The sequence below is a fragment of the Devosia sp. Root413D1 genome (genome assembly GCF_001425235.1).
Taxonomy (GTDB): Bacteria; Pseudomonadota; Alphaproteobacteria; order Rhizobiales; family Devosiaceae; genus Devosia_A.
Genome location: NZ_LMEA01000010.1, coordinates 285475 through 341613 on the forward strand (window position 1 = coordinate 285475; position 56139 = coordinate 341613).

Annotated in this window: 57 protein-coding genes and 1 other RNA gene (2 of these 58 cut by a window edge); 23 read left to right on the forward strand and 35 right to left on the reverse strand. The window is 65.3% G+C overall.

Annotated features, from left to right (window positions below; all coding sequences use genetic code 11):
- From ASC89_RS16035 to ASC89_RS16070, 8 genes are all read right to left on the reverse strand, one after another.
- Window positions 1-14, reverse strand: the start of a protein-coding gene (locus ASC89_RS16035) for an ABC transporter permease (protein ID WP_055999539.1). It extends 859 nt beyond the left edge of the window; 14 of the gene's 873 nt are visible here — the first part of the coding sequence; the start codon lies at window positions 12-14; the stop codon falls past the left edge of the window.
- Window positions 11-955, reverse strand: coding sequence for an ABC transporter permease (locus tag ASC89_RS16040; protein WP_055999542.1), 945 nt, complete (start codon window positions 953-955; stop codon window positions 11-13). The genes ASC89_RS16035 and ASC89_RS16040 overlap by 4 nt, the downstream gene beginning before the upstream one ends.
- A 56-nt stretch (window positions 956-1011) precedes the next feature.
- Complete coding sequence (locus ASC89_RS16045; protein ID WP_056000021.1) at window positions 1012-2601, reverse strand: TIGR04028 family ABC transporter substrate-binding protein; 1590 nt, start codon at window positions 2599-2601, stop codon at window positions 1012-1014.
- Between the two features lie 385 nt (window positions 2602-2986).
- Window positions 2987-4480, reverse strand: coding sequence for an ATP-binding protein (locus ASC89_RS16050; RefSeq protein WP_055883024.1), 1494 nt, complete (start codon window positions 4478-4480; stop codon window positions 2987-2989).
- Window positions 4481-4647: 167 nt separating this feature from the next.
- Complete coding sequence (gene dxs / locus ASC89_RS16055) at window positions 4648-6570, reverse strand: 1-deoxy-D-xylulose-5-phosphate synthase (RefSeq protein WP_055999545.1); 1923 nt, start codon at window positions 6568-6570, stop codon at window positions 4648-4650.
- A gap of 91 nt (window positions 6571-6661) precedes the next feature.
- On the reverse strand, window positions 6662-8245 hold the full coding sequence (locus ASC89_RS16060) for a DUF882 domain-containing protein (protein WP_244488480.1): 1584 nt from the start codon (window positions 8243-8245) through the stop codon (window positions 6662-6664).
- 323 nt (window positions 8246-8568) lie between these two features.
- Window positions 8569-10257, reverse strand: a complete 1689-nt coding sequence (locus ASC89_RS16065) for a murein L,D-transpeptidase (RefSeq protein WP_055999551.1) — start codon at window positions 10255-10257, stop codon at window positions 8569-8571.
- Window positions 10258-10417: 160 nt separating this feature from the next.
- Window positions 10418-11902: a sigma-54 dependent transcriptional regulator gene (locus ASC89_RS16070; RefSeq protein ID WP_055999554.1), complete on the reverse strand. Its 1485-nt coding sequence runs from the start codon at window positions 11900-11902 to the stop codon at window positions 10418-10420.
- Between the two features lie 195 nt (window positions 11903-12097).
- On the opposite strand from ASC89_RS16070, the gene ASC89_RS16075 reads away from it, so the two are divergent.
- The 11 genes from ASC89_RS16075 (at window position 12098) to ASC89_RS16125 (ending at window position 22883) form a co-directional block, all read left to right on the forward strand.
- Complete coding sequence (locus ASC89_RS16075) at window positions 12098-13915, forward strand: M3 family oligoendopeptidase (RefSeq protein WP_056000023.1); 1818 nt, start codon at window positions 12098-12100, stop codon at window positions 13913-13915.
- Between the two features lie 187 nt (window positions 13916-14102).
- Window positions 14103-14348 (forward strand): aa3-type cytochrome c oxidase subunit IV, encoded by a 246-nt coding sequence (locus tag ASC89_RS16080; protein WP_055883038.1) that lies wholly within the window; start codon window positions 14103-14105, stop codon window positions 14346-14348.
- A 60-nt stretch (window positions 14349-14408) separates the two neighbouring features.
- Window positions 14409-15854: a Re/Si-specific NAD(P)(+) transhydrogenase subunit alpha gene (locus ASC89_RS16085; protein WP_055999557.1), complete on the forward strand. Its 1446-nt coding sequence runs from the start codon at window positions 14409-14411 to the stop codon at window positions 15852-15854.
- Entirely contained in the window at window positions 15855-16244 is a 390-nt protein-coding gene (locus tag ASC89_RS16090; protein ID WP_055883043.1) for an NAD(P) transhydrogenase subunit alpha, read from the forward strand. It abuts the gene before it with no gap.
- Entirely contained in the window at window positions 16244-16789 is a 546-nt protein-coding gene (locus ASC89_RS16095; RefSeq protein WP_055883045.1) for a hypothetical protein, read from the forward strand. The genes ASC89_RS16090 and ASC89_RS16095 overlap by 1 nt, the downstream gene beginning before the upstream one ends.
- Window positions 16786-18192 carry an NAD(P)(+) transhydrogenase (Re/Si-specific) subunit beta gene (locus ASC89_RS16100; RefSeq protein ID WP_407065070.1) on the forward strand — a complete coding sequence of 469 codons (1407 nt, stop codon included), beginning with the start codon at window positions 16786-16788 and terminating at the stop codon, window positions 18190-18192. Before ASC89_RS16095 ends, ASC89_RS16100 begins: the two co-directional genes overlap by 4 nt.
- A gap of 110 nt (window positions 18193-18302) precedes the next feature.
- Window positions 18303-19919, forward strand: a complete 1617-nt coding sequence (locus ASC89_RS16105; protein ID WP_156384647.1) for a hypothetical protein — start codon at window positions 18303-18305, stop codon at window positions 19917-19919.
- A 3-nt stretch (window positions 19920-19922) separates the two neighbouring features.
- Window positions 19923-20561, forward strand: coding sequence for a LysE family translocator (locus ASC89_RS16110; protein ID WP_055883055.1), 639 nt, complete (start codon window positions 19923-19925; stop codon window positions 20559-20561).
- 138 nt (window positions 20562-20699) lie between these two features.
- Window positions 20700-21104 carry a hypothetical protein gene (locus tag ASC89_RS16115; protein ID WP_055883057.1) on the forward strand — a complete coding sequence of 135 codons (405 nt, stop codon included), beginning with the start codon at window positions 20700-20702 and terminating at the stop codon, window positions 21102-21104.
- 252 nt (window positions 21105-21356) lie between these two features.
- Window positions 21357-22016, forward strand: coding sequence for a DsbA family oxidoreductase (locus ASC89_RS16120; RefSeq protein ID WP_055883059.1), 660 nt, complete (start codon window positions 21357-21359; stop codon window positions 22014-22016).
- A gap of 48 nt (window positions 22017-22064) precedes the next feature.
- The gene (locus ASC89_RS16125; RefSeq protein ID WP_055999563.1) at window positions 22065-22883 is read left to right on the forward strand and encodes an alpha/beta hydrolase; all 819 of its coding nucleotides are present in this window, start codon (window positions 22065-22067) and stop codon (window positions 22881-22883) included.
- 79 nt (window positions 22884-22962) lie between these two features.
- Here ASC89_RS16125 and ASC89_RS16130 read toward each other — a convergent pair whose 3' ends face one another.
- The 6 genes from ASC89_RS16130 to ASC89_RS16155 form a co-directional block, all read right to left on the reverse strand.
- Window positions 22963-23427: a DUF992 domain-containing protein gene (locus ASC89_RS16130; protein ID WP_055999566.1), complete on the reverse strand. Its 465-nt coding sequence runs from the start codon at window positions 23425-23427 to the stop codon at window positions 22963-22965.
- Window positions 23428-23718: 291 nt separating this feature from the next.
- The gene (rpsU, locus tag ASC89_RS16135) at window positions 23719-23961 is read right to left on the reverse strand and encodes a 30S ribosomal protein S21 (protein ID WP_055046207.1); all 243 of its coding nucleotides are present in this window, start codon (window positions 23959-23961) and stop codon (window positions 23719-23721) included.
- A gap of 142 nt (window positions 23962-24103) precedes the next feature.
- The gene (locus ASC89_RS16140; protein WP_055999569.1) at window positions 24104-25192 is read right to left on the reverse strand and encodes a 5-(carboxyamino)imidazole ribonucleotide synthase; all 1089 of its coding nucleotides are present in this window, start codon (window positions 25190-25192) and stop codon (window positions 24104-24106) included.
- On the reverse strand, window positions 25185-25649 hold the full coding sequence (purE, locus tag ASC89_RS16145; RefSeq protein ID WP_055883325.1) for a 5-(carboxyamino)imidazole ribonucleotide mutase: 465 nt from the start codon (window positions 25647-25649) through the stop codon (window positions 25185-25187). Before purE ends, ASC89_RS16140 begins: the two co-directional genes overlap by 8 nt.
- A 292-nt stretch (window positions 25650-25941) precedes the next feature.
- Complete coding sequence (locus ASC89_RS16150; RefSeq protein WP_069909387.1) at window positions 25942-26658, reverse strand: TetR/AcrR family transcriptional regulator; 717 nt, start codon at window positions 26656-26658, stop codon at window positions 25942-25944.
- A 172-nt stretch (window positions 26659-26830) separates the two neighbouring features.
- A complete protein-coding gene (locus ASC89_RS16155) occupies window positions 26831-27046 on the reverse strand; it encodes a YdcH family protein (protein WP_055883069.1) in 216 nt (71 codons plus the stop codon).
- Between the two features lie 178 nt (window positions 27047-27224).
- Here ASC89_RS16155 and ASC89_RS28190 point away from each other — a divergent pair, with 178 nt between their 5' ends.
- Window positions 27225-27395 carry a YdcH family protein gene (locus tag ASC89_RS28190; RefSeq protein WP_069909386.1) on the forward strand — a complete coding sequence of 57 codons (171 nt, stop codon included), beginning with the start codon at window positions 27225-27227 and terminating at the stop codon, window positions 27393-27395.
- Window positions 27396-27657: 262 nt separating this feature from the next.
- Here the strand turns inward: ASC89_RS28190 and ASC89_RS16160 are convergent, their stop codons facing one another.
- The 5 genes from ASC89_RS16160 to ASC89_RS16180 form a co-directional block, all read right to left on the reverse strand.
- Complete coding sequence (locus tag ASC89_RS16160) at window positions 27658-28044, reverse strand: VOC family protein (protein WP_055999575.1); 387 nt, start codon at window positions 28042-28044, stop codon at window positions 27658-27660.
- A gap of 131 nt (window positions 28045-28175) precedes the next feature.
- Window positions 28176-28946, reverse strand: coding sequence for a sulfite exporter TauE/SafE family protein (locus tag ASC89_RS16165; RefSeq protein WP_055999578.1), 771 nt, complete (start codon window positions 28944-28946; stop codon window positions 28176-28178).
- A 37-nt stretch (window positions 28947-28983) separates the two neighbouring features.
- Window positions 28984-30873 (reverse strand): monovalent cation:proton antiporter-2 (CPA2) family protein, encoded by a 1890-nt coding sequence (locus ASC89_RS16170; RefSeq protein WP_055999581.1) that lies wholly within the window; start codon window positions 30871-30873, stop codon window positions 28984-28986.
- 23 nt (window positions 30874-30896) lie between these two features.
- Window positions 30897-31619, reverse strand: coding sequence for a DUF1013 domain-containing protein (locus ASC89_RS16175; RefSeq protein ID WP_055999584.1), 723 nt, complete (start codon window positions 31617-31619; stop codon window positions 30897-30899).
- Between the two features lie 96 nt (window positions 31620-31715).
- Window positions 31716-32765, reverse strand: a complete 1050-nt coding sequence (locus tag ASC89_RS16180) for an NAD(P)H-quinone oxidoreductase (protein WP_197421313.1) — start codon at window positions 32763-32765, stop codon at window positions 31716-31718.
- Window positions 32766-32922: 157 nt separating this feature from the next.
- Here ASC89_RS16180 and ASC89_RS16185 point away from each other — a divergent pair, with 157 nt between their 5' ends.
- The 3 genes from ASC89_RS16185 (at window position 32923) to ASC89_RS16195 (ending at window position 34387) form a co-directional block, all read left to right on the forward strand.
- A complete protein-coding gene (locus tag ASC89_RS16185; protein ID WP_055883079.1) occupies window positions 32923-33108 on the forward strand; it encodes a DUF1192 domain-containing protein in 186 nt (61 codons plus the stop codon).
- A 297-nt stretch (window positions 33109-33405) separates the two neighbouring features.
- Window positions 33406-33930, forward strand: a complete 525-nt coding sequence (locus tag ASC89_RS16190) for a DUF1465 family protein (protein ID WP_082528312.1) — start codon at window positions 33406-33408, stop codon at window positions 33928-33930.
- Between the two features lie 43 nt (window positions 33931-33973).
- Complete coding sequence (locus ASC89_RS16195; protein WP_055883081.1) at window positions 33974-34387, forward strand: GFA family protein; 414 nt, start codon at window positions 33974-33976, stop codon at window positions 34385-34387.
- Between the two features lie 193 nt (window positions 34388-34580).
- On the opposite strand, the gene rpmE is transcribed toward ASC89_RS16195, so the two are convergent.
- Entirely contained in the window at window positions 34581-34802 is a 222-nt protein-coding gene (rpmE, locus tag ASC89_RS16200) for a 50S ribosomal protein L31 (RefSeq protein ID WP_055046196.1), read from the reverse strand.
- Window positions 34803-34972: 170 nt separating this feature from the next.
- Here rpmE and ASC89_RS16205 point away from each other — a divergent pair, with 170 nt between their 5' ends.
- Entirely contained in the window at window positions 34973-36817 is a 1845-nt protein-coding gene (locus ASC89_RS16205; protein WP_244488481.1) for an ABC transporter transmembrane domain-containing protein, read from the forward strand.
- 239 nt (window positions 36818-37056) lie between these two features.
- On the opposite strand, the gene ASC89_RS16210 is transcribed toward ASC89_RS16205, so the two are convergent.
- A complete protein-coding gene (locus tag ASC89_RS16210; protein WP_055999591.1) occupies window positions 37057-38049 on the reverse strand; it encodes an AraC family transcriptional regulator in 993 nt (330 codons plus the stop codon).
- A 59-nt stretch (window positions 38050-38108) separates the two neighbouring features.
- Here ASC89_RS16210 and ASC89_RS16215 point away from each other — a divergent pair, with 59 nt between their 5' ends.
- Window positions 38109-38969 carry an NAD(P)H-binding protein gene (locus ASC89_RS16215; protein WP_055999594.1) on the forward strand — a complete coding sequence of 287 codons (861 nt, stop codon included), beginning with the start codon at window positions 38109-38111 and terminating at the stop codon, window positions 38967-38969.
- On the opposite strand, the gene ASC89_RS16220 is transcribed toward ASC89_RS16215, so the two are convergent.
- From ASC89_RS16220 to tkt, 12 genes are all read right to left on the reverse strand, one after another.
- Window positions 38953-39978: a peptidoglycan -binding protein gene (locus tag ASC89_RS16220; RefSeq protein WP_055883088.1), complete on the reverse strand. Its 1026-nt coding sequence runs from the start codon at window positions 39976-39978 to the stop codon at window positions 38953-38955. The two genes, ASC89_RS16215 and ASC89_RS16220, sit on opposite strands and share 17 nt — an antisense overlap.
- Entirely contained in the window at window positions 39978-40973 is a 996-nt protein-coding gene (locus tag ASC89_RS16225) for a hypothetical protein (protein WP_055883090.1), read from the reverse strand. The genes ASC89_RS16220 and ASC89_RS16225 overlap by 1 nt, the downstream gene beginning before the upstream one ends.
- 146 nt (window positions 40974-41119) lie before the next feature.
- Complete coding sequence (locus ASC89_RS16230) at window positions 41120-41911, reverse strand: inositol monophosphatase family protein (protein ID WP_055883092.1); 792 nt, start codon at window positions 41909-41911, stop codon at window positions 41120-41122.
- A 64-nt stretch (window positions 41912-41975) separates the two neighbouring features.
- Entirely contained in the window at window positions 41976-43085 is a 1110-nt protein-coding gene (locus ASC89_RS16235) for a tetratricopeptide repeat protein (protein WP_055999597.1), read from the reverse strand.
- Window positions 43082-43636 carry a thiamine phosphate synthase gene (locus ASC89_RS16240; protein WP_055999600.1) on the reverse strand — a complete coding sequence of 185 codons (555 nt, stop codon included), beginning with the start codon at window positions 43634-43636 and terminating at the stop codon, window positions 43082-43084. Before ASC89_RS16240 ends, ASC89_RS16235 begins: the two co-directional genes overlap by 4 nt.
- 237 nt (window positions 43637-43873) lie before the next feature.
- Window positions 43874-44899, reverse strand: a complete 1026-nt coding sequence (locus ASC89_RS16245) for a class I fructose-bisphosphate aldolase (RefSeq protein WP_055883098.1) — start codon at window positions 44897-44899, stop codon at window positions 43874-43876.
- A 108-nt stretch (window positions 44900-45007) separates the two neighbouring features.
- A complete protein-coding gene (locus ASC89_RS16250) occupies window positions 45008-46207 on the reverse strand; it encodes a phosphoglycerate kinase (RefSeq protein WP_055883100.1) in 1200 nt (399 codons plus the stop codon).
- 70 nt (window positions 46208-46277) lie between these two features.
- Window positions 46278-46565, reverse strand: a complete 288-nt coding sequence (locus ASC89_RS16255; protein ID WP_055883102.1) for a hypothetical protein — start codon at window positions 46563-46565, stop codon at window positions 46278-46280.
- Between the two features lie 157 nt (window positions 46566-46722).
- The gene (locus ASC89_RS16260; RefSeq protein WP_055999603.1) at window positions 46723-47601 is read right to left on the reverse strand and encodes an outer membrane beta-barrel protein; all 879 of its coding nucleotides are present in this window, start codon (window positions 47599-47601) and stop codon (window positions 46723-46725) included.
- Window positions 47602-47789: 188 nt separating this feature from the next.
- On the reverse strand, window positions 47790-48341 hold the full coding sequence (locus tag ASC89_RS16265) for a putative glycolipid-binding domain-containing protein (RefSeq protein ID WP_055883108.1): 552 nt from the start codon (window positions 48339-48341) through the stop codon (window positions 47790-47792).
- A gap of 17 nt (window positions 48342-48358) precedes the next feature.
- Window positions 48359-49366 (reverse strand): type I glyceraldehyde-3-phosphate dehydrogenase, encoded by a 1008-nt coding sequence (gene gap / locus ASC89_RS16270; protein ID WP_055883109.1) that lies wholly within the window; start codon window positions 49364-49366, stop codon window positions 48359-48361.
- A 49-nt stretch (window positions 49367-49415) separates the two neighbouring features.
- Window positions 49416-51395, reverse strand: a complete 1980-nt coding sequence (tkt, locus tag ASC89_RS16275) for a transketolase (protein ID WP_055999606.1) — start codon at window positions 51393-51395, stop codon at window positions 49416-49418.
- Window positions 51396-51588: 193 nt separating this feature from the next.
- Between tkt and ASC89_RS16280 the strand changes: the two genes are divergently transcribed.
- On the forward strand, window positions 51589-51882 hold the full coding sequence (locus ASC89_RS16280) for a DUF4164 family protein (RefSeq protein ID WP_055999609.1): 294 nt from the start codon (window positions 51589-51591) through the stop codon (window positions 51880-51882).
- 12 nt (window positions 51883-51894) lie between these two features.
- Window positions 51895-52272: a cell division protein ZapA gene (locus ASC89_RS16285; RefSeq protein WP_055883115.1), complete on the forward strand. Its 378-nt coding sequence runs from the start codon at window positions 51895-51897 to the stop codon at window positions 52270-52272.
- Here the strand turns inward: ASC89_RS16285 and ASC89_RS16290 are convergent.
- The gene (locus tag ASC89_RS16290; protein ID WP_055883118.1) at window positions 52269-53198 is read right to left on the reverse strand and encodes a lytic transglycosylase domain-containing protein; all 930 of its coding nucleotides are present in this window, start codon (window positions 53196-53198) and stop codon (window positions 52269-52271) included. The genes ASC89_RS16285 and ASC89_RS16290 overlap by 4 nt on opposite strands.
- Window positions 53199-53295: 97 nt before the next feature.
- On the opposite strand from ASC89_RS16290, the gene ASC89_RS16295 reads away from it, so the two are divergent.
- Both ASC89_RS16295 and ASC89_RS16300 read left to right on the forward strand, forming a co-directional pair.
- Window positions 53296-53562: a type II toxin-antitoxin system ParD family antitoxin gene (locus ASC89_RS16295; protein WP_055883120.1), complete on the forward strand. Its 267-nt coding sequence runs from the start codon at window positions 53296-53298 to the stop codon at window positions 53560-53562.
- Window positions 53549-53839: a type II toxin-antitoxin system RelE/ParE family toxin gene (locus ASC89_RS16300; RefSeq protein ID WP_055999612.1), complete on the forward strand. Its 291-nt coding sequence runs from the start codon at window positions 53549-53551 to the stop codon at window positions 53837-53839. Before ASC89_RS16295 ends, ASC89_RS16300 begins: the two co-directional genes overlap by 14 nt.
- Here the strand turns inward: ASC89_RS16300 and ASC89_RS16305 are convergent.
- Window positions 53836-55533 carry a sodium:proton antiporter gene (locus tag ASC89_RS16305; protein WP_055999615.1) on the reverse strand — a complete coding sequence of 566 codons (1698 nt, stop codon included), beginning with the start codon at window positions 55531-55533 and terminating at the stop codon, window positions 53836-53838. The two genes, ASC89_RS16300 and ASC89_RS16305, sit on opposite strands and share 4 nt — an antisense overlap.
- Before the next feature lie 94 nt (window positions 55534-55627).
- Between ASC89_RS16305 and ssrS the strand changes: the two genes are divergently transcribed.
- Both ssrS and ASC89_RS16310 read left to right on the forward strand, forming a co-directional pair.
- Window positions 55628-55784, forward strand: a non-coding RNA gene (ssrS, locus tag ASC89_RS28195) — 6S RNA.
- A gap of 20 nt (window positions 55785-55804) precedes the next feature.
- Window positions 55805-56139, forward strand: the 5' portion of a protein-coding gene (locus ASC89_RS16310; RefSeq protein WP_055999618.1) for a 5-formyltetrahydrofolate cyclo-ligase. It continues 262 nt past the right edge of the window; only the first 335 of its 597 coding nucleotides appear in the window; the start codon lies at window positions 55805-55807; the stop codon falls past the right edge of the window.

A 56139-nucleotide genomic window follows, 5' to 3' on the forward strand; every position in this document is an offset into this window, starting at 1 on the left:
CCGATGCTGGTCATGCTGGGGCACCCTTCAGGCGGCGGAGGCGGGGATCGAAAACGGGGTAGAGCAGGTCGACGATGAGGTTCACCGCGACGAAGCAGAGGGCGGAGAACACCACGATCGCCTGGATCACCGAGGTGTCCTGGAAGCGCACCGAGCGCTCGGTCAGCCCGCCAATGCCGTTGAGGCCGAACACCGTCTCGGTGATCACCGCGCCGGCCAGCAGCTCGCCGAACAGGATGCCGGCAATGGTGAGGGTAGGGAGCAGCGCGTTTTTCACCACGTGGCGCCACAGCACCCAGCTGGGCGAGGCGCCTTTGGCGCGAGCCACGGCGACGAAGGGCTGGGTCGAGACCTCGTCGATATTGCGGATGAGGATCTGCGCCAGTGGCGCCGAGATCGGGATGGCGAGGGTAATTACCGGCAGGATCAGCCCTTCGAACTCGCCCGGGTTGATCACCGAGATCCATTTGAGCCGGAACGAGAAGATCTGGATCAGCATGATGCCGAGCCAGAACACCGGCAGCGACACGAACAGCGACGGGATCGACTGGATAGCGGTGCGCAGCCAGGCAAAGGGCGCGAGCGTCGCAAGGAAGGCGAGGCCGAGTGCGATGATCACTGCGAGGGTGAAGCCGAGGCTGGCGAGCCGGGCGGTTGCCGGCAGATTGGTCAGGAGTTCATGCGCCACGGGCACGCTGCCGACGACGGAGTAGCCGAAATTGCCGGTGAGGAAATTGCCCAAAGCCTGCAGGTATTGCTGCCAGAGCGGGCTATCGACGCCATAGGCGTCGCGGAGCGCGGCGATCTGTTCCGGGCCGAGGCCCAGTTCAGGGTTCTGGAACTTGATCAGGATCGCATCACCGGGCAGCGCCTGCAGTAAGAGGAACGAGGCGGTGAAGGCGATCCACAGGACGAGCAGGGCCTGTCCGATCCGGCCGATGATGTAGCGCGACATGGCGGCGCTCCAGAAAGAGGGAGAGGCCCGGGCTCAGCGCCCGGGCCGGGATCAGGTCAGTGGGCAGCGACCCAGGTGTTGTAGAAGCTCGGGCGGCCAACCGCCTCGAACTCCAGCCCGTTCACGTAGGGCGCGGTGGCGAAAGCCTGCGGCTCCTCGAAGAACGGGATGGTGTAGGCCTCATCGAGCACGTGACGCTGGATGTCGCCGGCGATGGCCAGGCGCTTCTCGCGATCGGTCTCGGCGGCAAGGCCTTCGAGCAGCGCGTTCAGCTTGTCGTCGACGAAGTTGGTCTTGTCGGACGAACCGCCCTTCTGCAGCAGCCAGTCGCGGTTTTTCGGGTAGTAGGCCGACTTGATCACGTCCGGATCGGCGCGGCCGACCATGGTGACGTTCACCGGGGTCTTCAGCGGATCGAGCAGGTCGAGGGTACGGCTGCCGGCGTCACCGGCGAGCACGTTGAGCTTGACGCCGACCTGGGCCCACTGCTGGGCGAGCAGCTGCAGCACGCCTTCGTTCTGCGGCTGGGGCAGCGAAACATAGACCGTCAGGTCGAGCTTCTGGCCATCCTTTTCGAGGATGCCATCGGCGCCCGGGGTCCAGCCGGCCTCGGCGAACAGCGCTTTGGCCTTGTCCTGGTCGTAGACGAGCTTGTCGGAGAGATCGACATAGCCGGCGGCTTGCGAGGAGAGCACCGACGTCGCGAGCGGATAGTTCGCCGAGAACAGGGTGTCGACGATCTCCTTGCGGTTGGTGGCGTAGAGCAGGGCCTGGCGCACCTTCAGGTCGGCGACCAGCGGATTGTCCGGACGGAAGCTGATGGCGTTGTTGAGGCCGCGGGTGCCCGGCGCGTAGATCGGGAAACCGGCGTCGATCACCTGCGGCTCGTCATAGGCCTGGATCTGGCGGATCGCGTCGGCCTGGCCGGCGAGCAGTGCGCCGATGCGTACGCTGTCCTCGGGGGTGATGATGTACTTGATGCCGTCGAGATAGGCGCGGCCCTGGTGGGTGAACTTGACCGGGCCCCAGTTGTAGTCCTCGCGCGCCTTGAGGTTGAGCTCCTTGCCGAGCGTCTCGCTCTCGACCACGAAGGGGCCGGTGCCGATGATCTTGGTGGCGTCGCCGAGTTCGTCATAGGGCAGGGCCAGCGTCGAGGCGGCAACGATGCCCGAGCCGATCACCGCGGTGCCCTGCAGGAAGCCCGGCGAGGGCTTGTTGAAGTGGAACTTGATGGTCAGGTCGTCGATGACCTCGGCGTGGTCGTAGTTGTTGATGACTTCCGAGACCGGGTATTTCAGGTCCTTATTGCCGAGCCCGAAAGTGTCGTAGTTCAGCGCCACGGTCTTGGCGTCGAGCGGCGTGCCGTCCGAGAAGGTGATGCCGGGGCGGAGCTTGAAAGTGTACTCGGTGGCGGTGTCGTTGACCTGCCACGACTCGGCCAGCCAGGGCTCGATCTCGAGCGTCTGCGGGTTCTGGTAGGTCAGCTTGTCGGTGATCTGGTTGAGCACGCCGCCGTTCGGGTAGAAGCCGCCCGCCGGGGGATAGAGGTTCGTGTGGGCCTGCTGCTCGAGGTAGATCAGGGTGCCGCCCTGAACCGGGGTATCCTGGCCAAAGCTGGGGCCGACGATGGTGCCGGCGAGCAGCAGAGCGGCGAGCGCTCCGAGCGTGCGGCGCTTGATTGATGTCACGATGCGATCCTTTCGGGTGCGAAACTGGCGTTCCGGTGCCTGCCCGGAAGGTGCCCAGATCGTAGCCCGATCGGCGGTTCACTCAATAATCCCTATGGGAATGATAGACTAAATAGGCGAAAGCCGGTGAGATTTGAATCACGCGGTTCCGCCTGGGCGGAGAAAAAGGCCTACTAACGCCGGTGCGGGCTGACCCCCACCCCTGTCCCCTCCCCCTAAACATGGGGAGGGAGACCAAAACACCAGCATCGAGGTTGGCGTCTCCCTCCCCTTTCTTAGGGGGAGGGGACAGGGGTGGGGGGCAGCCCGCACCGCAACTGCCGTTCAACACACCAGTGAAGCACTACTCGGCGGCGGCCCGATCGTCGTAGTCGGGCGCATCGGGGCTGCCCGGGGCGGTTTCGGTGCCGAGATCGGGGAAGGCGACGATGCGCTGGTTGCGCAGGTCCATGCGCACGACCAGCAGCCCGCGTTCCTCGAAATAGGCGAGGAGGCGTCGGGCGCGGCCGGTGGAATGAGTGCCGTAGGCACGGGCCAGCGCGGCATCGGAAGGGCAGGGCAGCCCCTCTAGCGCAGCCCGCGCCAGTACCAGGAACACGCCCTGCACATCGTCGGCGAGCTGGGTGGAGAGCGACAGCGCGGTCTGCCAGGTCTCGGACTGCGCCGTTTCCTCGGCAACGCCGGCCCGAACCACGGCAAGCTTCCTGCGGAAGGCCGGCAGCGCCAGCGCTTCGCCGGGGACGCGCCGGATGCGGCAGCGGACAAGGAAATCCTGATAGAGCACGGCGACCGAGCGATAGGCCGCGTCGCGATCCTCGAGCAGTTCGCGGACCACGTCGTCGATGGCCCGATCGCGCTCGGCGATGTCGACCGGGGGCTCGTCGGCACGCGGCTGCTGCGGCACCTGGGTGCGCACCAGCTGGGCGAGGAGATCGTTGGTCGAGGGCGGTGGCGGCGGTGGCGGTCGGCGCACCGGGCGCACGGCTTCCGGAACCGGTGCGAAGATCAGGTCCCGGGCGTCGATCGACGCATCCGGCATCGGCATCAGCTTGGGGCTCGACGAGCGCGCCGAGGTTTCCACCGCACCGATCACCATGGGCAGCGGGCGGCGCGACATGGCAGGCCCGAGGGCAATGAAATGGCCGCGGTTCAGATCGCGGAACATTTCGGCCTGCCGGCGCTCCATGCCGAGCAGGTCGGCGGCGCGGGCCATGTCGATATCGAGGAAGGTGCGGCCCATCAGGAAGTTCGAGGCTTCGGCGGCGACGTTCTTGGCGAGCTTTGCCAGCCGCTGCGTGGCGATCACCCCGGCAAGGCCGCGCTTGCGGCCACGGCACATCAGGTTGGTCATGGCGCCGAGCGATAGCTTCCGCGCTTCGTCGGAGACTTCGCCGGCAATGGCGGGGGCGAAGAGCTGTGCTTCATCGACCACCACCAGCATCGGGTACCAGTAGTCGCGATCGGCATCGAACAGGCCGCCGAGGAAGGCGGCGGCGCAGCGCATCTGCTGCTCGACATCCAGCCCTTCGAGGCTCAGCACCACCGAGACGCGGTGCTGGCGGACGCGGGCAGCGATGGTGGTGAGTTCGCTCTCCGAACGCGAGGCATCGACCACCAGGTGCCCGTATTTGTCGGCGAGGGTGACGAAGTCGCCCTCGGGGTCGACGATGCATTGCTGCACCCAGGGGGCGCTCTGCTCGAGCAGGCGACGCAACAGGTGGGATTTGCCGGAGCCGGAATTGCCCTGCACCAGGAGGCGCGTGGCCAACAGTTCCTCGAGATCGAGCTTAGCCTCGGCGCCACCCTGCGCCACACCCATGTCGATCGCGACCTGCATGGGATGTGGTTAGCTGATTCTTGGGGGCAGGGTTGGTCCGCAACGCAGCTTATCACCGGGCGGTGGAGGCAGACTGGACGCTTGATGAGGTGAGCCGGCCCTTGCAGTCGGCGTACCCTCTCCCGCCTGCGGGGGAGGGTCGCCGACTGCCGGCAGCAGCGCGGATGTCAGGCCTTCGTCGTCCGCGGCACGGCGGCCGTATCGATGCCCAGCGTGGTGAGCGTCGTCGCGACGATGCCGGCGCGGTCGAGCCCGGCCGCGGCGTACATATCGTTGACCCCGGCCTGTTCGGTGAAGACGTCGGGGATCATCAGCGGGCGGAATTTCAGTTTGCCGTCGAGCAGGCCGTGGCTGGCGAGGAAGGTCGCGACGTGGCTGCCGAAGCCGCCAATGCCGCCTTCCTCGATGGTGATCAGCACCTCGTGCTCCTTAGCCAGCCGGGCGAGCAGGGTCTCGTCGAGGGGCTTCAGGAAGCGCATGTCGGCAATGGTCGGGTTCAGCCCATAGGCCATGAGCTTTTCGCCGGCGGCGATCACTTCGCCGAGCCGGGTGCCGAAATTGACCAGCGCCACCGACTTGCCTTCGCGCAGGATCCGGCCCTTGCCGATCTCGAGCACCGTGCCGCGCGGCGGCAGGTCGACGCCCAGCCCATCGCCCCGCGGGTAGCGGAAGGCGATCGGGCCCTCGTCATAGGCGGCGGCGGTCGCCACCATGTGGCGGAGTTCGGCTTCGTCACCGGCGGCCATCACCACCATGCCGGGGATGGCGCCGAGATAGGCGGCGTCATAGTTGCCGGCATGGGTCGGGCCGTCGGCGCCGACATAGCCGGCGCGATCGATGGCGAAGCGAACCGGCAGGCCCTGCACTGCGACGTCATGGATCACCTGGTCATAGGCGCGCTGCAGGAAGGTTGAGTAGATGGCGCAGAACGGCTTCAGCCCCTCGGTCGCCATGCCGGCGGCGAAGGTCACGGCGTGCTGCTCGGCAATGCCGACATCGAAGATGCGGCTGGGGAACAGCTCGGCGAACTTGTCGAGGCCGGTGCCGTTGGGCATGGCGGCGGTCACGGCGACGACGCGGTCGTCGGCCTTGGCCTCCTCGATCAGGCTCTGCGCGAACACCGAGGTATAGGACGGGGCGTTCGACTGCGGCTTGCTCTGCGCGCCGGTGATGACGTTGAACTTGTTGACGCCGTGATACTTGTCGGCGGAGTTCTCGGCCGGCCCGTACCCCTTGCCCTTCTTGGTCACCACGTGGATGAGGATCGGGCCGGATTCGGCGTCGCGCACGTTCTGCAGCACGTCGAGCAGGTCGTTGAGGTTATGGCCGTCGATCGGGCCGACATAGAAGAAGCCGAGCTCCTCGAACAGCGTGCCGCCGGTAAAGAACGAACGGGCAAACTCTTCGGTCTTGCGTGCCGTCTCGTGGATGAGCTTGGGCATCTTCTCGGTGATCGATTTGGCGGTGTCGCGGAAGCCGCGGTAGAACGGGCCGGAAACCAGCTTCGCCAGGTAGGAGCGCATCGCCCCGGTCGGCGGGGCGATCGACATGTCGTTATCGTTGAGGATGACGATCAGCCGGGCGTCCATGGCGCCGGCATTGTTCATCGCCTCATAGGCCATGCCGGCCGACATGGCGCCATCGCCGATCACCGCGATGACGTTGCGCTTCTCGCCCTTCAGCTCGGAGGCTACGGCCATGCCGAGGCCGGCGGAAATCGAGGTGGAGGAATGGCCGGCGCCGAACGGATCGTATTGGCTCTCAGCGCGGCGAGTGAAGCCACTGAGCCCGTCTTTCTGGCGCAGCGTGCGGATGCGGTCGCGGCGGCCGGTCAGCACCTTGTGCGGATAGGCCTGGTGGCCGACATCCCAGATCAGGCGGTCGTTGGGGGTATCGAAGGTGGCGTGGATGGCGACGGTCAGCTCGACCACACCGAGCCCGGCGCCGAGGTGCCCGCCGGTCACCGACACGGCATCGATCACTTCGGCGCGGAGCTCGTCGGCGACTTGGCGCAGCTCATCGCGTGACAAGGATTTCAGGTCGGCTGGCGCCGATACGCGATCGAGCAGCGGGGTCTGCGACGTGTCCAAAATACCGATCCTTCGCCGGAACGGGCCGGTCTCTCATTGAGAGACTTAGAGGCTTGGGTTCGGCATTGCAACGCCCAGCGGGCGCGGCCTTTTAGCGTTCTGCGACGAGCTGCAAACCATCCGTCACGAAACGGTCATAGGCGGGAATTGCGGCGTTGTCGGGAAGGAAGGCGACGCGGCCGGTGAGCGGGCCGAGTTCGGTGCCCTTTTCGAGGTAACCCTCGGCTTCGGTCATCTCGGCCCAGAACGCGGTGGTCATCGGAACCGGCTGCACCAGGGTGTCGTTGACGTGGTCGATCTCGGGCGCCACCAGATCCATGGGCCTGAGCTCGATCGACTGGTTCGGCTGACGGCTCAGCGCCAGGTCGGCAAGGGCCTGCTGCATCGGCTCAGAAGCCGCATTGCCGGTCAGCGAGTTGAAGGTCATGTCGAACATGCCCTTCAGCGTCGAGAAGGTCTCGGGGCCGCCGAGCGAGGCGGTCTGGACATTGCCCGAACCCAGCAGCTGATCGCGGGTCGGCAGTTCCGGCACCACGGCGTTCTCGCGCTCGATGATCATCTTCAGCGCCTGCTCGGCGCCCGGATCGGGGCTGGTCGCGACATAGGCGGTGACCATCTCGTCGGCCTTGGGCGACATCAGGACGCGCGGCTTGGGCAGCGGCTGGTCGATCGCGGCGAGCGCCGCGACAGCGGTCTGGCCGCCCTCGTCGCCGAGCGGCGCGCGGGTGGCGAGCTGGATGCGAGCGGATTTGGTTGCCGGGATCGGCGCGCCGACGGCTTCGAAGGCCTTGGTGTCGATGCCGGGCGGCAGGGCGGCAACGCTAATGCCGTCTTCGGAGCGGCGGAACACCGGCACTGGCGCCACCACATCGAAGGTCGGCACGACGCGCTGCGCCGGCTCTTCGGCAGACGCCAGCATGATGGTGGCGTCGCCGCCAAGGGTGCGCGGACGGAGCGCCGGGATCGGCGCGGCCTCGCCGGCATTGTCGGCCAGCATGATCGCCGGGGCGCTCTCGAAGATGGCGTCGCCATCGCACGGGACGGTGCGGCACTTGGACCACTGGGCCTGAGCGTAGGCACGGCCCTCGTTGGAGAGCGGCTTGCCGTCGGTGGGCAGATGCAGGGTCTTACCGTCGGGGAAGACCTTTTTCAGCTGGGCGCGGGTCATGCGCGGCCAGGCACGGACATTGCCGGTATCCATGTGGACGAATGGGCTGCCCGAGGTGGGGTAGAAGCCGACGCCGCCGACCTGGTGCTTCATTGCGGTTTCACGGAGCTTGGAGAGGTTCACCCCGGGGATGAACACGTCCATCGCCTTGCCGCGCATGTGCTGGCTGTTGTCGGCAACGCCTGACGACCTGGACGCCAGCATCTTGTTGGTCTTGGGCGAACGGTAGGACGAAACGATGTTGTAGGGCTGGCGGCCGCCGACTTCCTGGTACACTTCCCAAAGCAGGTCGAAGAGGGCTGGGTCCATCTTCGTGGGTTCTTTGGTGCGCCAGTCGGCGAGGAAAATGTTGAGCTCGCGCAAGACCTTCTGGTCATACTGGCCGTTGCGCTTGAAGGTGAAGCTGCCGGTCTGGCCGGTATGGGTGTGGTGCAGGTACAGCGTCCGGTCGCCGCCGCCATTGGCAGCGCTCACCGGCACGACGCTCGGCGGCAGAACGACGGTCAACGCCATCGTCGCGGCAAAAAACAGCCGCGGTAGAGCCCGCCATATCCCCAACAGTTTTCCCGACACGCCCCGAACGACCCGTTGCAACCCGATATACGACTGAGCCTAGCGCCAGTTCGATGAGAATACATTAACGCTAACGCCTGGTAACCCAAGTGAGGCGGCTACCATGCGGGTTTCTAGGCAGAAAATCCGGCTGAACCAAGGCCGAATTCCTAAGCAGTCGTAAACGCTTGGCCGGCCTACCTGCCACGATATCATAGCAGAAGGGCCGGCGCCTCACGGCACCGGCCCTCGTTTCTAGTCCCGAAACGCTCGGATTGCTATTCGGCCAGCAGTTCTTTCAACCGCTGGTTCATGCCGTACACGTCGCCATAGGAGCGGATGGTGCCGTCGGCATCGACGCGCAGGGTGAAGTAGGAGATGTGCACCGGGATCTTGGTCTTGAGGTTGAACCAACGCTCCTTGTCGCCGAATGCCGCTTCCAGCGTTCCGGCGTTCATCTCGGGCTCGAGCGCCAACAGCGCGTCGGCGAAATCCATCGGGTTCTCGACGCGCACGCAGCCATGGCTGTAGGCGCGGAACGAGCGCGAGAACAGCGACTTGGACGGCGTATCGTGCAGGTAGATGTCGTGCTGGTTGGGGAACAGGAACTTCACCCGCCCCAGCGCATTGCCGGCGCCCGGCTTCTGCCGGATGTGGAAGCGGTTGATGTTGGTCTGCGTCCAGTCGATGGCCGAGGCGTTGATCACCTTGCCGCCCGACAGCATTTCCATGTTCTGGCTGGCGAGATAGCCCGGATTGGCGATCAGATGCGGCTTGATCTCGTTGGTGGCGATCGAGGACGGCACGTTCCAGTACGGGTTGACGACGATATGCTCGATCTCGTCGTTGAACACTGCGGTCTGGTTCTTGGGCGTGCCCACCACCACGCGGGTGGTGTAGTGGACCTCGTCCTTGTTCATGATCCAGAGGCGGAATTCGGGGATGTTCACCGTCACCTGGAAGTCGCCGTAGTCGTTCGGCTCCCAGCGCCAGCGCTCCATGTTGGCGACGATATCTTCCTTGGTGGTGGCCGAGCCGCCATTCAGCGCGGCGATGGTCGCCGGCCCGATGACGCCGTCACCATTGAGGCCGAGGCTCTCCTGGAAGGCCTGCACTGCTGCGACCAGCGGCTCGTCATAGTTGATGTCGACGGTCACCGCGGCGCCGGCGGTCTCCGGGATATCAGGCTCGGGCACATCGAGGCGCTGGCGCAGCAGCGTGACGCGCTCGTCCTGCATGCCGGGCTTGAGCAGCTTGCCCTCGGGAATGGTGATCGCTGCATCCATCACGGCGCCGTCGTAGAACTTGGCGAGCGCCGCCTTCAACCCGAGGAACTCCGGCTGGGTCGGCGACAACGCCAGGAGCAGCTTGTCCGGCTCGCTGCTGTCGGCGAGCTTCACCAGCATTTCGGCTTCGTTGATGCGCTTGGGCGCGATGGTCCAGGTCTTGTTGACGTCGAGCGGCGAGATGCGGCCGCCGAAAGCATCCTGCGCGTAGCGGATCGCCGCCGTGGAGAAGGCTGTCTCGAGCGCAGCGAGCTTCATCGGATCGGTGCCGGCGGCGGCAACGTCGAGGTCGGCGGTCAGGTAGTCGGACGGACGGAAGCCTTCGAGCTCGGAGTCCTTGAAGACCTGGATGATCCTCTCCGCATTGGGCGAGAAGGCGATGGAACCATCATCCGCCTTGCTCAGCCACAGCGGCTCGAAGTGGCGGGCGCCATAGAAGAAATAGAGCTTCTGGGTCTGCTGATAGGTCCGGGTACCCTTCTCGGCCGCGGCATAGGCGGTGGAGAGGCCGGCCTTGATGATCCGCGCCAGCTCGGTCTTGGGCGGCGCGATCACGATGCGCGTGGTTTCGATGCCGGCGACCGTGACGGTTTCCTGGGCAGAGGCTGCTTGCGTGAAGATCGCAAATGGCGATGCGAGCGCCACCGTGCCCGCCAACAACAAGGCCTTCAGCATAGTCATTAAGTACTCCGTGCCCGGCTCGAGGGCTGGCAAGGGGCGGCGTGACGGGGAGGATTCGGCACTTTTGCCCCAGATATGCATTTTGCTTAGCCCACAAATCTTAACGCTGACAATTCCTCGCGATTTTGTGAGTTCGGTCTGTGGACTTGGTGCAACTAGCCTAGGCGGCGTCGCTCTCCAAACCCTCGTCCAGGCCGTACTCGCGGAGCTTGCGATAGAGCGTCGACCTGCCGATGCCGAGCGCCCGCGCCACTCGCGACATGCGGTAGCCATAGTGGCGCAACGCGAACACGATCAGTTCGCGCTCGACATCGGCGAGGGCGGCGACTTCGCCACTCTGGGCCATGAAGCGGTCGCTGACCGCTGTCTTGTCCACAACCTCGCGTAGAGAGGCGATAGCCTCATCGATGTGAACCGGGCCTGAAGGGCCAGGCGCCGCCGAGGTCAACCGCAACGCCTCGGCGCGACCGGCGCTCAAGGCGACGATCTGCGGGAAGTCGGCGGTTTCGAGATAGGCGGCGTCGCTGAGCACCACGGCGCGGTAGACCGCATTCTCCAGCTGCCGGACGTTGCCCGGCCAGTCATAGTCGCGCAGCAGCTTGAGGGCCGGCTCGGAAACCCCGACGATGCGCTTGCCGGCTTCGGCAGCGAGACGCGCGACGAAGTGGTTCACCAGCACCGGCAGGTCCTCCATGCGGTCGCGCAGCGGTGGCACATAGAGCGGAAAGACATTGAGCCGATAGTAGAGATCCTCACGGAAGGCGCCGGCCTTGGTCAGGTTGAGCAGCCGCCGGTTGGTCGCCGAGATGAGCCGCACATTGACCCGCACCGGCTTGTCGGCGCCGGCGGGTTCGATCTCGCCATCCTGGATCACCCGCAGCAGCTTGACCTGCGTTTCCATCGGCAGCTCGCCGACCTCATCGAGGAAGATGGTGCCGCCATGCGCCTCGAGGAACTTGCCGGGGTGGTCGGCGACGGCGCCGCTGAAGGCGCCCTTCCGGTGCCCGAACAGCGTCGATTCGATGAGGTTGGCGGGGATCGCTCCACAATTGACGGTGACGAAGGGTTTGCCGGCTCGATCACCCGAGCCCTGGATCACCCGGGCAATGAGCTCCTTGCCGACGCCGGTCTCGCCTTCGATCAACACCGGGATGGTGGATTTCGCCGCCTTGGTGCAAAGCGACAGCACCCGGTCCATGCTCGGGGCGCGGGTGACGATATCGGTGAGGCTCATGGTGCCGCTGAGCCGGCTGCGATCGGTGCGCACCATGGTCTCGAGTTCGCCGAGCTTCAGCGCGTTCCTGAGCGACATGATCAGCCGCTCCGGGGCGACCGGCTTGACGAAGAAGTCGGCGGCGCCCTGGCGCATGGCGGTTACGACAGTATCGAGCGAGGAGTGGCCGGTCTGGACGATCACCGGGGTCGCGAGGCCATCGCGGCGCATCGCTTCCATCACCGCCATGCCGTCGAGATCGGGCATCACCAGATCGAGGACCATGGCGCCGATGCCGGGATCGGCGTCGAGCAGTTCGAGGGCCTGTCTGCCGCTGGTGGCCGTAACGGCAGAGAACCCGGCCCGGTTGGCGACCTCGGAGGTGAGCCTGAGCTGCACCAGGTCGTCATCGACTATCAGAACGCGCGTCATGGTCCTCCAAGGACTTTGTAGTTGCACGCTTCGCCCGCAGTGCGAATCGCGCTGTGCCGTTTTGGAGCAGCATGTGTGGGGTGGGTTAAGAGGCGATTAAGCCTGAGCAAACCGCCTTCGGCTTCCCATCCGCTGGCCCTCTGGATAAGGTCGCGCCCGCTTTGAGACTGAGGTGATGAATTGCTAAAGATCGAAATGACGCGCGCGCCGGAAGCCACAGCCCAGCGGGGACACAACCAGCTCGGCAACATGCCGACCTGGAACCTCGACGATCTCTACACCAGCAACGACTCGCCCGCGCTGAAGGCGGATCTCGCCGCGGCGCAGGCCGACGCCAAGAGCTTTGAGGCCGACTACAAGGGTAAGCTCGAGGGGCTGGCAAAGGCTGGTAAGCTGCTCGATGCGATCAAGCGCTACGAGGCGCTCGGCGATCTCAGCGGCAAACTCGGCTCCTACGCGTTCCTGCAATATGTGCGGAACACCCAGGATGCGGACAAGGTGAAGTTCCTCGGCGATCTCAGCCAGGCGCTCACCGACCTCTCGACCGGCCTGATCTTTTTCGGACTCGAGCTCAACCGCATCGACGAAACCGTGCTGGAAGCGGCGCTCGAGGGCAACCCCGAGCTCGGCCGCTATCGCCCCTGGTTCACTGAGCTGAGGAAGGCCAAGCCCTATCAGCTCGAGGACAAGATCGAAGAGCTGTTCCACGAGAAATCGGTGACCGGCGCCGGCGCCTGGAACCGGCTGTTCGATGAGACCATGGCCGCCCTCAAGTTCAATGTCGACGGCGAGGAGCTCAACCTCGAATCGACGCTCAACTTCCTCTCCGACAAGGATGAGCTGAAGCGCGAAGCGGCGTTTAGCGGCCTGTCGAAGACGCTGCACGGCAACGAGAAGCTGTTCACCCACATCACCAACGTGCTCGCCAAGGACAAGGAAATCGCCGACCGCTGGCACGGCTTCCAGGATATCGCCGACAGCCGCCACCTCGAGAACTCGGTGGAGCGCGAAGTGGTCGATGCGCTGCAGACCGCGGTGCGCGCCGCCTACCCGCGGCTCAGCCACCGCTATTACGCCATGAAGGCAAAGTGGTTCGGCAAGACGCAGCTCAATGCCTGGGACCGCAACGCCCCGCTGCCGACCAGCGACGACCGCATCTATGACTGGCCGACCGCGAGGGATACGGTGATGGAGGCTTACGCCACCTTCTCGCCGAAACTGGCCGAGATCGCCGAGCCGTTCTTCGAGAAGGGCTGGATCGACGCCCCGACCAAAGACGGCAAGTCCCCGGGCGCCTTCGCCCACCCGACCGTGCCCTCGGCGCACCCCTACCTGATGCTCAACTACCTCGGCAAATCACGCGACGTGATGACGCTGGCGCATGAGCTGGGGCATGGGGTGCACCAGGTGCTGGCTGGCCCGCAGGGGGCGCTGATGGCGCCGACGCCGCTGACGCTGGCCGAAACCGCCTCGGTGTTCGGCGAGATGCTGACCTTCCGCTCGATGCTGGCCAAAACCACCGATCCGACGCAGCGCTTCGCCATGCTGTCGAGCAAGGTTGAGGACATGCTCAACACCGTGGTGCGGCAGATCGCCTTCTACACGTTCGAGCGCGAGGTCCACACCCGGCGTAAGCAGGGCGAGCTGACCACCGTCGATCTCAACCAGATCTGGCTCGATGTCGGCGCCGAAAGCCTTGGGCCAGCGATCAAGCTCAATGAAGGCTATGACATCTTCTGGGCCTATATCCCGCACTTCATCCATTCGCCGTTCTACGTCTATGCCTATGCCTTCGGCGATTGCCTGGTGAACTCGCTCTACGCGCAATACGAGAAATCGAGCGAAGGTTTTGCCGAGCGCTATTTCGAGTTGCTGAAAGCCGGTGGCTCGAAGCACCACTCCGAACTGCTGGCGCCGTTCGGGCTCGACGCCCGCGACCCGGGCTTCTGGTCGCTGGGGTTGGGGATGATCGAACGGCTGATCAACGAGCTCGAAGCGACGCAGCCAGCCTGAGGCTGCTGCGACGAGCGGCTTGGCAATTGGTGCAGCGTGGCGAACCGCCGCGCTGCGCTTGTGCGGCACTGCCGCGCGAAGTATGAGAGGCGGAGTGGGGCGGTCTGATCTTCGGCGTTCGCGTGCTATCGCGGCGTGATGGTTCGGGGATCGGTGTCCCGAAGACGATCAATGGACTGAGGACCTAATGGCCAAGAAACCCGCCGCCGCTGCTACGCACGAACTGCCGCCCGCCATGGACTACGCTCAGCATGAGGCGACCTATGCCGGCTTCATCACTTTCGTGAAGTGGGGCATCGTGTCGATGGTGTTCGTGGCGCTGTCGCTCTACGCCTTCATCGAGGCGCATCAGCCGATCATCGGGGCGTTGCTGCTGCTGGCCATTCCAGTGCTCATCATCGGTGTGATGGTGATGGGATCCCGCCGCAGCTGACGGCGGGATTTTTCTATCCGGTGACCGACACGGTCGGCGTCTGACGCTCTGGAGACTTCCATGAAGATTGCAGTGTTGCGGGAACGCGCCGAAGGGGAGACGCGTGTCGCGGCGACGCCCGAGACGGTCACCAAGCTGATCGGGCTCGGCGCCGAAGTTGCCATCGAGGCAGGGGCGGGTGACCTCGCCCGCTTCCCCGACAAGGACTACGCCGCCGCGGGCGCCAGCGTCGGCAACGCCGCGGCGACCATCAAGGGCGCCGATATCGTGCTCACCGTGCGCCGTCCGACCGCCGCCAGCCTCTCTGGTGCCGCTGCCGGTGCGCTGGTGATCGGCGCGATGGACCCCTATGGCAACGAGGCTGAGATCGCCGCGTTGGCGAAGGCCGGCGTTACCACCGTCGCCATGGAGTTCATGCCGCGCATCACCCGCGCCCAGGTGATGGATATCCTCTCGAGCCAGGCCAACCTTGCCGGCTACCAGGCGGTGATCGATGCCGCCGGCGCGTTCGATCGCGCCATGCCGATGATGATGACCGCTGCCGGTACGGTGCGCCCGGCCAAGGTGTTCGTCATGGGCGCCGGCGTTGCCGGGCTGCAGGCGATCGCTACGGCGAAGCGCCTCGGCGCTGTGGTCACCGCCACCGACGTGCGCGCCGCGGCCGGCGAGCAGGTCGAATCGCTCGGCGCCAAGTTCATCATGACCGAGGCGTTGAAGGATGCCTCGGGCACTGGCGGCTATGCGCGCGAGCTGACCAAGGACGAGCAGGCGGCACAGGCTGAGCTGGTCGCGGGCCACATCGCCAAGCAGGATATCGTCATCACCACGGCGCTGATCCCCGGCCGCCCGGCGCCCAAGCTGGTGACCAAAGCCATGGTCGAATCGATGGCGCCGGGTTCGGTGCTGGTCGACCTTGCAGCCGAGCGCGGCGGCAATATCGAGCTGACCCAGCCGGGCAAGACCATCACCACGGCCAATGGCGCGACGATCATCGGCTTCACCAATGTCGCTGGCCGGCTCGCCACTTCGGCCAGCCAACTCTACTCGCGCAACCTCGTCTCCTTCCTCGAAACGCTGGTCGACAAGAAGGAGAAGGTGCTGGCGGTGAACTGGAACGACGAGCTGGTGAAGGCCACCGTGCTGACCCGCGATGGCGCCATCGTGCATCCCAACATCAAGTTCGACGCCGCGCCGGCTGCGGCCAAGCCCGCGGCTGCAAAGGCTGCCGAGCCGAGCAAGGCTGCGGCGCCCAAAAAGGCGGCGGCTCCCAAAGCCGAGGCAGCCCCGGCAAAGGCCGCTGCCGTGGCCAAGACCATCGGCGGCAAGGTGAAGAAGGCGGCGCCGGTCGTCGCGCCGATCGCCAAGGCTGCAGCGTCCAAGGCGGCGGCTGCGCCCAAGCAGGCTGCCGCCAAGCCGGCTGCCGCGAAAGCTGCTGCCAAGCCCGCCGCCGCCAAGGCGGCCAAACCGGCTGCGGCAAAGCCCTCGACCGCCAAGGGGAAGAAGTAAATGGAACAGACCGCTGCGCACACTGCGGATGCCATCACTGCGGCGGTCAGCGCCGCCACCGGTGGCGCCATCGACCCGTTTGTCTTCCGCCTGTCGATCTTCGTCCTCGCCATCGCGGTGGGGTACTACGTGGTGTGGAGCGTCACCCCGGCGCTGCACACGCCGCTGATGAGCGTCACCAACGCCATCTCATCGGTGATCGTGGTCGGTGCGCTGCTCGCTGTCGGCGTGCCGCTCGCCGCCGACAGCAACTGGGTATCAAAACTCTTCGGTTTCCTCGCGCTGGTGCTCGCCAGCGTCAACATCTTCGGTGGCTTCCTTGTCACCCAGCGCATGCTGGCGATGTACAAGAAGAAGGAAGCGCCGGCCGGCAAGACGGGAAAACACTGATGTTCAAGCGCCTCTTCGCCGCCATTGCGGTTTTCGCCGTCCTCGCCACGCCGGTCTTTGCCGCCGAGTTCACCGACGAGCAGCTCGAAGGGCTAGCCGCCCGGATCGAGAGCTTCGATGCGGCGATGAAGGCCAGCGACATGTCGCAGGTGATGGACGTGGTGCCGCCCAAGGTGCTCGACAAGATCGCCGCCAATTTCAACGTCACCACCGAGCAGCTGATCGAAGCGACGCAGCAGCAGATGGATCAGGTGATGAAGGACGTGGAAATCGTTTCCTTCGCCATGGACCTCGAAGCGGCCGAGTATTTCGAAACCGCTGACGGCACCCCCTATGCGCTGATCCCGACCGAGACGGTGATGGATCTGGGCGAAGCGGGCGGCAAAGTGAAGGCGACGTCGTCGACGCTTGGCCTGTTCGACGAAGAGACCTGGTACCTGGTGCGCGTCGAAGATGCGCAGCAGGTGGCGATCCTCAAGGAAGTCTACCCCGCCTTTGTCGACGTGGAGTTCCCCACCGGCAGCATGGAGCCCGTCACGGAATGATCGACGCCAGTTTCGCCGCCGTTCTCTATCTCGTCTCGGGCGTGCTGTTCATCCTGGCGCTGCGCGGGCTCTCGAGCCCGGCCTCGTCGCGGCAGGGCAATACTTTCGGCATGGTCGGCATGGGCATCGCCATCGTCACCACGCTCTTGGTGGCGGGCGTTTCCGACTGGCTGAGCTGGGTGCTGATCATCGGCGGCCTCGCCATTGGTGGCGGCATCGGAGCCGTGCTGGCGCGCAAGGTCAAGATGACCGACATGCCGCAACTGGTCGCCGCGTTCCACTCGCTGGTCGGTCTTGCCGCGGTGTTCGCCGCAGCGGCAGCGCTTTATGCGCCCGAGGCCTTCGGCATCGGCACGGTGGGGCATATCCACGCGCAGGCGCTGATCGAGATGAGCCTCGGCGTCGCCATCGGCGCCTTCACCTTCACCGGTTCGGTCATCGCCTTTGCCAAGCTCAACGGCAATATGAGCGGCAAGCCGATCATCCTGCCGTTCCGCCACATCATCCACATCGCGCTCGGCCTCTTGCTGCTGGTGCTGATCTGGGCCTTTGCGGTCACCGTTGATCCCTTGTGGTTCTGGGCCATCACCGTTGTGGCGCTGGTGCTGGGCGGGCTGATGATCATCCCGATCGGCGGCGCCGATATGCCGGTGGTCGTCTCGATGCTCAACTCCTACTCGGGCTGGGCAGCGGCGGGCATCGGCTTCACGCTGGGCAATACCGCGCTGATCATCACCGGCGCGCTGGTCGGCTCGTCCGGCGCCATCCTCAGCTACATCATGTGTAAGGCGATGAACCGCAGCTTCATCTCCGTGATCCTGGGCGGTTTCGGCGGCGACAGCGCTGCCGCCGGCGCGGGCGAAGAGGAGACGCGGCCGGTCAAGCAGGGCTCGTCCGAAGATGCGGCCTTCATGATGAAGAACGCCGGCAAGGTCATTATCGTGCCCGGTTACGGCATGGCGGTGGCGCAGGCCCAGCATGCGTTGCGCGAAATGGCGGATCTGCTCAAGGCCGAGGGCGTCGAGGTGAAATACGCCATCCACCCGGTAGCCGGCCGTATGCCGGGCCATATGAACGTACTGCTCGCCGAAGCGAACGTGCCATATGACGAGGTGTTCGAGCTCGAAGACATCAACTCCGAGTTCGCCCAGACCGATGTCGCCTTCGTCATCGGCGCCAACGATGTCACCAACCCGGCCGCCAAGACCGACAAGACCTCGCCGATTTACGGCATGCCGGTGCTGAACGTCGAAGATGCCGGCACGGTGCTGTTCATCAAGCGCGGCATGGCGGCGGGTTATGCGGGCGTGCAGAACGAGCTGTTCTTCCGCGACAACACCATGATGCTGTTCGGCGACGCCAAGAAGGTCACCGAAGATATCGTCAAGGCGCTGGGGCATTAGGCACAACTTACTTCCGCCGCCGCCGATACTGAATTAGAGTCGCCCTGAGGGCGGCTCTTTTCATTTCAGGACTTGCAAGATCAATCTCCCGGCTGCCCGTGGGGACCGTCATGGCAAGAAAACCTGCGTCGAGGCCTGCAGCCGAGCCGATCAAGCGGCAGGCAATCGTCGTCGTGCACGGCCAGGGCCAGCAGCGGCCGATGGGTACGATCCGTGATTTCGTGGCGGCGCTGTGGGCGTCCAACCCGGATGTGACGCCGGATCCGCCCTACAGCAAGGACAACACCTGGATCGTCCCCGACAGCAAGAGCGGGCTCTATGAAATGCAGCGGATCACCACGCCGCCGCATGACAAGGGTCGCCGCACCGACTTCTTCGAGCTCTACTACGCTGACCTGTTGGCCGATACGCCGCTCCGGAACCTCTGGCGCTGGCTCGAGCGGCTGTTCTGGATCAGCCCGCTGCAGGTGCCCAGGCGCATGTACGGGCCGTGGCTGGCTTTCTGGTTGCTGTGCCTCGCCGCCATCGCGATGACGCTCTGGGTCATCCTCGAAATCCCGCAACTGCTGCAGGCGAACTGGCTGGCGCCGTTCCAGGACCGCAATCGGCTCGATGCACTGCTCGGGCTCGCGATCATTGCGGTCGCTGTGCTGACGCTGGTGGTGCCGAAGTTCTTTCCCGCCACGGCGCAGGCAAAATCGATCCCGCGCGGTGCCATCCTCCTAGCGTTGATCGTCGGTGTCGGCTTCATCTCCTGGCAGACGCCGGTGATCGTCGCCGCCCTGATCATGGGCGTGGTGCTCTACCTGTTCACCAACGACCTGCTGCCGCTGTTCGGCGATGCCGCCAGCTACCTGAGCGCGCAGACCGAGACGGTGCGTAGCCGCCAGGCCCTGCGGGAGCGTGGCCTGGCGCTGCTCAAGGCCCTCCACAACGATACCGATTACGACCGCATCGTGGTGGTGGCCCACTCGCTGGGGACGGTCCTCGCCTATGACCTGCTGCAACTGCTCTGGCACAGCGTCGGGCCCACCAAGGACAACCCGCCGGATGCCGACGCGGTCGCCGCCATCGAGGCGGTGGAGCGTTTCGCCAGCAAACCCGTGGCCGAATGGACGCCTGCCGATGTCGAGACCTACCAGACCCTGCAATGGGCAGCGTTCTCGGCGCTGCGGCGGCAGAAGCCGGCCGACCCTCCGCCCGAGGGCAAGCCGGCCGGCTTGTCGGGATGGAAGGTCAGCGATTTCGTGACGCTCGGCTCGCCGCTCGCCAATGCCGAGTTCCTCGTCACCGAGGGGCTCGAGGACTTCCTGCGGATGAAGCACGAGCGGGTGCTGCCGATCTCGCCGCCCGAGCCGCGCGGCGACGCGGAAGGCTTCATCTATGAGGAGAACGGCCGGATGGTAACACACCATGCGGCAGTGTTTTCCACCGTGTGCTGGACCAACATCTACGACAAGTTCAATCCCAGCTGGTTCCTCAGCGGCGACGTCATTTCCGGCGCGGTTGCCGAGTTGTTCGGTCCCGGTATCAAGGACATCAACGTGACCATCCTCGACAGCGGCAAGCGTAGCTTCAGCCACAACCTCTACTGGGTCGACACCAGGTCGGAGCCGGCGCGCCAGGGAGGGCCGGCCGGTCCCGACGATGCCCACAAGGTCCGGGCAGAAGCGGCGGCACCGCAGATCCAGCATCTGCGCGACGCGGTCGGGATGAGCCGCAGCTAGCCGATGCTGGAAACCCTGCTGCCGTTCATTCTGACGTCGTTCGCCATCGAACTCACGCCCGGGCCGAACATGGGGTACCTCGCGGTGCTCAGCCTCGATCGGGGCCGCATCGCCGGGTTCGCCGCTGCCGCTGGCGTGGCGCTCGGCCTGCTGGTGCTCGGGCTGGTGGCCGGGCTCGGGTTCGGCGCGCTGATCAGCGAGACGCGCTGGCTCTACGAGGCGCTGCGCTGGGGTGGCGTAGCCTATCTGGTCTGGCTCGGCTGGGACAGCTATCGCGACACGCAGAAGCCGCTCGAGCCCGAGGATGTGCAGAAGAACCTGGCGGGTTATTTCGGCCGCGGCCTCGCTTCGAACCTGCTCAATCCCAAGGCTGCGGTGTTCTACATCGCGGTGCTGCCGAACTTCGTCTCCGGCACGGCGCCGGCCATCCCACAACTGCTCAGCCTGACCCTAGTGTATGTCGCAGTAGCGACGATCATTCACCTGGGGATCGTCCTGCTCGCCAGCACGCTGCAGCCGGTACTGTCATCGGACCGGATCCGCAGTCGGGCCGGTATCGTCTTCGGCGTGACGCTCGTGCTCATCGCCATCTGGCTCGCCGTCACCACGCATCGGACCTGGAGCGTTTCACCGCTTCAATGACCGGCGGAGCGCTCCAGTTTCTCGATTCGGTCGCGCCTTCGAACCGGAAAGTCTGCAACCTTTCCTCAAAGCACCTATTGACCTCAACTTCACTTGAGGTCGTATCCAGACTGCCTTCCAGCAAAGGGCACGGCAGTTATGGATCTCACGTTCAATATCCTTCTCATCATTCATCTGGCGGCCTTCGGGCTGGCCATTACCACCACCATCGCGGCGCCGCTGATCGGCAGCCGCATCGGCGCGGCCCCGCCCGATGCCCGACCGCTGCTCGGCGGCATCGGCAAACGCCTCAGCATCAACGCCCGCATCGCCTTCGGCCTGCTGCTGCTAACCGGCATCGCCATGGTCTATGTCCGCTATGGCGGCTTCGAGGGGCAGAGCGTCTGGTTCTTCATCAAGATGGGGCTGGTGGTCGTGGTGCTGATCGCCATGATCATCGGCATCGTCGCCAAACCGGGCACCATCAGCCCGCAGGTGATGGGCTGGATCACCCGGCTCGCCATGGCCGGCATCGTCATCAGCGCGGTGATGGCGTTCAACTAGAGCATTTCGCGATTGGACCGCACCCGAACTCTGGCCCTGGACGTACTCACCGGGTCATTCCCGCGAAAGCGGGAACCTCGGTTTTCTTGGCCGCGCCACCATCGCAAACGGAGATCCCCGCTTTCGCGGGGATGACACCGCGGGTAGGGAGTTCGATAGGCAGTTTGGCGGATGCAGGTTACCTCGGTGTGCGTTCTTGCGCCGCCGGGGTTCAGCCGCCATGTGTGGCCGGTTCAGCCAATGAGGACCACCGTGCCGCGCACTGTCAAGATCGACCTGTTTACCGATACTGTCTGCCCGTGGTGCCTCGTTGGCTCGGCACGGCTCGACCAGGCGATCGCCGCATTGCCGGATGACGTGGTGGTCGAGGTGGAGAACCATCCGTTCTATCTCGATCCCAACACGCCCGAGGAAGGCGTGGTGGTCGCCGACATGCTGCGCGAGAAGTATGGCCGTGACCCCAAGGAGATGTGGGCGCGCGTCGAGGGCGAGGCGAAGACGTCCGGGATCGACCTCGATCTCAGCCAGCAGCCGCGCTCGTTCCCGACCCGTAAGGGCCACACGCTGGTGCGCCTCGCCAAGGCCAAGGGCACCCAGCACGCGCTGGCCAATGCCATCGCCTGGGGCTACTTCATGGATCACCAGCTGATCAATGACGACGAAGTGCTGGCCGGCATCGCCGCGCAGCACGGCTTCACCCACGCCGAGGCGCTCGACGCGGTACGCGACCCGCGCGAGCTGGCGATTACCCACGAACTGGCGGTCGCCGCGGCGCAGCAGGGCATCCAGGGCGTGCCATTCTTCGTGTTCGACAACAAGTTCGCGGTTTCCGGCTGCCAGCCGGCCGAAGTGTTCGAGCGGGCCTTCGCGTTCGCGCTCGATCCCGAGAAGATGAAGGCCGCGCAGGGCTGACATCGCTCCGCCGCCATGGCATGCCCTTTCGGCAACGGAGGGCATGAGATGCAGCGGCTGGGACGGATCGCCATCGGGGCCGGCATCGTCGCGGTGCTGGCCTATGCCATGGTGCTGGGCGCCATGTATTTCTTCCAGCGCGACTTTCAATACGACCGCGGCGGGCGGCTGCTGGCGCTGAGCGAGACCAAGCTCACCGCGGCGGAGCTGGTGAGCATCCCGAGCGCCGACGGCTCGTTCCTCACCGGTTGGTACCAGCCGCCGGCTGCCGGCAAGCCGCTGATCGTCTATTTCCGCGGCAATGCCCAGAGCTTCTCACGTGAGCATGAGCGCTTCGCGGCCTTCGTCGCCGACGGCTATGGCTTTCTCGCCTTCGACTATCGCGGCTTTCCCGGCTCGCCCGGCGAGGTGAGCGAGGCGAACATCCTCGCTGACGGCCTGGCGGCCTATGACTGGGCGGCCGACAAAGGTTTTCCGATTGTCCTTTGGGGCCGTTCGCTCGGTTCGGGGCCCGCCACCTATGTGGCGAGCCTCCGGGAGGCCGATGCGCTGCTGCTGGAGACGCCGTTCGACTCGGCTGTCTCGGTGGCCGCCGACCGTTACTGGTTCCTGCCGGTCGGGCTGCTGATGGCCGACCAGTTCGCGGTGGACCAGTGGATCAAGGATGTGACCGAGCCGGTCTATGTGGCGCACGGCACGGCCGATCGCACCATTGGGGTCAGCCACGGGGAGCGGGTCTACGCGCTGGCGCCGAACCAGGATGAGCTCTGGATCGAACCCGGGGCAGGACATAGCGACATGTGGGCGCGAGGACTGTGGGAGCGGGCGAAGGGGTTTTTCGTTCGGGCTGAGGCTGGGGCGCGCTAGATGCGCGGCCCGCACCGGCCCAAAATGAAAACGCCGGCCCCAAGGGACCGGCGTTTCAATTTCAGCGCTGTGCGCCGGCTCAGTACAGGGTCAGACCCGCGAAGGCGACCGAGTAGTTGAGGCCGGTCTGGCCCTGGATCGACCACGGCTGCAGGGCGAAGCCCTTGCGCGAGCCGCCGATCAGCCAGTTGCCGCCGAGGCCGACGCCGAGCGTGGCTTCAGCCGAACCGCCGACATAGGTGCCGGCCAGCGAGCCCTTGCCGTACTTTGTATTGGAGGCCGAGAACACCAGCCAGACGATCTCGGTGCGGCCGGTGACGCCGATGTCGATGCCGAGCTTCTTGATGTTGCCCTGGTAGCGCTCGGTCTTGTAGCCGTCGCGCTTGAAGCGGCAGGTCATATCCTTGGACGAGCCGATGATGAAACCGATACCGGGATCGACGGTGCAGCTGAGTACGCCGACCTTTACCTGGGTGGCGGCCTGGGCGGCGCCGGCGGTCATGAGCATGACGGCAGCTGCAGCCGCGGCGATGAACTTCTTCATGTTGGAGTCCTCAATGTTTGACGCGTTTTATCAGAGCAGGATTGCGTTTCGTTGAAGCGCACTCCTGCTCCAAGTCCTAGTAGTCGCGAGATCTAACCGGAAAGGTCTGCAACCTTTCCTGATCTCGCTCTAGTTCGACCCAGAGTGGATCGGGAGTCTATCCGTTGCCGCCAACGGCACAAGGCCTCATCCGGTTGCGCACAACTGCACAAATATGAGCAAGTTCTGGCGGTACGTAACAAAAACGCCGCCCTTGTGAGGCGGCGTTCCTGAACCAAATCTGAACGCCTCTTACGGGCGTGCCGGACGCGCTGCCGCGGCAGGGGCGGGCAGGCCGCCTTCACGCTGGGCGCGCTTGCGAGCCAGCTTGCGGGCGCGGCGCACGGCCTCCGCCTTCTGGCGAGCCTTCTTCTCGGACGGCTTCTCGTAGTAGTTGCGAAGCTTCATCTCGCGGAAGACGCCTTCGCGCTGGAGCTTCTTCTTCAGTGCGCGCAGCGCCTGGTCAACATTGTTATCGCGAACAACTACTTGCAAGCGCAACCGCCCTTCGTAATCAGTCAGAACTGTTTGAGGTGAACGCCCCAAAGGAGCGCCGACCGGCTGAACCGGTCATTCGTGGGCGGCTATATAGGCCAATCGAAACGGCTTGTCCACACCGGCAAGCGTCCGAAATCGCTCATTTTGCGCGCTTTTTCAACGCAACCCGGTTGATGTGACCCATTTTCCGGCCGCGGCGCGACTCGGCTTTGCCATAGGCATGCGGCTGGATGTTGGGGCCAAGCCGTTCGGGAATCGCGGTGATTTCGTCGCCGATCAGGTTCTCCATCACCACGTCGGCCATGCGGCCCGGGTCGCCCAGCGGCCAGTTGACCACGGCGCGGATATGCTGCTCGAATTGGTCGGTGATGGCCACGGCCTCGGTCCAGTGCCCGGAATTGTGGACCCGCGGCGCGATCTCGTTGACGAGGAGCTTACCGCCCGGCAGCACGAAGAACTCGACCCCGAGCACGCCGACATAGTCGAGCGCGACGGCGATTTGTTGCGCGATCTCGACCGCCTTCTTCGCAGTCTTTGAACTGATGTCGGCGGGCACCGTGCTGGTCTTGAGGATATGGTCGCGATGGACATTTTCGGCGGGGTCGAACGCCGCGACTTCGCCGAGCGCGTTGCGCGCCACCACTACCGAGATTTCCTTTTCGAAGGCGATGAAGCCTTCCAGCACCAGCGGCCTGGGCGACAGCAACTCCCAGGCGAGGGCGGCGTCTTCCATATTGTGGACGATGCGCTGGCCCTTGCCGTCATAGCCGAGCCGGGTGGTCTTCAGCACCGCCGGGGTGCCGATCTCTTCGAGCTCGGCCTCGAGCCGGTCGAGGTCGGCGATCGCCGCGAACGGCGCCACCGGGATGCGGTTGATGGTGAGGAAGGCCTTCTCGGCCAGCCGGTCCTGCGACACGGCCAGCGCATTGGCGCCGGGGCGCAGCGGCTTCAGGTTGGCGAGGAAGGCGGCGGTCTTGGCCGGGACGTTCTCGAACTCGTAGGTGACCACGTCGACGCCGGCGGCGAACGCGGCGAGCGCAGCCTCGTCGTCATAGGCGGCGACGGTCTTCAGCGGCGTCACGTCGAAAGCCGGGCTTTCAGGATCCGGGCAGTAGATATGGGTCCTCATCCCCAGCCGGGCGGCGGCGAGCGCCAGCATGCGGCCGAGCTGGCCGCCGCCGAGGATACCGATGGTGCTGCCCTGCGGCAGCGGCGTGGCGTCAGACATCGTCGGATGGAAACTCGGGGATGGAGGCGGTCTGGTCGGCGCGGAAATCGTCGAGCGCCGAGGCGATTTCAGGATCAGAGAGCGCGAGGATAGCGGCGGCCAGCAGGGCGGCGTTGATGGCGCCGGCGCGGCCGATGGCGAGGGTCCCCACCGGAATGCCGGGCGGCATCTGGACGATGGAGAGCAGGCTATCCTCACCGCCGAGCGCCGCGGTCTGTGCCGGCACGCCCAGCACGGGCAGGGGGGTCAGCGCGGCCACCATGCCGGGCAGATGCGCGGCGCCGCCGGCAGAGGCGATGATCACCTGAAAGCCCTCGGCTTTGGCGCCCCTGGCGAATTCATACATCCGGTCGGGCGTGCGGTGCGCCGAGATGATGCGCGCTTCGTAGTCGATCTTCAGCGCGTCGAGGGTCTCGGCGGCATGGCGCAGGTTCGGCCAGTCGGACTGGCTGCCCATGATGATGGCGACGGGTGGCGAGGTCGGCACTTAGGTCCCCCGGAAGGCGCGGCTCATGCCTAGTTTGTCGCGCAGTCGAACCGCAAAAGTCTGCAACTTTTGCTGACTACGCTCGCGACGTTTGTCGCGCAGTCGAATCGCAAAAGTCTGCAACTTTTGCTGACTACGCTCGCGACGTTTGTCGCGCAGTCGAATCGCAAAAGTCTGCAACTTTTGCTGACTACGCTCCGTGGTTTTCACCCTTAGGGAAGAGCCCCGCCGAGCGCAAGCGGCTAGCCCTTGTCCTTTGTGGTCAGGCAGCGGTCGGCGGCCGGTCCAGGGCGCAGGCCAGCGCATCGAGCGCGCTGCGATCGGCCAGTTCGATCGAGCCCTCCGGCAGCCCGAGGATACGGTCGATGACGGTGCCCAGATATTCCATCTTGTCGAGCAGGCGCTGCGACAGCCGCTCGAAATGCAGCCGGTCGCGGGTCTGGTAGAGCTCGACGATCAACTCCCGGTTCGAGGTCATCAGGTGCATGATGGTCTCGGCGGCGCTTTCCGGATCCGGCGTATCGAAGGTCTGCTCGGCAACGCCTTCGACAATGATGCGCGTCAGGATCGGCCGCACCACTTCGGTGACAGCGCGCTGGGTGCGCTCGAACAGCTGCAGGTTCTCGGCCCGGAACATCGGTTCGAACGTGGCGCGCAGTTCCGCCGCGGTCTCGGTCTTATGGCGGCGCATGGTGCCGAGGAAACCGGCGAGCTTGGAGAACGCATCGAGCGTTGGGTCGGAGAGTTCGGCTTCGGTCAGCGCTGCGGTCTGGCGCGCATAGCGGCAGGCGAGGGCCTCGACCAGGTCCTCTTTCGATTCGAAGTGGTGGTAGAATGCCCCCTTCGAGACGCCGACGGCGGCGATGATCTGACTGACCGAGGTCGAGTCATAGCCATTGCCGGCGAACAATCGCTGCGCCGCATCAAGGATTTCGTCGCGCCGCGCCGGGGCGCTCTTCACAATTCGAGGAAACGGCATTCCGCCCTCCCAAGGACAGTCGCACGCGTCAATATCATGGACCGACCAGCGGTCGGTCAGCTGTGTAGCACGCCACGTGATGAATGTGGAGCGCGGCGCGCCGACGCAGGCAGGTCTTTGATGCGGCGCTCAGACGGGAAGCGGCTGCTTGGTTTCCGGAGGCGCCCTGCCGTCAGGCGATGATGTCGGGCAGCAGGATGTTCTCGAGCTGCACGATCCGATCCTTCAGGGTGAGCTTGCGCTTCTTCATGCGCTGAATCAGCATCTGGTCGGAGTAGCCGGACGATGAGAGGGTGTGAATGGCGGCGTCGAGGTCGGCATGTTCCTGGCGTTTTGCAGCCAGTTCCAGACCCAGCGCGGCTTCTTGTTCCTTGGTGAGCGGCAGCATCGCAGCGGTTGACGAGGTCCCTCAGCGAGGCGAAATGCCCGTGCGAAAAGGGTTAGCCGATCGGTCGGAGATTTGCACCTGATTTTGCACCAGCGGCGATGTGTTGCAGTCTTGCACATCGACAGCGCGTGAAATTTTTGTGACGATCACTGCGTCGAAAAGCTGGAGAGGAGTTGTCATGACGACTGAAGGCCACGTCGAATCGCTCGAGCGGCGTCACCGGGAATTGGACCGGAAGATCGAGGATGAAATGAGCCACCCCAGCCACGATGACTTGTACGTCGCGGCACTGAAGCGGAAGAAACTGGAGATCAAGGACGAGCTGACGCGAATGCTCAGCGAGGCCTGAGGAAACAAACAGAATCCCATGCAGTTGTGAGGGCCACGGCAAGCGCCGCGGCCTTTTTTCATGGGGGTCTGGAGCGCGGGGCCACCCCACCCAGCTGCGCTGCGCTACGCTGCCGCCGGTGGCTGTGGACCCCCACCCTTGATCCCTCCCCGCAAGGGGGAGGGAGACGACAGCCCCGATATCAGAGTGAGGGTCTCCCTCCCCCTTGCGGGGAGGGGACAGGGGTGGGGGTCCACAACCACCGGCGCTCCGGGGTGGACGCTCACCTGAAATCGTTGATCTCGAACCAGTAGCCGTTGGGGTCCTCTACGAACACAGCTCGCATGCCGTCGGGGCGGGTGTTCACCGCGCCGGGGTTGCCCTGCATGTCGGAGAACGGCGTGCCCAGCGCCCGCAGATGCTCGAGCACTGCCTCGAAATCCGGAGCGGAGAGCGCGAAGTGCGTGCGCTTTTCCACATGGGTGCGGCTGATGTCGCCCGCCTGGATATGGAAGCGCTGGCTGTTGCCGAACTCGAACCAGCGGATATGGGTGCCGCCCATCGGGTCGGGCACTTCGCGGATCTGCAGCACCTCGGTGAGGAATTTCGCCGTCTCGTCGAGGTCGCGAACCAGGAGCGCGATATGGTCGAGGCGATAGTCGATGCTCATGTTCTTGCTCTTGTTGCACCCTGGAGGTCAGGAAAAGCCCGTCTCGCGAAGGCGGGGATCACAGGCCCTTCCGATTCGAAAACGCGACCAAGTCAAAGACTGAGAGCATCTCACCGAAATGGTGGGATGCGTTAGGCAGCGGAGCTGGTGAAGAACACCCCGACGGCGCCATCATAGATCAGCTTCAGCGACAGCAGGAACACCAACCAATACGTAAGCTGGTAAAACCGCTTCACTGAAATGCGCCGCACCAGCCAGACGCCGATGATCACCCCGGCAATGGCGAGTGGGGCGAGTATCGCGGCCCGTTCCAGATTGGCGACGTTGAGCTGGCCGAGGAAGAAGTAGGGGACCAGCTTGGCGGTGTTGACGATGGCGAAGAAGAAGGCAGTGGTGCCTGAAAAGATCACCGGCGTCAGCTTCTGCGGCAGCACATAGATCTGGAAGGGCGGCCCACCGGTGTGGCTGATGAAGCTGGTGAAGCCGGCCGCGCCGCCCCAGAACATGCCCCAGGGTTTTGACGGCGGCAGCCCCTCGAGCTTCTTGCGCAGCGGCAGCAGCGCATCGAGGATGAACAGCAGCGTCAGGATACCGACGAACAGCAGCACCATGGCGTCGGAGACAAAGCTCCACAGCACCCAGCCGACAACGGTCCCCACGAAGGCGCCGGGCAGCATGATCTTGAGGATGCGCCAGTCGGCATCCTTGCGGTAGGTCCAGACGGCAATGGCGTCCATGACCAGCAGCAGGGGCAGCATCATCCCCGCGGCGTCGCGCGCCGGCATCACCAGGCTGAGGAGTGGCACCCCGACCAGCCCGAGACTCCCTACCAGCCCGGATTTGCTCAGGGCGACAATGAAGACCGCGAGGACTGCGACGGTCCAGAAATAGAGATCGGGCATGGGGAAAGGGGGCGACCGGTGGGAAGACAGACAGGCGCTACTCGGAGGCCCGCGGCGCCTTGTTGTCAATATCGCCTTCAGCAGAATGCCCCGGTTCCGGCTGTTGTTCTCGATCCGCCTTCATCACCGCATCGAGCATTTCGGTGGAGCGGCGGACAAAGCCGATATAGGCGGCCTGGTCGTGCCGCACGGCGTAGCTTTCGTGCAGCATGCGGGTGTCGTGCTGCTCGAACGCCTCGGCCACCCGGTGGGCCTCCGCCTTGTCGCGACCGAGCGCCAGCAGCGCGTCCTCGCCCAGCTTGATGGCGGCGCGGAAGGTCTCGCGCTCGATCACCTGTACGCCGAGCGCCATCAGGTCGTGGGCATGCGAGCGGTCGACGGCACGGGCGGCGACGATGACGTCGGGATAGTTGCGGCGGATCAGCTCGGCGATGCCGAGGATGCGCTCACCGCCGGCCACGGCGATGACGATCATCCTGGCCTTGTCGGCGCCTGCGGCGCGCAGAATCTCGAGGCGCCCGCCATCCCCATAGAACACCTTGACGCCGAAGCGCTTGACCAGCTCGATCTGCGCCGGATCGTCGTCGATCAGCGTCATCTCGAAGCCCTGGGCGCGCAGCAGCCGCGTGACGATCTGGCCGAAGCGGCCGTAGCCGAGGACGATCACCCGGTCATGCGGGTTGGGCACGTCGGGACCGGGCGGCAGCTCGGTTTCGTCGCTGCCATTGCGGTTGAGACGCGGCGCCCACAGCCGGTCGTAGAGGAAGATCAGGAACGGCGTCGTCGCCATCGAGAGCGCCACCACCACGGTCAGGAGTTCGACCTCCGGACCCGAGAGGTTCCCGGCGGTACGGGCGAACTGCAGGATGACGAAGGCGAACTCGCCGGCCTGGCTGAGCAGCACCGCGAGCAACAGCCGCTCGGCGACGTGCATCTTGAAGAAGGTGGCGAGGACGAACAGCACCAGCATCTTGAGGCTGATCAGCGCCACCACCAGTGCCAGCACCAGCAGCGGGTTCTCGATCACGACGCTGAAGGCGATCGACATGCCCACGGTGATGAAGAACAGCCCGAGCAGCAGGCCCTTGAACGGCTGCAGGTTGCTCTCGAGCTCGTGCCGGTACTCGCTGTCGGCCAAGAGCACGCCGCCGAAGAACGCGCCCAGCGCCGGCGACAGCCCGAAGCTTTCGGTGACCAGCGCGGCGCCGATCACCAGCGCCAGCGCGAAGGCGGTAAACGCCTCGGGCACGCGGGTGCGCGCCAGCCAGCTCATCAGCGGCCGGATGACGAAGCGCGAGCCGAGCAGCGCCGCGGCAAAGGCGCCGACCACCACCAGGGCGATCCACCAGTCGATCGGGTTGTCGACTGCTTCGATCACATTCTCGCCGATCGCCTCGATGGGCGAGCCGCCCATGGCGGTGAGCAGCGGGATGATGGCGAGGATGGGGATTACCGCCACGTCCTGCACCAGGAGGATCGCCAGCGAGGCGCGGCCGGTGTCGGTCTTGGTGATGTTGCGCTGGTCGACCGACTGCATGGCGATGGCGGTGGAACTCATCGCCAGCGCCAGGCCCACCACCACGGCATCGGCCCAGACGAAGCCGATCAGCCGGGCCAGGATCGCGACGACGACGGTGGTCGCCGCCATCTGGGTCAGGCCGAGGCCGAACACCTTGTTGCGCATGCGCCAGAGTTCGCTGCCATCGACCTCGAGGCCGATCAGGAACAGCATCATGACGATGCCGAATTCGGCAATCTGGTGAATGAGGTCGGTGTCGGAGACCAGCGCCAGCCCATAGGGGCCGATCAGCACACCGGCGGCGAGGTAGCCGAGGATGGTGCCGAGCCCGGCCCACTTGAACAGCGGGACGAGCAATACCGTTGCGGCAAGGAGAACGAAAATCGCGAGCAGCAGGTTTATTTCCATCTCTGCTGCCCGCGCCTTAGCTCTTACTCTTCGGAATCGCCCTTCAGCGACTTCAGCTTGGCGAACACCGAGTCGGCGTCCAGCTCTTCCTCGCGCTCGGGGCGGCGTTCGGTATGCTCGTCGTCCTCGGCATGGTCCATGCCGGCACGGCCATGGGCGCCAGCCAGCGCTTCCTCTGCGGTCAGCAGCATGGTGCCCTGTTCGGCGATATCGCCCGGGGCAGCGCCCTTCGAGGCACGGCTCACTTCCAGATCGAGGTCGATCTGGCTGGCAAGACCGAGCGTCACCGGGTCCATCGGGGTGATGTTGGCATTGTTCCAGTGGGTGCCCTCACGCACCGCGTCGATGGTCGACTTGGTGGTGCCGACGAGGCGCATGATCTGCGCGTCCTTCATCTCGGGGTGGTTGCGCAGCAGCCACTTGATGGCGTTCGGGCGCTCGTTGCGGCGCGAGATCGGCGTGTAGCGCGGACCTTTGCGCTTGGGCGCGGCGACGCGGACCTTGGGGTCCGAGATCTTCATGCGGTAGCTCGGGTCGGCCTCGGCCTTCTCGATCTCCTCGCGGGTCAACTGGCCGTTCTGCAACGGGTTGACGCCCATGATGCCGCTGGCCACGTCGCCGTCGGCGACGCCCTGCACTTCAAGCGGGTGCAACCCGCAAAAGGCGGCGATCTGCTCGAACGAGAGCGCGGTGTTGTCGACCAGCCAGACGGCGGTTGCCTTGGGCATCAGTAGGGGCGTGGCCATGATAAATCTCTCCTTGAGGCGCGGCCGGGTTCTTCCGGTCCGCCCCGCCTCGTGGTTCATCCTGAGGGGGAATAATGCGCCTATATACCCGCGGGTTCAGGCCGATTCAATCGGATTGTCGCTATCATCAGCAGTCTCGCCCCATGGCGTGACGAGGATCAGCTTGCCGTAATTGCCGGGTTGCTCCAGTTCGACATGACCACGCGCAGCCTCGGCGAGCGGCACAGCCCGGATCCGCGGGCGGACCATGCGGCCATCGGCCAGCGCCGGCCAGGCCGATTTTGCGAGGCTCCGGGCGATCGCCGCCTTCACCTCGCGGCTCTGTGGTCTCAGGGTCGAGCCCGAGAGCGTCAGCTGCTTCATCAGGATCAGGCTGGCATTGATCTCGGATTTCGGACCGGCCAGCGTCGAGACGATGACGATATGGCCGAAGCGGGCCGCGGCGCGGATGTTCTTTTCCAGCGCATCGCCGCCGACGATATCGACGATGCGGTCGGCGCCTTTGCCGCCGGTGATCGACAGCGTCCGGGCGACGAAATCCTCGTTCGAGCGGTCGATGGTCTCGATGGCGCCGAGCGCGCGGGCATAGGCCGCCTTCTCAGGGTCCGAAACGATGGCGATCGGGTGGGCGCCGTGCAGCCGGGCGATCTGGATGGCGGCCCCACCAATACCACCGGCGGCGCCGTGGATCAGCACCTGCATGCCGGCGGTGACACCTGCCCGCATCACCAGCGTCTGCTCGATGGTGAAGAAGGTCTCGGGCAGGGCGGCGCCAGCGAGCATCGACCAGCCGGTGGGAACCGGCAGCACCTGCCCGGATGGGACCGCGACATATTCGGCATAGCCGCCGCCATGGGTCAGCGCCACCACCTGGTCGCCGAGCGACCAGCCGCGCACGCCCCGGCCGATGGCCGCGATCTCACCGCCGACTTCGAGGCCGGGCAGGGGTGAGGCATCGGGCGGTGGGTTGTAGGTGCCGCGGCGCTGGCCGAGATCGGGCGCATTGAGACCAGCGGCCGCAACACGGATTAGCACTTCGCCGGGGCCCGGTTGCGGCACCGGCAAGCGCACCGGCTGCAGTACCTCGGGGCCACCGAACTGGGTGATGGAGATCGCGGTCATTTCGGCGGGGATCGGCATGAGCATAGCTAGGACCATGCGGCGCACGCTGGCAATCGGCTAATCGTCCGGGGGACGTCAGAGGCGACACCCTGGGGACGTCGAGTTGACGCCCTGGGGGAGTCAGGGTTGCACGCTCCGGCAGGAGGGCTAAAATTCGGAAAACCCAAGCCGGGAGAAGATCATGTTCGACGACGACGCAGTCAAAAAACCGAGGGGACACGAGGTCGGCATGCTGATCGACACGATGTCGGTCGAGGAGCTCGAGGAGCGGATCGGTCTGTTGAAGGCCGAGATCGCTCGCCTGGAGCAGGCGATCGCGGCGCGCAACAAGACCCGCTCAGAGGCGGAATCGCTGTTCAAACTGTGAGGCGCCGCCGGGCACCGCGCTGGTGACGGAATGGCAAGGTTAAGAAAGCGAGTCTCGTTAACCTCAAATTAACACATCGCCGTTAACTTAAATCCTATCCAGTTCTCTGGATTTTGCAGAGTGGTTTCTCCCTCTGTTTGACGCCTCCCTGTTAACTTTCGAGAGCCGTTTCGACGGCTCTTTTCTTTTGTCCGGTTCCCATTGGCGCGTTAAGCCAACGGCAAGGGAGGCGGGCGCACAACGGGGTATCCGGCAGCAGGGGCCGGTCGCAATTTTCCGTTACCCGGGCAGCAACGCGTGGACGACAGCAGGCAGAAGCAGAAGCCGGTGGCCATCGGGCCGCGCATCGTCGCGTCGGGTGGGTTCGACATGCTCTATCGCGAGGGCATGGTGCTGATCGAGGAGGTCGCCTCTTATCTCGATGGCGATGGCCGCGCCGAGAGCCGCGGCCTGCCGCGCGAAGCCTCGTTCCTCTACGCTTCCGAGAGCATGCGCCTTACCACCAGGCTGATGCAGCTCGCCTCATGGCTGCTGCTGCAGCGCGCCGTGAACGAAGGCGAACTCACCGCCGAGAACGCCCGCACCGAAAAGGAGAAGGTCCGCTTCTCCGCCACCCCGAGCGATCGCGGCGGCCCGGGCTATGGCGAGCTGCCGCAGCGGCTCCTGGAGTTCATCGCCAAGGGCGACCGGCTGTTCGACCGGGTGCAGCAGTTCGACAAGCTCGAGCGCGGCGGCGTGCCGGAATATGCCCCGAGCGCCGAAGGCGGCATTGCCGACCAGCTGGCGCGTCTCAAGGCAGCGTTTGGCCGCTTGAAGGAATAGGGCGCCAGCCCTTACCATCGGTCGATCTGACCGAGGTGGGATAATGACCGAGACATTGACGGGTGGGTGCCTCTGCGGCGCCGTTCGTTACACCTACCAGGGTGAGGTCGGCGCCGCTGGCTATTGCCACTGCGAGGATTGCCGCCGGGTCTCGGGCAGTGCCTTCGGCGTCAGCGTGCGGGTCGCTGCCGCTGGCTTCAGCGTCAGCAAGGGGATGCCCAGGAGCTTCGTCAAACAGGGTGACAGCGGCCGGCCGGTGGCGCGCTGCTTCTGCGGCGATTGCGGCTCGCCGCTCTACACTTTGCCGCCGCTCCACCCTGAGGTGGTGTTCATCAAGGCCGGCAGCCTCGATGATCCCAGCGTCGTCAAACCCAACCGCCAGGCCTGGACGCGCTCACGCGTCGATTGGGCTGAGATCGATCCGTCGATCACGGCGTATGAGACGAACCGGGTTTGAGCATAGTCGTGGCCCGCACGCTGGCGGATGCTGAAGCGTCCCTATCCGGTTCCGCTTCCCGGTACACCGCTAGCGCAGTCGGCGTGCCCTCCCCCGCAAGCGGGAGAGGGATCCCGACTGCACTGTCCAGGCAGCCTTCAAACAAAAGCCCGGCGCAATGGCCGGGCTTTTGTAGTCGTCGGTGCCGTCAGGCTTAGAAGCCGAGGCCCTTGAACTTGTCCTTGAAGCGGGTGACGCGGCCACCGCGGTCCATCAGGTTGCCCTGCACGCCAGTCCAGGCCGGGTGCGTGGTCGGGTCGATGTCGAGCTGCAGCGTGTCGCCTTCCTTGCCGTAGGTCGAACGGGTCTGGTAGGTCGTGCCGTTGGTCATCGCCACGGTGATCATGTGGTAGTCGGGATGGATGTCGTTCTTCATGGCGCTGCCTCAAATCAAACGGGCGCCACGGCGCCCGGACGAAACGATTAATACGGATTGGCCGGGTTCATAGAGAAAATCCCGCACTAGCGCAAGGGGAAGCCGCGTGTTGTCGCGGGGCTGGCAATTCGGTTGCGGCGCGAGCGCTGCCTGCCTATATCGAGGGCACTTTGAAAAGCACCACGCGCAGCACCACCGGAGCGGCCCCGACCGGCAGGCTCGGCAGCAAGGGCGAGGCCCTGAAGACCGGCCAGCGGGACATCAAGCCGATCCGCCGGCTGATGCCGTTCGTGCTGCGCTATCCGTGGCGCCTGACCTTCACCATCGGTTTCCTGCTGGTCTCGACCCTGTCGTCGCTGGTGATCCCGGCGCTGGCCGGCAAGATCATCGACAAGGGCTTCGTCGAGCAGAACCTGTCGATGGTCGGCCAGTATGGCATGATCGCCATCGGCGTGGCGCTGGTGATGGCGCTGGCAAGCGCCGGGCGCTTCTACTTCATTTCGGTGCTCGGCGAGCGCGTGCTCACGGACCTGCGCCGCAAGGTGTTCGATCACCTGTTGACCCTCGATTCGGCGTTCTTCGACCTGCACCGGGTGGGCGAGCTCACCTCGCGGCTCAACGGCGACGTGGCGACGATCCGCGGCGCCATCGGCACCAGCCTTTCGATCATGCTGCGCGGCGCGGTGACGCTGATCGGCGCGGTGACGCTGATGTTCCTCACCAGCCCTTACCTGGCGCTCACCATCGTCATCGTCGGGCCGGCGATCCTGATCCCGGTGATGCTGTATGCCCGGCGGTTGCGGCGGATGTCGCGCCGCACCCAGGATGCGCTGGCCGACATGTCGGCGATGGCGACCGAGGCGCTGGGCGCCAGCAAGACCATCAAGAGCTTTGTGCAGGAGCCCGAGCAGTCGCGGCTCTACGGCTCGCGCGCCGAGGAATCGTTCGAGGCGGAAGTCAGCCGCGTGGGGGCGCGCGCCGCGCTGCTCGGCGGGCTGCTGTTCCTTTCCACTTCGGCGCTGGTGGTATTGGTCTGGTGGGGCGCCAACGCGGTGTTCACCGGCGTCGTCACTGTCGGCGAGCTGGCCCAGTTCATGATCTACGCGCTGATGGCCAGCAATGCGCTGACCAACCTCTCCGAGATCATGGGCCTGTTGCACACGGTTTCGGGCGCCACCGAACGGCTGGTCGAGATCCTCGACACCGAGCCGGCAATCAAGCCGCCGGCAAACCCGCAGGCCCTGCCGGTGCCGCCGCTGGGCACTGTCGCTTTCGACGATGTCGACTTCGCCTACGAGACCCGCGACAGCGAAGCGGTGATCTCCGGCATGAGCTTTGCGATCGCGCATGGCGAGACGGTGGCGCTGGTCGGCGCCTCGGGGGCCGGCAAGTCGACGCTGTTCGCACTGGTGCAGCGCTTCTACGATGTCACCGCCGGGCGTATCCTGGTTGACGGCATCGATGTGCGTGACGTCGAACCCGAGCAGCTCCGCCGCCGCTTTGCCTATGTCGAGCAGGAGCCGACGATCTTTGCCGGCACCATCGCCGACAATATCCGCTTCGGCCGGCCGGAAGCGACGTTCGCCGAGATCGAGGCGGCCGCCAAGGCGGCACTGGTGCACGACTATGTCGCCGAGCTCAGCAATGGCTACGATTCGATCGTGGGTGAGCGCGGGGTGATGCTGTCGGGCGGCCAGAAGCAGCGGCTGGCGATCGCGCGGGCCTTGCTCAAGGACGCGCCGATCCTGTTGCTGGACGAGGCGACGTCAGCGCTCGATGCCGAGAGCGAGCGGCTGGTGCAGCTGGCGCTGGAGCGTCTGATGACTGGCCGCACGACGCTGGTGATCGCCCACCGCCTCGCCACCATCCGCGACGCCGACCGCATCCTGGTGCTGGAAAAGGGCCGCCTGATCGATCAGGGCACGCACGACCAGCTGGTGCGCAAGGGCGGCAAGTACGCCGAACTGGCCAAGCTGCAGTTCCGCGCCGAGCTGCAGCGCGAAGTGGCGGAATAACCAGATTTGGTGGGCAGGGGGAGAATTTGCACTCCCACAGCTCAAGCGGGGCGTTTACAGCGCCTTGGGCTCACTCATGCCCAGCCTGCCCTTGGTATATCGATAGGCAGGCATGGGGGGAGTCCCTGTTGCGCAACGCTTCGGACCTCGCCCAAAGCTAAGGCGGCGCTTATGCTCGAAGCGGCCGGTGCTGTCAATCGACGCTATTCGGTGAGCTTGAACGCGAAGTGGCCGAGTCGTCAGCCGCTTTGGCGCGGCAGCGTGTTGCGATTGGCGGCGCGCAGCTGGCCGGGCGCGATGTTGCGCACACGCTTGAAGGCCTTGGCGAAGGCGAACTCATTCTCATAGCCCACGCGCGGCGCCACGGCGGCGATACGGTGTCCCTGCTCGAGCAGGCCCGCCGCGACCGTCATCCGCCAGCGCGTGACATAGCTGAGCGGCGCTTCGCCAACCGCCTCGGCAAAGCGCCGGGCGAACACGGCGCGTGACAGCTTTGCCCTCGTGGCCAGCGTGGCGACGGTCCAGGGGTGCGCCGGATCATCGTGGATGGCGCGCAATGCCGGCGCGACCTGCGGATTCTGCAGCGCACCGAACCAGGTGGACGACTGCGAGCGGCGCTGCTCTTCGAGCCAGGTGCGAAGCGTATAGACGAAGATCAGGTCGACCAGCCGGTCGACGACCATCGCCGTACCCGAACCCCGGCTTTCCGCTTCAGCGGCGAGGAGCGAAATGGCGGCCTCAAGACCGGTCCCGTGGGTCTGCTTGCCGGTGAGGTGGACGAGGCTGGGCAGGCCGCGCAGCAGGGGATTGGTCCCTGCAGCGGAGAAGGAATAGGAGCCGCAGAGCAGCACGGTGGTTTCGCCGTCAGTGCCATCAGGGAATTCGATCGCCTCGCCTGGAGCGAGACCGGCGAGGAGGCTCTCGAACTCGACGGCAGGCGTCTGTGGTGTATCACCCAGCGTGTGGCCGGAGCCGTGCGGGAACAGCACGATGTCGCCGGGGCCCAAGGCGACCGGGGTGTCACTGCCATCGACGCGGGCCCAGCAATGGCCGCGGACCACCACATGGAAACCGGCCCGGTGGCTGGTTTGTCCGGCATGCAGGGCCCACGGCGCGCGCAACTCGTTGCGTGAGGAGAGGACGCTGCCCAACTGCACCGCATCCAGCACCTCGCTCAGCACATCGGCACGGGAATCGAGACGTTCGAACATGATATCGAGTGTTTCACCCATCGAAGAGATCGGCCGTGAGCCGTATGTCATGGCGCAGTCAAGGTCAAGGAAAGCTGCAAATGACACGCTCTGTTCTGGTTCTCGGTGCCACCGGCAAATCCGGTCGCCGTCTCGTCCCGTTGCTGAGGGAGCGGGAGGTAAAGGTTCGGGCTGCGAGCCGCCGCGGTATGGCCGGTACGGCCTATTTCGATTGGGACAAGCCTCAGACCTATGAGGCAGCCCTGGCCGGCATCGACGCCGTCTATCTGACGCCGCCGGAGCTTGTGGTGGACCCGACGGGGCACACCGGGCCGTTTCTCGCCGCTGCCGTTCGGGCGGGCGTCGGGCGGATCGTCGCCGTGACGTCGATGGGGGTGGCGTTTCCCAACGAAGGACCGGGAACGGGACGCTATGAGCTCGAACAGCAAGTCATAGCTTCTGGCCTCGAATGGACCATCCTCAGGCCATCGGGCTTCAACCAGAATTTCTCCGAGGATTTCTTTCTTCCCGGCATCCTCGGGGCTGACATGATCGCGACCGCCACCGGCGACGGCGCCGTCGGGTTCGTCGATGCTGAGGATATCGCCGCAGTGGCGGCACCCGCGCTGCTCGACGAGGGGCACGGCGGCAAGATCTATGATGTGACGGGGCCCGAGGCGATGAGTTTTGCCGATGCGGCCGCGATCATTGGGCAGGCCGCCGGACGGGACATCGCGCACCGGAAGATCACCGGTGAAGAGTTCACGCACATCCTGGTAGGGGCGGGGTTGGCGCCGGACTACGCGGCGATCGTCGTCGGCAACCAGTTGGCGATCCGAGACGGATTGGGCTCGGCGATCAGCGATACGGTCCCGCGCCTTACCGGTCGGCCGGCGCGGACATTTGCCGACTATGCTGCGAAAGCGGCGCCGAGCTGGGCGCGGCCTATTCGGTTAGCTTGAACTCGATGCGGCGGTTGCGGCGGTAGGCTTCGTCGCTGTCGCCGGGATCGATGGGCGAGAACTCGCCGAAGCCGGCGGGGACCAGCCGATTGGCCGGGACGCCCTGGGTGATCAGGTACTTCGCCACTGAAATGGCGCGGGCTGCCGAGAGCTCCCAGTTCGAGGGGAATTCGGGCGTGTTGATCGGCCGCTTGTCGGTGTGCCCGTCGATACGCAGCACCCAGTTCACGTCGGCTGGGATCTGCGTCTGCAGCTCCTTGATGGCAGCGCCGAGCTTGGCCAGTTCGGTCTGGCCTTCGGGCGAGATGGCCGCCTCGCCGGCATCGAACAGCACCTCGGACTGGAACACGAAGCGGTCGCCCACCACGCGTACATCGGCCCGGCCTTCCAGCACCTGACGCAGCTTGCCGAAGAAATCCGAGCGGTAACGGCTCAGATCCTGCACGCGCTGCGCCAGCGCCAGGTTGAGCCGGCGGCCGAGATCGGCGATCTGCGTACGGTTCTCGGTGTCGGTGGCCTCGGAGGCCTGCAGCGCCTGTTCCAGTGCGGCGAGCTGGGTGCGGAGCGCCGCGAGCTGCTGGTTGAGCAGCGCCACCTGCGCCGCCGCCTCGCGTGACAGGTCCTGCTGGGCGGTGAGATCGGACTCGAGCTGGGCGATGGTAGCGTCCTTGCCGTCGCCGCCGGCGCCGAGGCCGGCCAGTTGCGCCGCCATCTGGTCACGCTCGGTGGTGGCCGAGGTCAGTGTCGCCGAGAGCGTGGCGATGGTCGATTCCAGGTCGCTCGAGTTCACCTTCTCGAGCTGCAGCAATTCGGTCAGTTCGGCGATCTGGGCGTTGAGCCGGCTCATCGCCGTGTCCTTGCCGCTGATCTCCTGGCCGAGGAAGAACTGGCTCAGCATGAACAGCGAGAGCAGGAAAATGATGACGAGCAATAGGCTCGACAGGGCGTCGACGAAGCCCGGCCAGTAATTGGTGACCTGTGAGCGGCGAGAGCGGGTGGAACTCGCCATCAGTTCGGCCGCCGGTCGGATTCACCCTCGCGCAGCATAGCTTCCATCAGTTCGCGGAGCTTCTTGTTGGTCTCGCCCTGCTGGATGATATGGCCGCGCAGGTCTTCCTGTTCGGCCTTGATGTGCTTGACCAGCCCATCGATGCCGCGGGCCAGCTCGGCCATGGCGCGGATGGCATTCTGCGACGAGCCGGAGTTCTGCAGGGTCGAGCCGAACTGCGCCAGCATCGCCGACATTTCATCGCCGGAGACGCCGAGGCCGGTGGCCTGCATCTGGGTGACGGGGTGGTCGAGCTCGGTCATCGAGGTCATCCAGTCCTCGAGGTCGGTGTAGAAGGCGTTCTGCGCCTGGCTCGCCTGCAGGTCCAGGAAGCCGAGGATCAGCGAGCCGGAAAGGCCGAGCAGCGAGGCGGAGAAAGCGGTGCCCATGCCGCCGAGCGGGGCGGCGAGGCCTTCCTTGAGGTTCGAGAACAGCGTCGCGGTATCGCCGGCCGTGGCGTCGAGCGCCTGGATGGTCGAGGCGACGTGGGTGACGGTCTCGAGCAGGCCGTAAAAGGTGCCGAGCAGGCCGAGAAAAACCAGGAGGCCGGTCAGGTAGCGCGAGGTGTCCTTGGCTTCATCGAGGCGATTGCCGACGGAATCAAGGATCGAGCGCATCGAGGAGGGAGTGATCACCGCCTCGCCAAGCCGATCGCGCAACAGGTTTGCCACCGGAGCCAGCAAGCGCGGCTGCACCGCCGGCATGCGGCCTTCCTGCAGCGCGTTGACCCAGTTGATTTCGGGGAACAGCCGGATCACCTGGCGGAAACTCAGGATGATACCGATGAAAAGCGTCAGCAGAATCAGCGAGTTGATGAAGGGGTTGGCCCAGAAGAAGATCAGCAGCTGGTTGGCGAGGATGGCGGCGACCAGCGCCACCAGCACCAGGAAGATGACGATCTTGACCAGATAGACCGCGGGGCTCGCCAGGCGATACGGGTCGTAAGTTTGCGACATGTCGCGGCCCCATGCTCATGAAATCGGCCTGACAATAGTGCGCTTCGGCGAATCCGCGCAACGGTCGGCAACCCGCCATGCGGGTTAACCCCATGAAATCCCGACAATGCGACTGGAGGGTGACGGGGCTGCGGCCCCGCCGTGGCTCAGTTGACGGCCTTGACGATCTTCAGCAGCTGGCTCTGGATCGTCTCGTTGCCGGCGATGACCTGGCCGTTCCAGACAGAGCCGGTGGTGCCGGCGTAATCCGTCATGGTGCCGCCGGCTTCGCGCAGCATCAGCAAGCCTGGCGCCACGTCCCAGGGGGCGAGGCCGGCTTCCCAGTAGCCGTCGAAGCGGCCGGCAGCGAGCCAGGCCAGATCGGTCGAGGCCGAGCCGGTGCGGCGGATGCCGGAGACGGCGGGCACGACGTGCGCCAGTTGCTTCAGCTGCAGCAGGTCGAGGGCGCGGCCGCGCGAGTTGATGCCGGTGACGACGACGGCGTCGGCCAGGTGCTTGCGGTTGGCGACGCGCAGGCGCTTGCGATCATTCAGCCAGGCACCGCCGCCCTTTTCGGCGGTGAACAGCTCTTCCATCGCCGGGTTGTAGATCACCGAAGCGACGATCTCGTTGTTGCGCTCGAGCGCGATGGCGCAGGCGAACATCGGAATACCGTGGAGGAAATTGGTGGTGCCGTCCAGCGGGTCGACGATCCAGCGGTGCTGGCCGTCGCTGCCCTTCACCTCGGTGCCTTCCTCGCCGAGGAAGGAGTAGGTCGGGCGGGCCTTCTGCAACTCGTTGAAGACGATCTCTTCGGCGCGTTTGTCGGCGTTGGAGACGAAATCGGCCGGGCCCTTTACGGAGACCTGCAGGTTCTCGACCTCACCGAAATCCTTGGCGAGCGAGCGGCCGGCTTTGGTAGCGGCCTGGACCATAACGTTGAGAAGCGCCGAGCGCATGGGGGAAACTCCGCGCGAGAAACTGGAAACGTGGGAAGGGCCGCTATGTGCCCGAGAACGCCGTTCAGTTCAAGGGCGTCTCGGTCGGCGCAGGCGTCGGGGTGGTGTTCGCCGCGACCTTGGTCGGTGGCAGCGACGGCCAGAAGCGGGCGCGTTCCTCGGCGCGGGTTAGCTGGTCGGGCTTGATCGTGGCCAGCAGCTTGTCGAGTTGCGGGTCTTTCAGCCCCTGTCGCCGCGCCAGCGCGCGGTACATGGCAGCGTCCTCGAGATTGGCAGTCACGCCTTCGCCGGCAGCCAGCAGCTTGGCATAGCGGTTCTGCGCCACCGGGTTGCCGCCATCGGCGGCGCGCGCATACCAGCTGGCGGCTGTCGCACGATCCGCCGGTACGCCTTTGCCGAGATAGAGAATGGTGGCGTACTCAACCTGCGCCGCGGCCAGCCCGTCCTCGGCGGCAAGCCGGAACTGCTCGGCGGCGGCCTTGGCGTCGGGGGCGATGCCAGCGCCTTCCGCCAGCATGCCGGCATAGTCGTAGCGGGCTTCGGTAATGCCGGAATTGGCGGCTTCGCCGATCAGCTCGGCGGCCTTGGTGAGGCTGGGCTCGGCATAGACGCCTTCGACATGCAGCAGCCCCAGATTGTACTTGGCCGGCATATTGCCCGCGTCGGCCGCGGTCTTGAACAGTTCGGCGGCCCGTTTGCGATCCTTCGCGACGCCGCTGCCCTGCTGGTACAGCATGCCGAGCTCGAAGGTGGCGAGCGCATCGCCATGCGCGCTGGCCATGCCGTACCAACTGGCAGCGGCGGCGAAATCCTCGGGTACGCCTAGGCCCTTGGCATAGATTTCGGCAATCAGCGTCTGCGCGTGCGCGTCGCCCTTTTCGGCACGCGGCAGCGCCAGGTCGAGCGCGGTGAGGAAGTAGCCGCGCTGGTAGGCGCCATAGGCCGGGTCGACCCGCTCGCCGAAGATGGAATCGCTGATGGTCAGGGCGTCGGGAGCCGGCTGGTTCAGGAACTCCTCGGGCACCGGCCCGATCGGCAGGTCTTCCATGCCCAGATTGTCGGGGAACTGCATGTCCTTGGGACGCAGGTCCTCGAAATCGGTGCGGCCGGCCTGCGCCAGCGCCGGCAGCGCCAGGCCGGCAAGCAGCAGCGCATAGCCCAGGCGGCGCATCATTTTGCCGGCTCCGACACCGTCAGCGGCAGGCCGATGAACTCGCAATCGCCGGCATCGTAGTTGGCGGGGCCGGCTTCAGGGTCTGACAGCACGCTGGGGATCTCCATGGTCTCAGCCCACCACTGCGCCATTTCGCGCTCCGCGGCGGATATGGAACCGGAAAGCGGCCCAAATAGGATGTAGTCGACCCCCGCCTCGCCTTTCAGCATGGCGTCGTCGCGCGAGTGGATGTCGCCGGCCCCGACGATCAGTTTCGGCTTCAGCGCCGCAATCGCTTCCCGCACCGCCTCGATGCCACCGGGGACGTGGAGGCCGTCAGCGCCGAGCAGGCGCACCAGTCCGGGTTCGCCCTCGACCAGCACCGCGGCGCCCCTGGCCTGCGCCAGCGGCACGATGCGCTTGGCGAGATCCTTGTAGGCGTTCTCAGCCAGGTTGCCGCGCGGCAGCAGCAGGGCGGCGACATCGTCGCGCTCCAGCGTGGCGGTCAGCGCCGCAACGAGCTGGTCGGATGGAGTATCGGTGGGTGCGATAAGGAAGATTTCGGCTGACATGGCGGTGTTATAGCGGCCCCATCGCCGATGTGGAGCCGGATTCTGGCCGCAACTGGGCAAGGGTTACCGAGCCGAAAAGAAAGCGGGGTTCGCAGCGCCAGGTTCGCTGCAAAAGAAAGGGGCGCCAAGGCGCCCCGGTCCCCGCAAAAGAAAGGGGCGCGTAGAACGCGCCCCAGTCGTCGGGAAGTTCGTTCTGGAGGTCGAGGCATTCACCGTTCCACGGCGAATGCTCGGGGGTCAGGCCGCGAGATCGAGTTCGGGCTTGTACTGGCCGAGCGCCGCCAGGGCGTTCATTTTGGCGCGGTGGGTGAAGGCCTGCTGCGCCGCTTTGACGTTCTGGTCTTCGCCGTTCCAGGTCACCAGCGCCGACGTCTGCAGCGCCCGGCCGTAGGAGAAGGTAAGAGCCCAGGGCAGGCCGCCAAGCTGGTTCATCGCCGACAGGTGCGCCGTCGCCTCTTCATCGGACTGGCCGCCCGAGAGGAAGGCGATACCCGGCACGGCGGCGGGGACGAAGCGGCGGAGCGTTTCGACGGTGCGCTGCGCCACTTCCTCAGTGCTGACACGGTCGCGCGAGCGGAGGCCGGGGGTCACCATGTTGGGCTTGAGCAGCATGCCCGAGAGGTCGACGCCGGCGAGCCGCAGTTCCTTGAATACCGCCTCGAGCGTCTCGCCGGTGACATCCTCGCAGCGCTGGACCGAGTGATCGCCCGGATCGCCATCGGCCAGAACTTCGGGCTCGACCACCGGCACGATGCCGGCTTCCTGGCAATACATGGCGTAGCGGGCCAGCGCGTGGGCGTTGGCGCGGATGCCGTTGCGCGAGGGGGCGTAGGAGGTGATGGCGATGACGCCGCGCCACTTGGCGAAGCCGGCGCCGAGCTTGGCGTAATGGGCGAGCCGCTGGCGCAGCCCATCGAGCCCCTCGGTGATCTTTTCGTCCTTGCTGCCAGGCATCGGCAGCGCGCCGCGGTCGACCTTGATGCCGGGGATCACGTCGGTGGCGGCGAACAGGTCGCGGAAGGGCGTGCCGTCCTTGGCCTTCTGCTCCAGCGTCTCCTCGGTGAGGATGACGCCCGAGATGTAATGGGTCATCGCGTCGGTGGAGCGGAACAGCATCTCGCGATAGTCGCGGCGAGTTTCCAGCGTCACCGGCAGGCCGATCAGCGCAAAGCGCTTGGCGATGGTGCCTTCGGATTCATCAGCGGCAAGGATGCCCTTGCCGCTGGCGACGAGCTTTTTGGCGATTGCATTGAGCGAGGCCATGGGCGGGAGGGTCTCCGTTTGTGCAATGGAGGCACAATGCCAGACCCGCCCGCGCAGTTCGATTGGACGTTCAGGTATTAGACGTTCGTCATCAGACGAAAGAGGGGATCAGCGCTTCAGCGCCTCGACGCCGGGCAGGGGCTTGCCTTCCATCCATTCGAGGAAGGCGCCGCCGGCGGTGGAGACATAGGTGAACTGGTCCTTCACCCCGGCATGGGCGAGGGCGGAGACGGTGTCGCCGCCGCCGGCCACCGAAACCACCTTGCCGGCCTTGGTGCGGGCCGCAACATATTGCGCGATCTCGACCGTGCCGTGGTCGAAGGGCTGCAGCTCGAAGGCGCCGAGCGGGCCGTTCCAGACGATGGTCTTAGCCTCATCGATGGCGCCTTTGATGCGCTCGATCGAGCCCGGGCCGACGTCGAGGATCATGCCCTCGGGATCCATCGAATCGACACCGTAGAAGCGGTGTGGCGCGTTGGCCTCGAAATGCCAGGCCACGGTGGCGTCGATCGGCAGGATAATGGCGCAGTGCGCCGCTTCCGCCTTGTCGCGGATATCGTTGGCCGTTTCCGCCAGGTCCTTTTCGGCCAGCGACTTGCCGACGCCGAGCCCCCCGGCATGGAGGAAGGTGTTGGCCATGGCGCCGCCGATCACCAGCCCGTCGACCTTCTTGATCAGGTTGCCCAGCAGGTCGAGCTTGGTCGACACCTTGGCGCCGCCGACGATGGCGATCACCGGGCGTTCGGGGTTGCCGAGGCCGGCCTCAAGCGCCTTCAGTTCGGCCTCCATGGCGCGACCGGCGGCCGAGGGCAAGAGGTGAGCGATCGCCTCGGTCGAGGCGTGGGCGCGGTGCGCGGCGGAGAAGGCATCGTTGACGAAGATGTCGCCAAGCTCGGCCATGCGGGCGGCCAGCGCCGGATCGTTGTCTTCTTCGCCCGGATGGAAGCGGGTGTTCTCGAGCACGAGGATCGAGCCTGGAGGGGCCTCGTCGATCGCCTGCTTCGCCTTGGTCACATCGGTCCAGTCGGTGGCGATGAAGCCCACCGGGTGGCCGGTCTCGTCGGCGACGGCGGGCACCACCAGCTCGAGCGAGAATTCCGGGTCGACCTTGCCCTTGGGGCGGCCGAAATGGCTGAGGATGATGGCCTTGCCGTCGACCTTGATGATTTCGCGGATGGTCGGCACCAGCCGCTCGATGCGGGTGGCGTCCGTCACCTTGCCGTCGGCGACCGGCACGTTGAGGTCGGCACGCACCAGCACGCGCTTACCCGAAAGGTCGAAATCGTCGAGGGTCTTGAAAGCCGGCATGGGACGCATCCGCTGCTAGGGAGAGGTGCCGCTGCTATAGCAAGGATTGCAGCAAGGGCAACAGCGGAGGTCAGAGGCCGACGAGACCCGCGAGGGTGCCCGACAGCGCAAACAGCAGCGCGCCGATGCCGATATGGCGCACCGCGAAGTAGAGGTTGGTGTTGAAGGTGAAGCGGGCAAAGCCCTCGCTCGGCCAGTGCCGCGGCCCGATGCGGCGACGCAGCGCCCGGTCGGCCAGCACCACATAGAGCCCGAAGGCCGCCAGCGGGATCAGGAACCAGGCTGCATCGTGGCGGGCGCCCAGGGCGAGGCTCCCCACGACATTGGCGACAACGAGAAGCCGTTCGATATCACGCACCGGCCGATCTCCGGATCAGGGATCAACTGGTCATGGACAATAGCGCACCGACATAACGCTTTGGCGACGAAGAGGTTAACCGTGGATGACAGTTAGCTTGGCCAAAAAGAATGGGCGCCCGGTGGGGCGCCCTTGGTGCAGCGGACGTGCGTTGCGGTCAAAAGCCGCTGAATGTCTCGAGGAAACCGTTCCCGCCCTGCACCGGACGAAGCGAAGCACCGCTGCGATCGCGATCGAGCAGCGAGTCCTCGCCGAGTGCGAAACGAGCGCCCACCAGGAAGCGGTGATTGCCGACCGTGGCGTCATCGCTCATCAGTGCTTCGGCTGAGGTAGTCGAATAATCGTATTTCGCGAACAGCGAGATGGGGAGCGACTCGAGCTTGTATTCGACACCGGCGCCGATGGTCACGGTGTCAAACGTCGCCGACAGGATCTCGAAATCCAGCGTGTTGAAGCCGGCGCGAGCTTCGATCCGCAGGTTGGGTGTCAGGAAGTAGCGCACCTCGGCGTTGGCGAACCAGCCGTTGAGGCCGATCGACGTGGGACTGTTGCTGCTGAGGTCGAACTGCTGCATGCCGGCCTGGCCGTACAGTGTCAGGTTGTCGAAGTACACCTGGGCTTCGCCGCCGACATAGGCGCGGTCGATAGTGCCTTCGCTCGCCGAGTTGTAGCTCAGGTCGTCGCGGCCGATCTGCACGAAACCACCCACGAGGAACTTGTCGGCCTCGCGGTAAAAGCCGTGCAGTGCCCCATCAAAGCTGTTCGTCGTGATGTCGTCGCCAGAGTCGTCGAGCGTGCGCGAGGTGAACTGGACGTCGCCCTGGATGCCGAGCACCGGGGTGAGCATGATCGAGCCACTGAGCAGCGCTTCAAGGGCATAGCCATCGAGGTTGAAGGTGTCGCTTCCGGTGTCGATCTCCGTGCCAGCCGGCCCGGCGCCAATCGAAATGAAGCCGGTGGGGTCGGCCAAGGCCGGAGTGGCAAAAGGAGCCGCGAGCAACAGCGTGGCGCCAAGTGCTATGACCTGGGTCTTCATATCGTTCTCCGATGTGGTCGCAGCTGCTGGCTGCACGAGGCTGGCGTCCGAGCCGATCCCCAAGATCAGCCTTAGCAATGAATCAGACGTGCCATATTTATGCGTTGGCGTCGTAACGGCGACAAGTGCAGCGGTGCCACAAGCGTGGACAAATCGTTGAAATTACAATCGTTCTGGTTGAGCAGTTATTATCGGATCAGACGCGCGAACAGCGTCGGATAGTCCACCACGAACCCGTCTTCGTCCACCGTCAGCACCTGCTCGAAGCTGCCATCGGCGGCCTGGTAGCGGTAATGGGTGGGATCGAGCCGGGTGTAGATCTGGCCGTCGCGGAACGGTTCCAGGCTGTCGAGCGGCACCCAGGCCATGGCGAATTGCTGCGGCACGCCATCGGTAAACTTCGCGCGACGGATCGGCAGGGTGTTGGTGAAGGGCGTGCCGGAGACGTCGATATCGACGCAGCCTTCGAGCCCGGGGGCGCGCTGGCCGTTGACCTTCCAGTCGCCCAGCCCGTTCGAGTTGAGCCGCAGCACGCGGCCATCCTGGAGGCGGAGGGTGAGGGAGCGGAAGGTCCAGTCGAGGGCGAGCTGGATGTCGTACTGGGCGCCGTAGGCGAAGCCTTCGAACTCGCCGATCAGCACGCTGCGGACATTGATGCCGTCGGGGCTTTCCCAGATACGGCAGTGCTCGAGCCCGACCTCACCGACTGGCTGCCAGCGGAGGTCGAGCTCGAGAGGCACTTAGAGGGTCTTGTTTGTCACAGAGTTTTGGCGAACACGGCCGTGATGTCGGCCATGCGGTTCGAGAAGCCCCACTCGTTGTCGTACCAACCCATGATGTTGACGAAGTTATCGCCAATCACCTTGGTCTGGTCGAGCAGGATCGTGCACGAATGCGGATCGTGGTTGAGGTCGCTCGACACCAGCGGATGGGTGGTGAAGGTCATGATGCCCTTGAGCGGGCCGTTGGCGGCGGCGATCAGCGCGTCGTTGACTTCCTGCGGCGTCGTATTGCGCTTGGCGAGGAACTTCAGATCGACCAGCGAGACGTTCGGGGTCGGCACGCGGACCGAGATACCGTCCAGCTTGCCCTTCAGCTCGGGCAGCACGAGGCCAATCGCCTTGGCGGCGCCGGTCGAGGTCGGGATCTGGCTCAGCGCCGCAGCGCGGCCGCGGTAGAGATCCTTGTGCATGGTGTCGAGCGTCGGCTGGTCGCCGGTGTAGCTGTGCACCGTGGTCATCATGCCCTTCTCGATGCCGACCAGGTCATTCATGATCTTGGCCATCGGGGCGAGGCAGTTGGTGGTGCACGAGCCGTTCGAGATCACCACGTGCTCCTTGCCGAGCAGGGCGTGGTTGATGCCGTAGACGACGGTCAGGTCGGCGTTCTCGGCCGGGGCCGAGACGATCACCTTCTTGGCGCCGGCGGTGAGGTGTGCGGCGGCCTTGTCGCGGCTGGTGAAGATGCCGGTGCACTCGAGCACGATCTCGACACCCAGCTCCTTGTGCGGCAGCTGCGCCGGATCCTTGACCGCGGTCACCTTGAACTTCTGGTTGCCGGCGGTGATCACATCGCCTTCGACCTTCACTTCATACGGGAACTTGCCGTGCACGCTGTCATAGCGCAGCAGGTGGGCGTTGGTTTCGACCGGACCAAGATCGTTGACGGCGACGACCTCGATGTCGTTGCGACCGCTTTCGACGATGGAGCGCAGGATATTGCGACCGATGCGGCCAAAGCCATTGATTGCGACGCGTACAGCCATGATGGCTCCTTCAGGGACTTCTAGGGAGGAGAGAAGAAGAGCGCGGTTCTTACAACTGCGCCATGACGGCTTCAACTATCGCTTTCGACGTAATGCCAAAGTGCTCATACAGCGCTTCGGCCGGCGCGCTGGCGCCGAACGAGTGCATGCCGATGAACCGGCCCTTGTCGCCGAGCAGCTTCAGCCAGCTCATCTCGATGCCGGCTTCGATCGCCACCTTGGCCTTGGGTTTGCCGATCACGCTGTCGCGGTATTCCTGCGACTGGGCGTAGAACAGCTCCTGGCTGGGGACCGAGACGACCTTGGCCGAAATGCCCTGTGCCTTCAGCAGCTCGAGGCTCTGCACGGCGATGGTGACTTCCGAGCCGGTGGCGAAGATCACCGCATCGGCGTTCTGATCGCCGGCAATGACATAGGCGCCCTTGGCCGACGGATTGCCGGTGACGGTTTCGGTGCGCAACGCCGGCAGGTTCTGGCGGCTGAGGGCCAGGATCGAGGGCTGCTCGGCTTCGATGGCGAGCTGCCAGCATTCGAGCGTTTCGACCGCATCGGCCGGGCGGAAGACCAGCAGGTTCGGAATGGCGCGCAGCGTCGAGAGATGCTCGACCGGCTGATGGGTCGGGCCGTCTTCGCCCAGCCCGATCGAGTCATGGGTCATCACGTAGATGACCTTCTGGCTCATGATCGCCGAGAGACGGATGGCCGGGCGGGCATAGTCGGTGAACACCAGGAAGGTGCCGCCATAGGGGATGAGGCCCTTATGCAGCGCGATGCCGTTCATCGCCGCCGCCATCTCGTGCTCGCGGATGCCGTAGCGCATGTAGCGGCCGGCGCGGTCGGTGGCGGTGAAGGGCAGCGTCTCGGGCGTGTTGGTAAGGTTCGAGCCGGTGAGGTCGGCCGAGCCGCCGATGGTCTCGGGCAGCACCTTGTTGATCACCTCGAGCGCCAACTGGCTCGACTTGCGGGTCGCGACCTTCGGCTTGTCGGCAACCAGCTTGGCCTTGAACGTCTCGATGGTCTCGTTCCAGTTCGCCGGCAGCTTACCGGCGATACGGCGCTCGAACTCGGCGCGCAACTCGGGCTTGGCCGCAGCGAGGCGGCCTTCCCAATCGCCGCGGGCGTTCTCGGAGCGGGTGCCGGCGGCGCGCCAGGCATTGAGCGTGTGGCTCGGGATTTCGAACGCCGGGTAGTCGATGCCGAGCTGCTGCTTGGCGCCAGCGAGTTCGGCCGCACCGAGCGGCGAGCCGTGCACGCCGTGCGAGTCGGCCTTGGTCGGGGCGCCGAAGCCGATAATGGTCTTGGCGGCGATCAGGGTCGGCTTGTCCGTCGACTTCTTGGCGTCGAGCAAGGCCTTTTCGACCTGGGCCTGGTCGAGGCCGTCGATCTCGATGGTGTTCCAGCCACACGCCTTGAAGCGGGCGATCTGGTCGGTCGAGTCGGCGTTGGAGACGCGGCCGTCGATGGTGATGTTGTTGTTGTCCCAGATCACCACGAGCTTGTTGAGCTTCAGGTGCCCGGCGAGCGAGATCGCTTCCTGGCTCACGCCTTCCATCAGGCAGCCGTCACCGGCGATCACCCAGGTGTAGTGGTCGACGAGGTCGGAGCCGAACTCGGCGGCGAGCTTGGCTTCGGCAACGGCGAAGCCGACCGAGTTGGCAATGCCCTGGCCGAGCGGACCGGTGGTGGTCTCGATGCCGGGGGCAAAGTGGTATTCCGGGTGGCCGGCGGTCTTGGAACCAAGCTGGCGGAATTGCTTCAGCTGATCGATCGTCATGTCCTCGTAGCCCAGGAGGTAGAGCGATGCGTAGAGCAGCATGGAGCCGTGGCCGGCCGATAGAATGAAGCGATCGCGATCGGCCCACCAGGGGTTCTTCGGATCGAACTTCATCACCTTGGTGAACAGCACCGTGGCGATGTCGGCCACGCCCATCGGCAGGCCGGGGTGACCGGAATTAGCTTTCTCCACCGCATCCATGGCGAGGGAACGGATGGCATTGGCCATCTCATTGGCTTGGGCGGAGTTGGTCATCAGGGTGCTCTCGGCTAAGGGACAGAAGCCCGGAAATCCGGGCGCCTCGAACCCTCCTGCCGAGGCGGGTTGACGCTTAGCAGGTTCCTTTGACCTGTCAATGTCGCCTCCCGGAGGGGGGCGTTGCCATGCCGCGCTAGCTTTGCGCTATAGTGACAAGTGGAATCGCCCTTTTTCCACGACGGGGGTCGGGATGGCCGAGCAGCACTCCGAGGATGGATACGAAGCCGCCGCCAGCCGGCTGGACAAGGCGTTCGCGCGGCTCGAGGCAAGCGTGCGCAGCCTTAATGGCCGGGTGCGGGCGCATAGCCGGATCGAATCCGATACGCAGAAACTGGTGGGCGAGCGGCAGCGCCTGGCGCAGGAGCTCGACAAGGTCAGCGCCAAGGCCAAGCGGCTGGACGACAGCTCGGCGGAAGTGGCGCGGCGGCTCGTCGTCGCTATGGAGTCGGTGCGCGAAGTGCTGGCCCAGGACGGCTCGAAGTAGGGGAGAGCTGAGATGCCCGAGGTCAATGTCGACATCAACGGCCGCAAGTACCGCATGGCCTGCGAAGAGGGCCAGGAGCAGCACCTGCTTGGGCTCGCCGACCGCTTCAATCAGCATATCGACCAGTTCAAGGGGACGTTCGGCGAGATCGGCGACAACCGGCTGACGGTGATGGCCGGCATCGCCGTGCTCGACGAGCTGGCCGAGGCGGAGCGCCGCATTACCGAGCTGAAGCAGGATGTCGCCAACCTCACCCAGGTCGGCGAGGCGCTGACCCACGAGGCCGAGGAACTGGAGCGGCGGTTCGCCAAGCGGCTCAACGAAGCGGCGCGCAAGATCGAGGCGATCTCGAGCGCCATCGACGACACCGGCGCGGCGGCAGGCGCTTAGTTTTTTCTCACGACGCAGGAGCCGCCGGCCGCCTGCAGTTTGGCGCACAGCGCATCGGCATCGGCACGGTTGTCCCGGCCGATCATGGCGTAGTGCCTGAGCCGTGGCCCGAAATTCGGGTTGCGGGCCATCAGCAGCATCAACTTCTCGCTGCCCAGCACCTTGGGATAGTTCGCCTGCACCCGCTCGAAGCGGCGGATGACGACGCCCTGCGAAAAGTTCTGCGCCAGCAGGACGCCCCATGGCTTCCACTCGCTCGGCTGCCGATCGAGGCTCGGCACCCGCTCGGCCTCGGCCATTTTCACGCAGGCATCGATGAACGGCTCGTCCTTGCCGATAGCGTAGTCGACTTCAGGCGGGGTTTCGGCGAGCCAGGCATCCGGATCGCGGCCGGTGACGATCTCGACGTAGAAGCGAGTCTCGGCCGGCAGGTAGCTGCCGCCTTTCACATAACCCGATGCTCGCCCCTCGCCGCCATTGTAGGCGACCGCCGCCAGCCCGAGGTTGCCGAACTTGTCGGTGAGAAAGCGCAGGTATTCGGCCGATTTCGCCAGCGCCTCGCTCGGATCGAACGCATTGCGCAAGCCGCGGAGGCGCGCCGTCGAGGGGATGAACTGGGCGATCCCCTGCGCTCCGGCGGTGCTCAGCGCAAACGGGTCGAAGCGGCTCTCCTGCCAGATCAGCCGCGCGAAATACCCGACCGGCAATCGCTCGCGCCAGGCAAACAGCTGGATCGCGCCGCAGGTATCGCGAAAGAACTGCTCCTGCCGGATGCACACCGCCGTCCAGGATGGTGCTGCGGGATCGGCGGCATAGCAGGAGCGAGGCTTGGCCGGTTCACTATCGCTTTCGACAGCTGGGACGGCGCAGCTCAAGGCCGCGATCGCCAATGCCAGGCCGAGGCTGATCAGATGTCTGCCACGCATCGGGGGAAACTAGGACGTGCTGGCGGGTTCCGGCAAGCGCCGGTAATTGGCAAAGTTTGCCAATGTTTGCTAGAATGACGTCAAAAGGAGCTTCGCCATGGCCACGATGAACATCTCACTGCCGGACAAGATGAAGCAATGGGTTGAGGAGCAGGTTGCGACCGGGCGGTACGCGAATGCCAGCGATCTGATGCGCGATATCATCCGGGAGCGGCAGGAGAAGTCGGCTGCCATTGCGCGGCTGCAGGCCGAGATCGACAAGGGCCGCGCCAGCGGGATCAGCGACAAGTCAGTGGATGAGATTTTTGCTGAGGCCCGGAAGAAGGCGATAGCTGCTCTCAAGGCGCGCGATGCCGCCGCCTAGGATATCTCCTGCAGCGCAACAGGACATTGACGAGATCTACCTCTACGGCGTCCTGACCTATGGCCCGACGCAGGCGGATAGCTACATCAACAGCTTGCGCGGCGCGGTGCTTCTCATTGCCGAGCATCCCTTCATGGGAAGAGAGCGCGATGAAGTTCGGCCGCCGATCCGGCTGTGGCACCACGAGGCCGACCACCTGTTCTACGATCTGATCGATGGAACCGCTGTCGTGCAGCGTGTGCTGCATCATTCGGCCGACTGGACCGAGCTGTTCTAGCCGCTGAACCGACCCGGCTCCCAGTTGGCCAGCACGGCCTGTTGCAGGTCGATCTCTTCCATAATCTCGCGCAGCACCTCGTCATCGAGCTTGCGTTCGTCGCGAGCGGCGACCAGTGCGGTGCGGCGGGCTTCCAGTACGGCACGGCCGAGTTCCAGCACCATGGAATCGTGCTCGGTATGCGATTGGCGCTCCGCCGCGTCCTCGACGCTGGCGCGCTGCAGCATCTGCTCGGCGGCGGCGCGGGCTTTCGGGTCGGTCTGGCCATCGCGGAACGTGGTGATGGCAGCGCGGCCGGCGGCGTCGGCGATGTCGCGGGCGATGGCGTGCTGGCCGGCGCGGTACTTGTCTTCGGCCGGGTCGGAGATGCCGAGCACACTGATCAGCCAGGGCAGGGTCAGGCCCTGCACCAGCAGCGTACCGATCGTCACTGCGAAGGCGACGAACTGGATGACGTCGCGGCCGGGGAAAGCGTCGCCGGCGAGCGTCGTCAGCGGAATACCGGCTGCGGCGGCGAGGGTGACCACGCCGCGCATGCCGGTCCACGAGATCACCAGGTTTTCCTGCCAGCTGAACGGTTCGGGGACATCGTAGCCGCCCTGCCGCAGCACTTCCCGGCGGCGCTCGAAGCGCCCGTCACGCCGGCCGAACCGCCGCGGCGGCTCCTCGCCGGCCTCTATGCGGGCAATGGACTCGCGCACCCGGCGGGTCTGCCAGCGCGAAACGAAGCCAGTGCCGAACACCCAGGCGATACGGACGAGGATCACCGCGACGAGGACGATCAGTGACAGTCCGAGCAGTTCGATCAGGCTGAAGCCGGTGGCGGTCGCTTCCTCGATGACGAACTTCATCTGCAGGCCAATATAGGCGAAGACGAAGGCCTCGAGCAGCGCATCGGCGGTGCGCCAGAACTGGCGCTCCTGGATGCGGGCAGCATAGCCGGCTTCGGTGGAATTGTGCCCGAGCGAGAAGCCCGCGGCGACCACGGCGAGGACGCCTGAGGCGCCCACTTCCTCGGCCACCAGGTAGGCGGCGAACGGCACCAGCACCGAGAGCACGGTGACCAGCGAAGCGTTGCTCATGCGCAGCCGGGTGCGGTGGACGATGGCGCCGATCACCATGCCGATGACGATGCCGACGACCACGGCATAGACGAAGTAGAGAAAGCCATTGTCGATGAAGAGGTGCCGGCCGGTTACCGTGGCGGTGGCGAAGGCGAAGAGGGTCAGCGCCGCGGCGTCGTTGATCAGGCTTTCGCCCTTGAGCACAGTCATCATCCGGCTGGGGAGCCCGAGCTTGCGGCCGACCGCCACGGCGGTCACGGCATCCGGCGGCGAGACGACGGCAGCAAGCACCGTCGCCACCGCCAGCGTCATGCCAGGAATGATCGAAGCCGACACCGCGCCGACGACGAAGGTGGTCACCAGCACGAGGATCACGCCCAGGTTGATGATCGAGGGTAGCCGCCGGATGAAGCTGATGAACGAGAATTCGGTCGCCGCTGAATAGAGCAAGGGCGGCAGTACCACGGTGAGGATGATCTCGGGCTCGAGCTCCAGCCGCGGCAAGCCGGGGATGAACGAGGCGGCGAGGCCGACCAGCGCCAGCAGCAGCGGCGCCTGGATGTTGCGGCGTTCGGCGAAGATGGTGACCGCAATGGCCGCGATCATCACCAGGAGGATCTGTGAAACCATGCGTCGCCCCTCGAGCCCTCGTCCGCCTGATATAGGCCGGAGCGGGGAAAAGGAAAGAAGCGCATGGCGCTGACGATGTCGCCACCCTATATTGAGTTTGCTGCCCGGTGCGTGTTGGATCTTATTTCCCTGGGGCCGTACTGATCCTTAAGGGAGCTGTCACCGTTCGGACCCGTGGGTTCGGACACACGGCGCCCACCTACGTAAGTAGGTTCCCAGGATCTGTATCCCACGGCCGTGGCGGCACCTGAATTCCTCGCCAGAAAGCCCGATGAGCGACGCAAAGATCGAAGAGGCGAAAGCGGCGCTCCGCGCTGCGGCGCACAAGAAGCGGGCGGCCTTCCACCCGTCGCTGCGCAATGATGCCGCCAAGGCAGCCGCCGCGCACTTCTTCGAGGGCGTGCCGCTCGACAAGGGCGAAGTGGTCGCCGGCTATTGGCCGATCCGCGACGAGATGGATGTGAAATCCGTGGTGGCGCGGCTGATGGATGCCGGCCAGCCGGTCTGCCTGCCGGTGGTGCTGGGCGACGAGCAACCGCTCGAGTTGCGCATCTGGGAAGATGGCGCGCCACTTTACGAAGCGGGCTTCGGCACACTGGCGCCGCC

Coding starts and splice junctions, on each gene's coding strand:
- ASC89_RS16085 (WP_055999557.1), top strand. CDS start 14,409: ATGAAGATTGCAGTGTTGCGGGAACGCGCCGAAGGGGAGACGCGTGTC.
- ASC89_RS16280 (WP_055999609.1), top strand. CDS start 51,589: ATGGCCGAGCAGCACTCCGAGGATGGATACGAAGCCGCCGCCAGCCGG.
- ASC89_RS16050 (WP_055883024.1), bottom strand. CDS start 4,480: ATGCAGGTCGCGATCGACATGGGTGTGGCGCAGGGTGGCGCCGAGGCT.
- ASC89_RS16100 (WP_407065070.1), top strand. CDS start 16,786: ATGATCGACGCCAGTTTCGCCGCCGTTCTCTATCTCGTCTCGGGCGTG.
- ASC89_RS16305 (WP_055999615.1), bottom strand. CDS start 55,533: ATGGTTTCACAGATCCTCCTGGTGATGATCGCGGCCATTGCGGTCACC.
- ASC89_RS16140 (WP_055999569.1), bottom strand. CDS start 25,192: ATGTCTGACGCCACGCCGCTGCCGCAGGGCAGCACCATCGGTATCCTC.
- ASC89_RS16155 (WP_055883069.1), bottom strand. CDS start 27,046: ATGCTGCCGCTCACCAAGGAACAAGAAGCCGCGCTGGGTCTGGAACTG.
- ASC89_RS16295 (WP_055883120.1), top strand. CDS start 53,296: ATGGCCACGATGAACATCTCACTGCCGGACAAGATGAAGCAATGGGTT.
- ASC89_RS16090 (WP_055883043.1), top strand. CDS start 15,855: ATGGAACAGACCGCTGCGCACACTGCGGATGCCATCACTGCGGCGGTC.
- ASC89_RS16130 (WP_055999566.1), bottom strand. CDS start 23,427: ATGAAGAAGTTCATCGCCGCGGCTGCAGCTGCCGTCATGCTCATGACC.
- ASC89_RS16105 (WP_156384647.1), top strand. CDS start 18,303: ATGGCAAGAAAACCTGCGTCGAGGCCTGCAGCCGAGCCGATCAAGCGG.
- ASC89_RS16250 (WP_055883100.1), bottom strand. CDS start 46,207: ATGCCGGCTTTCAAGACCCTCGACGATTTCGACCTTTCGGGTAAGCGC.
- ASC89_RS16110 (WP_055883055.1), top strand. CDS start 19,923: ATGCTGGAAACCCTGCTGCCGTTCATTCTGACGTCGTTCGCCATCGAA.
- ASC89_RS16165 (WP_055999578.1), bottom strand. CDS start 28,946: ATGCCCGATCTCTATTTCTGGACCGTCGCAGTCCTCGCGGTCTTCATT.
- ASC89_RS16285 (WP_055883115.1), top strand. CDS start 51,895: ATGCCCGAGGTCAATGTCGACATCAACGGCCGCAAGTACCGCATGGCC.
- ASC89_RS16115 (WP_055883057.1), top strand. CDS start 20,700: ATGGATCTCACGTTCAATATCCTTCTCATCATTCATCTGGCGGCCTTC.
- tkt (WP_055999606.1), bottom strand. CDS start 51,395: ATGACCAACTCCGCCCAAGCCAATGAGATGGCCAATGCCATCCGTTCC.
- ASC89_RS28190 (WP_069909386.1), top strand. CDS start 27,225: ATGACGACTGAAGGCCACGTCGAATCGCTCGAGCGGCGTCACCGGGAA.
- ASC89_RS16175 (WP_055999584.1), bottom strand. CDS start 31,619: ATGGCCACGCCCCTACTGATGCCCAAGGCAACCGCCGTCTGGCTGGTC.
- ASC89_RS16125 (WP_055999563.1), top strand. CDS start 22,065: ATGCAGCGGCTGGGACGGATCGCCATCGGGGCCGGCATCGTCGCGGTG.
- ASC89_RS16080 (WP_055883038.1), top strand. CDS start 14,103: ATGGCCAAGAAACCCGCCGCCGCTGCTACGCACGAACTGCCGCCCGCC.
- ASC89_RS16230 (WP_055883092.1), bottom strand. CDS start 41,911: ATGCGCTCGGCGCTTCTCAACGTTATGGTCCAGGCCGCTACCAAAGCC.
- purE (WP_055883325.1), bottom strand. CDS start 25,649: ATGGGCAGCCAGTCCGACTGGCCGAACCTGCGCCATGCCGCCGAGACC.
- ASC89_RS16215 (WP_055999594.1), top strand. CDS start 38,109: ATGACACGCTCTGTTCTGGTTCTCGGTGCCACCGGCAAATCCGGTCGC.
- ASC89_RS16075 (WP_056000023.1), top strand. CDS start 12,098: ATGACGCGCGCGCCGGAAGCCACAGCCCAGCGGGGACACAACCAGCTC.
- ASC89_RS16240 (WP_055999600.1), bottom strand. CDS start 43,636: ATGTCAGCCGAAATCTTCCTTATCGCACCCACCGATACTCCATCCGAC.
- ASC89_RS16290 (WP_055883118.1), bottom strand. CDS start 53,198: ATGCGTGGCAGACATCTGATCAGCCTCGGCCTGGCATTGGCGATCGCG.
- ASC89_RS16040 (WP_055999542.1), bottom strand. CDS start 955: ATGTCGCGCTACATCATCGGCCGGATCGGACAGGCCCTGCTCGTCCTG.
- ASC89_RS16095 (WP_055883045.1), top strand. CDS start 16,244: ATGTTCAAGCGCCTCTTCGCCGCCATTGCGGTTTTCGCCGTCCTCGCC.
- rpmE (WP_055046196.1), bottom strand. CDS start 34,802: ATGAAGAACGACATCCATCCCGACTACCACATGATCACCGTGGCGATG.
- ASC89_RS16185 (WP_055883079.1), top strand. CDS start 32,923: ATGTTCGACGACGACGCAGTCAAAAAACCGAGGGGACACGAGGTCGGC.
- ASC89_RS16300 (WP_055999612.1), top strand. CDS start 53,549: ATGCCGCCGCCTAGGATATCTCCTGCAGCGCAACAGGACATTGACGAG.
- ASC89_RS16150 (WP_069909387.1), bottom strand. CDS start 26,658: ATGCCGTTTCCTCGAATTGTGAAGAGCGCCCCGGCGCGGCGCGACGAA.
- ASC89_RS16180 (WP_197421313.1), bottom strand. CDS start 32,765: ATGCTCATGCCGATCCCCGCCGAAATGACCGCGATCTCCATCACCCAG.
- ASC89_RS16220 (WP_055883088.1), bottom strand. CDS start 39,978: ATGGCGAGTTCCACCCGCTCTCGCCGCTCACAGGTCACCAATTACTGG.
- ASC89_RS16225 (WP_055883090.1), bottom strand. CDS start 40,973: ATGTCGCAAACTTACGACCCGTATCGCCTGGCGAGCCCCGCGGTCTAT.
- ASC89_RS16070 (WP_055999554.1), bottom strand. CDS start 11,902: ATGACGCGCGTTCTGATAGTCGATGACGACCTGGTGCAGCTCAGGCTC.
- ASC89_RS16245 (WP_055883098.1), bottom strand. CDS start 44,899: ATGGCCTCGCTCAATGCAATCGCCAAAAAGCTCGTCGCCAGCGGCAAG.
- ASC89_RS16235 (WP_055999597.1), bottom strand. CDS start 43,085: ATGATGCGCCGCCTGGGCTATGCGCTGCTGCTTGCCGGCCTGGCGCTG.
- gap (WP_055883109.1), bottom strand. CDS start 49,366: ATGGCTGTACGCGTCGCAATCAATGGCTTTGGCCGCATCGGTCGCAAT.
- ASC89_RS16170 (WP_055999581.1), bottom strand. CDS start 30,873: ATGGAAATAAACCTGCTGCTCGCGATTTTCGTTCTCCTTGCCGCAACG.
- ASC89_RS16160 (WP_055999575.1), bottom strand. CDS start 28,044: ATGAGCATCGACTATCGCCTCGACCATATCGCGCTCCTGGTTCGCGAC.
- ASC89_RS16210 (WP_055999591.1), bottom strand. CDS start 38,049: ATGGGTGAAACACTCGATATCATGTTCGAACGTCTCGATTCCCGTGCC.
- ASC89_RS16195 (WP_055883081.1), top strand. CDS start 33,974: ATGACCGAGACATTGACGGGTGGGTGCCTCTGCGGCGCCGTTCGTTAC.
- ASC89_RS16065 (WP_055999551.1), bottom strand. CDS start 10,257: ATGACTATGCTGAAGGCCTTGTTGTTGGCGGGCACGGTGGCGCTCGCA.
- ASC89_RS16260 (WP_055999603.1), bottom strand. CDS start 47,601: ATGAAGACCCAGGTCATAGCACTTGGCGCCACGCTGTTGCTCGCGGCT.